Genomic DNA, 57,671 nt, shown 5'->3' on the forward strand with positions numbered 1-57,671 from the left:
CTATGGCCATTTCCAGATGGACGCCAATGGCGCCTGGGTGTACGCGCTCAATAACGACGCGCCGCAGACGCAGGCGTTGAAAGAAGGGCAGGTCATCACCGAAACCTTTACCGCCCATGGCAGCGACAGCCACGGCGCGCAAGTCACGCAAGTGATCAGCATAGAGGTGCATGGGCAAAACGATGCCGCCGTAATTACCGGGCAGCGCACCGGCGATATCAGCGAAGACGAAAATGTACTGGCCGGGCACTTGGTGGTCAGCGGCCAGGTGCATGTCAGTGATGTCGATAGCGGCGAAGGGCTGATCACGGCGCAGACGCTCACCGGCAGTTACGGCGCGCTGACGTTACGCAGCGATGGCACCTGGCGTTACAGCGCCGACAACAGCCAGCACGACATCCAGCAACTGGGTGCCGGCCAGACGTTGGTAGAGCACATCAACCTGACCACTGCCGACGGCACGCCTTACCAGATCAGCATCACTATCCATGGCAGCGACGACGCCCCGGTGCTGAGCGCCATCAGTGCGCAGACTGCCGATGAGGACGGCCCGCTCGTGACCGGGCAACTTCAAGCCAGTGATATCGACCAGGGCGACACCCTGGCCTACAGCACCACCGCGACAGTGGCCGGTTTTACCCTCAATGCAGACGGCAGCTACAGTTTTGACCCGGCCGACCCGGCTTGGCAGTACCTGGCCGAAGGCGTCCAGCACCGGCTGGATATTCCGCTCACCGTAACCGACAGCGGCGGTGCCAGCGCCACACAACATCTGCTTATCACACTCACCGGCACCAACGATTTGCCCGTGCTCAGTGTGCATGCCCCGGCCCCCGTCCACGATGGCAGCCAGCCCATTAGCGGCCATGTCACTGGTACCGACGTGGACATAGGCGACGTGCTCACCTTCACCACCAGTGCCCAAGTAGCAGGCTTCACCCTGGACAGCGATGGCACGTGGCATTTCAACCCCTCCCACGCCGACTATCTGAGCCTGCCGGAGGGCGCCACCCTCAGGCTCGCTATTCCCCTGACTGTTACCGACAACCATGGCGGCAGCGATACCCAGACATTGCTCATTACCCTTACCGGGACCAACCAGGGCGCGTCTATCACCGGTACCGACACCGCCACCGTCAGTGAAGACCAGGGCAGTGCCAACGGGCTGTTGCAAACAGACGGCCAGTTGGCCATTGCCGACCCCGATAGCCACGAAGCGATCTTTGTTGCGCAAGCGCTGTCCGGTGCGTACGGCACCTTCAACGTTGATGCCAGCGGGGCCTGGCACTACAGCGCCGACAACAGTCAGCCGGCCATTCAAACATTGGGTGCCGGCGAAAGCCTGAGCGAACAATTTGTGGTGCATAGCGCCGACGGCACGGCGCACAGCGTCACTGTCACGCTGACCGGCAGTAACGATGTGCCGGTGATGAGCGCACTGACCCAACGCGCAGCAGACGAAAACGGCGGCCTGATCAGCGGGCAAGCGCAGGCCAGCGATGTCGATGGCCATGCAGTGCTTACGTTCAGTACGGCGGCGGCCATCGCCGGCTTTACCCTCGACGCCGACGGCCACTACACCTTTGACCCGGCGGACCCCGCTTATCAGCATCTGGCGGCTGGAGAAACCCAGGTGCTAAGCATTGACCTGACAGTGACCGATGACCAGGGCGCAACCGCAACCCAGCCCCTGCTAATTACCCTTACCGGCAGCAACAACGGTGCCGTGGTAAGCGGTATCGACCACGGTGATCTGGTTGCCAATCAGGTCGAACCAGGCGGTTTTCTTCTGGAAACCGGTGGGCAATTGGACGTCGATGACCCGGACACCGGCCAAGCGCAATTTATTGCCCACGATGCTATTGGCGGCTTGTACGGCGCCCTGAGTATCGACGCCAGCGGCGCGTGGCATTACACCGCCGACAACGATCAGCAGGTCATTCAACAACTGGCACCGGGCGAAAGCCTGACCGACAGCTTCACCGTTGCTACAGCTGACGGTACTGAACACCCCATCGTCGTGACGTTGACCGGAGACGGCGCCAGTGCAGCGCCGCTGCCTGCGCCAGAGCCGCAGCAAACGGAGGTTGCCGATACTCCGGAGCCCGCGCAGCCGGCCGCCGCCGACGATACGCAGGCCAGTGCGGCCACCGAATCAACCGATGCTGCGCTGTCACACACGCAAGAGCAGGCGATGTCGCCAGTCGACCACTATCTGCAGTTCGCTCAGATGGAAACGGCACCCGAGGATGGTCAGGAACCAGAGGATGCGAGCGAGTCATCGCCCGCCGATGACGCGGCGCAGCAGTCGACGCCACTTGATGGTTATCTGCAGCATGCCGGCATCGATCCCGCCAACTTCAGCCCGCCGGATCCGGCGCATTTAGGCAGCCCCCCGCCCGACGATGCGCCGTTCTCGAATCAAGACACGTCGGTCGGTGAGCAATTTACTCCCGAGGAACCAGGCATAGCGCCCGAGGGCGAGGCTATTGCCCATCAGGAGCAGAATGCTCAATAGCCGCTTAACGTTTTCGAGGGCTCTCTTTACAGGTTCATTCCCTGTAGATGATCTTTAAACCAGCAGGGTCAAGTTGGGTGGGGCTGAAGATACTCGCGTAGCGCAAGGTGGCATTGGCGTGCTCGCGCATAAGCGACTCGGCCCTGGCGCCTTGCCCGTGTACCAGTGCATCGACGATGGCATGGTGTTGCATGTGGGCAAAGTTGAAGCGGCGAAACTCGCGTGTCAGGTCGTTGAGGTCAACGGCCAGCGCACTTACCGAGGCAAAGGGCAGGTGGTCGTTTCTGGCCAGTGCATCGGTAATGGCCGGGTTGTCGCTGGCTTCGATAATGAGCTGATGAAAGCGCATATTGAGGTCGTGGTAGAGGCGCAGATCATCCTCGACCACGTAGCCTTTCTCGAACAAGTGATCGCCCTGTTGCAGGCATTCATACAGCGCGTTTTTTATCGACGGAGCGAGCCCACGCTCTGCGGTGAGTCGTGCGGCCAAGCCCTCAAGCACACCGCGTACTTCCACCGCTCCGGCGATCTCATTGGCATTTACCGCCCGCACGGTAAAACCGCGGCCAGCGCTTTTTACCAGCAGGCCTTCCTGCTCCAGGGTGCGAAACGCAATACGCACCGGCGTGCGCGAGACCTGAAGCAGCTCGGCGGTGGCGATCTCACCGATGCGCTCGCCAGCGGCCAGCTCGCCAGAGGCGATCATTTTTCGTAGCGCAATAAGTACGCGCTGGCCGGGTTTGCTCATAACGTCATCCATCGTAAATCGCGCCGTAAGCGTGGGGTGGGCGAGAGTTTACGCCGTTTTCCACTGGCTTCGGCGACCTATAAATCCACGACCAAAAACGGCGTTTTGGCGCGCGAGCAACAGGGCAAAAACTGATCATTGGCGGCCTGCTCGGCCTCGGTGAGGTAGGTGTCGCGGTGGTCGGGTGTGCCCTCAATCACGCGGGTCAGGCAGGTGCCACAAAAGCCCATCTCGCAGGATATCGGGATGTCGAAGCCGTGCTCATGAAGTACGGCTACCGCGCTTTTACCTTCCGATACGGTGAGTTCCTGGCCGGTGCTGGCGATCTTCATCACAAAGCTGCCATCGCCCGCGGCGTCCACCGGCGCCGCCGCAAAATACTCCTTGTGCAGCTGCTCCTCATGCCAGCCGTTGGCGCGTGCGCTGCCCAGAATATGCTCCATAAAACCGCCCGGGCCACATACGTAGAGATGGGTACCGGCAGCTGGATTTTTTAACACCTGGTCAGCATCCAGGCGGGATCCGGCGTCGTCATCAAAATGGAAGACCACCTGCGAGGCAAACGAGGACGCTTTGAGCCGCCCGATAAATGCGGCTGAATCCTCGGAGCGGGCGCAGTAATGCAGCTCGAACGCCGCGCCGTTCTGCGCAAGATGTTCAGCCATGCACAGGATCGGCGTAATGCCGATGCCGCCTGCAAACAACAGGCTGCGTCGAGCCTCTGAGTAAAGGTTGAACAGGTTGCGCGGCGCGCTGATGTTCAGCACGTCGCCCTCGGCCACCGCTTCATGCAGGGCCACTGAACCACCCCGGGAGGCTGTGTCTTTCAACACGCCGATCACATAGCGATGCTGCTCCAGTGGGTGGTTGCACAGCGAGTATTGCCGGACCAGCCCGTTAGCCAGATGGACATCAATATGTGCGCCAGCGGTAAACGGCGGCAATGCGCCGCCGCCCGCACTCACCAACTCAAACGTGCGGATGGCGCTGGTTTCATTGCCGATGGAGGCCACCACTACTTCCATCATTGCGCCTGCCCCGCCAACTGCTCGGCGGCGAGCATCCGGTCGATCACCTTACGGGCTTGCACGCCGCCGGCGTCGATATTGAGCTTGAGCAGTTGTCGCTGAGGGTTGTCCAGCAAGTTGCGCTGCTGGCGCTCCAGCATTTCCAAGTCCTCGCTAAAGATCGTGCCCTGGCCCTCTCTGATGCTGTCCGTCAACGCCTGGTCTTGAGGGTTAAAGCTGCGCGCCATGCCCCAGAAATACCAGATCGAGGTCTCCGTCTCCGGGGTAATAAAATCGACCACGATGCTGGCGGCTTTATGTTCCGGCGCCGCGTGATAACCACCTTTCCCCGCATGGGCAACGCCCACCTCAATCAGCACGTGGCTCGGTGGCGTGAAACGGCATATCTGCCAACGGTCCACCGGCACGTCATCAGCCAGCCCATTGCCACGCAACGCCATACGCCAGAAGGGTGGGGCGGCAATGTTTTCCATATGCCGGGCCGTGGTGACGACGTCCCCCTCAACCGAAGTTACCGGCGCGACTTCGTCGATTTCCTTCTGACCAATGCTGGAGGCGTGGACATAGGTTTCGTGGGTCAGGTCCATCAGGTTATCGACCATCAATCGATAGTCGCACTGGATATGGTACAGGCCGCCGCCATACGCCCACTTGTCACTGACCGCCCACTCCAGGTGGTGAATAAGCGCCGGGTCAGCCTTAGCCTGATCGCCAGGCCACACCCAGATAAAACCGTAGCGCTCCACCGCCGCAAACGTCTTGTTGCACGAGAAACCGCGTACCCGCTGCCCCGGCATTGAAACCGTCTTGCCGTCGCCGCCCATTGCCAGCCCGTGATAACCACAGACCAGGTTGCCGTTCTCCACAAACCCCAGCGAAAGGGGCGCGCCGCGGTGCGGGCAGAAGTCCTCTACCGCCTTCACATGGCCTTCCAGGTTGCGGAAAAAGACCATCTTTTCACCGCAAACCTGGCGCCCTAACGGGCCCGTGGTTAGCTCGTCTGGTGTGCAGGCGACGTACCAGCAGTTTTTGGGAAACATAAGCGGGACACCTCATTGGGCTTTTTGTAATGGATCCAATGATGTGTCTGAATGGCGACTTAAACAATTTAATGGTTATTAGTGGATCCAATAAGTGTTCGGTAATCGGCCGAAGCGAAACTGGAAAAGCAGTGTTTCCAGCGCTGAACGGGTAACGGGGCTGGTATAGAAGGCAGCGCGCTGGGGAGCGGGAGGAGGGCGAACGAGGCTGACGGTTCTGCGTTGCACAGCGGGTGTCGGACTGATGTTCAGTTTAGGAAAGGGGATAGTTTATTTCCTCTTTTAAAGCGGTCTCTGAAATTCAAGAACAAGCCAAGCCTGACCATCGTTACCGTTTTTAACCCTGCCAAAACGGCATTTCTCCCGCCCAAAGAAAAACCCCGAAGGTTTTCACCTTCGGGGTTTTGTGTTTGGCGGTCCGGGATAATCTGAAGCAAGTCAGTATGTATTTGCCTGAAATACCAGTTGAAACGCTGCGTGGTTTGGCTTCCGATGGGCGGTGCTTTTTAAGCTCCCCGTCATTAACGAGTCGGCATCGAATCTATCAAGCAAATGGTCTTGTAAACGTTAGCCATGGCTGGTGACCAACTGCTGTCCATCGTTGCCCCTGCGCATACCCCCACTCGCGGGTACAGAGGTTGCTGGCAAACGATACCGTCAGTGACTGCTGTGTTGGTTAAGTCGACTCTCGAAGTATTGCGCAGTCTCTTTGTCGGTGCAGTACAGGTAGCAGCCCTTCATCCCGCGAGTCATCAAGGTTCGGTAAGTATTTTTGATGATCAGGTCTGTTTCTTTTTTCGCCGGGGTAGGTTGCTCCTTCATCATTTTTTTCCAGCCACGAATTGATTTATCGTGCTTGTCGCGCTTATCCGGGGATGTCATTACTTTGCCGTCACGTACGACTAGGTCTGGCCCGATGATCACTCCGATGTAATCGACTTCCAAACCTTGGCAGGTATGAATGCAGCCAACCTGCTCGATAGAGTTCTCAGCGATGATCCATAGGCTGCCATCCTGATCCAGGTTCCATTGGCGTTTGTAGCCACCAATGACGATATCAGCAGCGGTAGGGTCTTTCTTGCTCAACCAAGGCCAACAATAGCCTGCGACCACACGAGCTTTGTTTCCGTGGTTTTTGTCGTTGATTGCGTCATGCATCGCCTGAGGTGAGCCGAACACCTTAAACTCGTAGTCTTGGGTATCGAGCGTCGGATTTGCCGTGGCGCGAATGTCTAGCGCGTCATCCAGCCACGCCAGGTAACCATCAGAACCACTGCAGCGGAACTGCGAAGACAGCACGTGTTCCTCAACAACAGCACCCTTGGCTTTTGCAAAGGCGCGTATCGCCTGCTTGCTGCCGATATCGCTCAAGGTTACACGCTGGTCTTCATCAATGAAGAATATTGAGCATTTCGCTGATTCAATCAGCTCCTTGATCTGGTTTTCCCCAAGATTTCCATAAAGCCCGCTTTTCTCATTCAGCCGGTGGGCTTCGTCCACGATAAGCGCATCGAATGTGTTGGGCGCAGTGTCGATGAATGCCCCAGAGCCTGAAAAGAAATTCGAGAAATGGCTGCGTTTGATGGTGCCAACTAGTTTGCTTTCGTAGACCTTGCGTGGAGCAGCATTCTTGGAGACGTATTTGCTCATCAACTTGAGTTCAGTGAGCTTCACCAGCAGATTGATAGCCAGAACAGTTTTCCCGGTGCCCGGTCCACCTTCGATGATCATCACCTTGGGTGCTTGGTCCGAGGCCTCGCTTGCCGCCGCCAGCGCCGACTCAAAAATTGCTTTCTGATCGTCAATCAATACGAACTCGGGTTTGCCTTTCATCAACCCACCGAGGGCTTCGGCTAGCGCCTTGGAGGGGCGAATTTTTCCTTCGGATAGCTCGTAAAGAACCTCTTTGTTGTCGCCATGCCTTATATGTTTTTTCAGAAAGCTTCTGAGTTTACTGAGCTCTTCCGGGCCTTTCAGAAACAGCGGAGCCTTGCTGATGTGGGCCTCGTAGTGAGCCGAATCTATGATGCCGTCGCTGACGTAGTTATGAAGGTAGGCACACGGACGGATTTCGATGCTTTTGTCATACACCGCTTCGTTGAAGCCTTCCAACAGCGCTGCATATGACCACACCTGATAGGACGGGTGAATGGTTTCTATGAGGCCGCCACCCAATGCCGTTTTGACGATGGCATCCTTGGTTGTGGCGATGGCCTTGCTCCATTGCTTCAATTCGATCAATACGGCTTTTTTTGCCTGATTTTCGTCGCGACCGGTGAGTAGAAAGTCGATTCGCTTCGACGACTGCGGAATGTGCAATTCGATGGCCAGGCCTGCGTCGCTCGGCAGGCCTTCATCTCTAAGGACCTTGGCCATGTACGTGAGGGATCCTTGCCACGACCGGATTTCCGAGGTGCCAACGTTCTTGCCGGTAACTTCCTTGTAATGCCTGAGGATCACCTCCTCAATGTCATCGTTATCGTTGTCTTTAAGAAATTGCTGTTTGGTCGCAGCGTAAACGATCACGGGTTGTCCTTAGATTCGGGATGGTCAGAAACGGTCGTACTTTTTGCTGTTGCTTCTGGCTTTATCAACGGGATACTTCTGGCCATTCGAGGCAAATTTGTGTGTCACCGCCTCGTTGAGGTCAACGCCAAGTACGCTACTCAGTCGAACTAGGTACATCAGTACGTCCGCCAACTCGTCCTTGACGGCTTGGCCGATATCGGGATGTGTTGCGGCAGAGAGCGAGTCGGCGTCGCTCATCCATTGGAAAACCTCGCACAGCTCTCCTACCTCGCCAGTGAGAGCCAGGATGAGATTTTTAGGGGAGTGAAACTGCTGCCAGTCGCGATCATCTGCGAACTGCTGAAGGGATGCGGCAAGCTTCCCCACGTCAATCAGTGGTGCGGATGAGCTGTCTGAGTTACTCACGGGGCTATCTCTTGGGTATCAGTGGCGTGCAAAAAAAATGTGTAGGAAGTCCGGCTTTGGATTGTAAGAGTTTTCGTTGTTTGGACGAGAAAAGGGGAAAGATTTTTTTTACTACTCTGAGTTCAAAGACACGCCAAACTCAGCCATCCCCACCTTTTTCAACAATCGCCCAAGCATTTCCGCGACCCAAAGAAAAACCCCGAAGGTTTTCACCTTCGGGGTTTTGTGTTTGGTGGAGCCGGGGGGATTTGAACCCCCGTCCGCCAGTCCGCTGCTGTCGGTTCTACATGCTTAGCCGTGTCTATTGAGTTAACCCTCAGCCGCCCGACGGGCAGGGTGCTTTGGGCGAGTTGTGTAAGTTTTAGCCGGTTCGTCCACAACGTACTACGCGGCGATTCTGTTCTATATGACAATCACTTCGGGTTTACAGACATCCCCTCGTGATTGCTGGAGCCGAAGCTACCAGAAGTGCGACTAGGCTGCTTACGCAGCTAGTTGGGCACCGTAATTGTCATCATTGGCAATTATAGAGTTTTGCAACAGTGGATTTACGAGTTCTGTTACCAACTCGGCATGCCCCTCAAGTTTTGTAACCGGCGTCGAATCCTAATCGGCCCCAAAACCTACCGTGATACACGATTGGGACCGGCAGTGTACGGGAAAGGTTCAGGTGAGTCGACCTGCTTGCCGTACATCATTGGCGTGAACAGGCTATATGATTAGTCTCAAAAGCTTTCTGTAGTAACGTGCAGCTATTCCTGAGACCTGCCTTATGCCGCGTTCGCCGCGTTACCCCTTGCGCCAATGGATTTGGCGCGCGTTTGTGCAAAGTGCGCTGATTCCCCTGGTGTTGGTGGAGTCGGTGCTCATTGCCGTTTACCTGTTGACCAACACCGCCATCCGCGACACCCAGCTGGACTACCTGCAGCAGCGCGCGGCGCAGGATCTCACCGGCACGGTGCAGCGTGAGGGCGAGATTATTGGTCGGCGGCTCGAGGGGTTGGAGGCGCAGGCCAAGGTCTACCAGGCGGCCACCACTCGCGCGCTGAGTGACATGACGTACCACGCTGATGCCCTGGAGCGTTCGCGCTATTCGATAACGCCCGATGGTGTGCACTACACCCACCGCGATGACGGTCGCGCGGCTTCGTTTTATTCCAATGTCACGCCCGTGGATAAACAGGACCACGACAAAGCCCTGCGCCTGTCGCGGGTGGATGTGCTGATGCGCTGGATACGCGACGCCAACCCGCTGGTGTCGGCGTTGTATTTCAACAGTTGGGACAGCTACAACCGCATCTATCCGTTTTTCATGACCCCCGATCGCTATGCCCATGACATGGTTATTCCCGATTACAACTTCTATTACCTGGCCGACGCCAAGCACAACCCGGACCGCAAGGTGGTGTGGACCGACGTGTACCTCGACCCTGCGGGCCAGGGCTGGATGATGTCTGCGGTGGCGCCTGTGTACCGCGGCGATTTTCTCGAAGGTGTAGTGGGCCTGGATGTCACGGTGGGGCAGATGGTCAGCGAGATCGGCAATCTGCAGGTGCCGTGGCATGGCTACGCGGTGTTGGTCAGCCGTGATCAGAAGGTGATCGCGTTGCCGGCAGCCGGTGAACAGGATTTTGGCCTTAATGAGCTGACCGATTACAGCTACGCCGAAGCGGTACGCCGCGAAGTGCTCAAGCCGGACGACTTCGACCTCAAGGATCGCCACGATCTGCAACCGTTATTGCAGGCCATGAATTCCAGTGCCAGCGCGGTCAAGGAAGTGTCGTTGGGCGGCCGCAAACAGCTGGTGGCCTGGAGCGAAATTCCGCAAACCGGTTGGCGTTTGCTGGTGGTGGTGGATGAGGCCAATATTTTCCAGGCCACCAATAACCTGGCCGAGCGGTACCAACAGATTGGTTATCTGCTGATTGCCGGTTTGCTGTTTTTCTACCTGCTGTTTTTCGCCTGGATGTGGCGCCGCTCGCGCTTGCTGACGGCCAAGTTGGCTAAGCCCATGGCCGATGTGGTGGACATGATGGGCGAGCTGGGGCGCGGCAATTTCAAGCCGCAGGCCGATGATATCGAGATCGACGAACTGGCCTATATGGCGGAGTCGGCGCAGCAGACTGGTCGCCAGTTGCAGGCCAGTGAAGACGAGCGCCACAAGGCGCAAAGCCAGTTGGAGCTTGTGCTGGAAAGCACCACTGAAAGCGTCTGGGAAGTCGAGGCGCGCAGCATGACCATTACGGTGCGAGGGCGCGGGGTAAAACGCTATGGCCTGAATATCCAGTGCCTGACCTTCGCCGAGTTCAATCACCGTGTGCACCCCGATGACCTGGACCGTCTGCGTCAGCTACGTTTCGGCTTTGCCGACAGCATGGACGATACCTTTGAGGCGCAGTACCGCTTCGCCGATGCCGACGGCAATTACGTGTGGCTACTCAGCCGGGGCAAGGTGTTGGAGCGTGATTCGAACGGGCGTCCGCTGCGGGTGGCCGGCACCCATGTGGATATTTCCGGGCTCAAACAGGTGCAGGAAGATTTGCGCCGTGCCAGCCTGGAGGCCCAGGAAGCGAGCCAGGCCAAGAGCCGCTTTCTGTCGAGCATGAGCCATGAACTGCGCACGCCGTTGAACGCCATTTACGGTTTCGCTCAGCTCATCGAGTTGGATGCTCAGGAGCAACCCGGTGGTGAGCAGCAGGCCGATTACGCACGGGAAATCGTTAATGCCAGCCGGCACCTGACGGCGCTGGTGGAAGATATTCTCGATCTCTCCAGCATCGAAAGCCGGCGCCAGCAGCTGCGTTTTTCTGCGGTCGACGTTGCCGATCTGCTGCGCAGCTGTGCCGAGCTGGTGCTGCCAGAGGCGTTGCAGCGTGGCCAGCAGTTGCAGGTAATGGCCACCGAAAAGCCGGGCCTGTTTGTCTGGGCCGATGTGCGCCGGGTGCGCCAGGTTTTGCTTAACCTGTTGTCCAACGCGATCAAGTACAACAACCCTCAGGGCATGGTCAGCCTCGGCTTCGAGGTGCGGGCCACCGGTATTCGTTTGTGGGTGCAGGACACCGGGCCAGGCCTTGACAGTGAACAGCAAGCCAAGCTCTTTCAGCCGTTCCAGCGCCTGGGTTGGGAAAACTCGACCATCCCGGGTGCCGGCATCGGCCTGGTACTGAGTCGCGAGCTGGCCGAGTTGATGGATGGCGAGCTGGGGCTGCTGAGTACGCCTGGCATTGGTAGTCGGTTCTGGATTGATTTGCCCAGTGCGGCGGCGCCGGATACCAGCGTGCACGGCCAGGTTGATGTCATTGAGCAAGCCAAGGAATTGGCCGCCGTGCTCTGTGTGGAAGATCACCCGGCCTGCATGCGGGTATTGCAGGAAGGTTTGCGCGAGCTGGCCGATGTGCGGGGGGCCGCGTCCATCCAGCGCGCCTACGCAGTGCTGGAAAGTTTTACCCCGGACCTGCTGCTGCTCGATCTGGATCTGCCCGATGGCGATGGCTTGCACATTCTCGACATGATGCGCCGCACGCCGCATTTGAGTGAGGTGCCGGTGTTGGTGATCAGTGCTGCGGCCGACGACGAGGTGTTCGCCGATGCCATACGCCGAGGTGCCCAGGCTTGCCTGGCCAAGCCGATTGATCTGCAGCAGCTACGCCAAATGGCAATAAAGCTGTTGGAAGACGTGGTGGTCATCAATCAGTAGTGCGGCCGAATTTCGCCCATAAAAAAACCGGCAATGCGCCGGTTTTTTTATGGGCAAAGGCCGTGATCAGCTGCCGCTGCCTTTACCGCTGCCCTCGGTGTTCGGGGCTTCCAGGCGCTGTACTGCCGCCGAGGAGGCTTCTACACAGGCTTTGTCGTTACCGGCTGCCTTGGCGTCACTGGCTTTGGTTTGCAGTTCGGTCACTTCGGTTTTCAACGATTCGCTCAGGGTCGCCTCTTTGGTGGTGAGGGTGTCCTTGATTTTTTGCAGGTTGGCGTCGCACAGGTCGGCGGCGAAAACAGGTGATGCCATCAGGGTCGCGGACAGTAGTGCCGCTGAGTACAGCAGGGCGGTGCGCTTCATGGTGAATCTCCTTCTCGGGGCTGCAGCTCTCGTCCAGAACCCCCGAATGGGGCTCGCGGAGCCGTGAGGGGCGAGACTGTCAAAACCCGCGTAAACAAGCGGGCTTATACAGATGGACTTTCACCTAAACGAAGCGGTTCAGTGTTTTTTCCCCGAAAAAGGGTGGTGCCGCATGTAGGGCGAATAGCGCCGCAGGCGTTATCCGCCGTTTGGCTTGGTGGCAATGGAGCGTGAGCGCTGGACCGCCGGCGGATATCCGCGTTGCGGATATTCGCCCTACACGCGGGGCTGGGTTACCCGATCCACCAGATACACCAGCCCGTGATAGTCGATTCCGCCATGCTGGCTCAAGCCGATTTCACAGGTGCGACTGGTGGAAATACCCTCGTCGCAATACTGCACGGCGTCTTTCAACGTGCGCAGTGAGTGGGCATTAAGCTCCGGCGTGGTAAAGCCTTTGTCGCCGGCAAACCCACAGCAGTGAATGCCTTCGGGCACCACCACCTGTTTGCTGCACAGGCGCGCCAGGTCAATCAGCGCCTGGCTTTCGCCCAGGTGCTGAGTGCTACAGGTGACGTGTACGGCGATGGGCGCTTCCTGAGGTTCGAATGTGAGTTTGTCCACCAGATGGGTGCGGATAAACCGCACCGGGTCGTACAGGTCCAGGCGCTGTTCCCCGAGGTCTTGCACCAGCCGCAGGGTGCAGGGGCTGGTGTCGCAATAAATCGGATCGAGGCCGCCGCGACTGGCTTTCAGCAGGGCGCCGATCAGTTCCTGACGCTTGTTTTCTGCTTGTTCGTTGTAGCCCTTGGAGGCAAACGGCTGGCCGCAGCAGAGGTTATCCAGGTTGTCGGGGAACACCACTTGGTAGCCCGCTTTTTCCAGTAGCCCTTGGGTTTTACCGAGCAGCGATTGTTGCTCGCGGTCTCCCGCGGCCGGCCCCATCACTCGCGACACACAGGCTGCCAGGTAGACCACCCGTGGGCGCTGGTCTTCAACCGGCACGCTGAAGCGAATGGCGCGTTCGGGCTGCGGCATGGCGGCGTTCCATTGCGGAATGCGCTGTTGCGAAGCCTTGCTGAGCGCGGCGGATACCTTCGCCAGCCGCGGTGCGCCCAGCATCAGGCGCGCGCCGTTGGCCACGTGCAGGGTAAAGCGCGCGCCTTGCAGGGCCGCATGGAAATGGCGGCCAAGCCAACCGGCGGCTTTGCCCTGGTCGGCATGCTGGGCACGCAGTTTCTTCACCAGCTCGCCGGTGTTGATGCCTACCGGGCAGCGTTGTGCGCACAGGCCGGTCGCGGCGCAGGTGTCGATGCCCTGGTACTGGTAATCGCGCTCCAGTTCGGTGGTGTCGATGCCTGCGCGCTGTTTGGCCTGTATATCGCGCCACATCACGATGCGCTGGCGCGGGCTCAGGGTCAGGCCTTTGGACGGGCACACCGGCTCGCAAAAGCCGCACTCGATGCACTTATCCACAATCTCGTCAGCGGCCGGCAGCGGTTTCAGATTTTTCAGGTGCACCTGCGGGTCTTCGCTAAGCACCACATCTGGGTTGAGGATGCCGCGCGGGTCGAGCAGGCGCTTGAGCTGCCACATCAGCTGGTAGGCGTCACTGCCCCATTCCAGTTCCACGAAGGGCGCCATGTTGCGCCCGGTGCCGTGCTCGGCCTTCAGCGAGCCGCCAAACTCAACAGCCACTAACTGGGCCACGTCGTCCATAAACGCTGAGTAGCGCGCTATTTGCTCGGGGGTGTCGAACGCCTGGGTGAACACAAAGTGCAGGTTGCCCTCCAGCGCATGGCCAAACAGGATGGCTTCGTCGTAGCGGTGTTTGTCGAACAGGGCGATCAGGCGGTTTACGCCGATGGCCAGGTGTTCGACCGGGAACGTCACGTCTTCGATGATCACCGTGGTACCGGTTTGGCGCACGGCGCCGACCGCGGGGAAGGTGTCTTTGCGGATGGCCCACAGCTGGTTGTACACCTTGGGGTCGGTGCTGAAGTCCACCTGCTTTTCCACCGGGAAGCCGGTCAGGGCGGTCATGATCAGGCCGATCTGTTCCTGCAGTAGGGAGTCGCTGGCGGCGCGAGATTCGATCAGCAACGCGCACGCGCCTTCGGACAATTCACGTACAAAGGCAGGCATGCCGGCTTTGTTTTCCACTGAGCGCAGGCTGCGGCGGTCGAGCAGTTCCACCGCTGATACGGGCTGGCTTTTCAGCACGGTGACGGCGTTGCAGCAGCTTTCCACGTCGGTGAATACGATAAGGGCCGAGGCTTTGTATGGGTGGTCGACCACGGTGTCGTACGTGACCGCGCTGATAAAGCCCAGGGTGCCTTCGGAGCCCACCAGCAGATGGGTGAGAATATCCAGTGGCTGGTCGTAGTCGACCAACGCGTTGAGCGACAAGCCGGTGGTGTTTTTCAGTCGGTATTTGTGGCGGATCTTGGTCGCCAGTTCGCTATTGGCGCGGGTAGTACGACCGAGTTCGGCCAGTTGCTCCAGCAGAGTGCCATGGCTGGTTTGAAAGGCCGCGACGCTGGCCGGGTCTTCGCTGTCCAGGCGCGTGCCATCGGCTAACACCAGGCGCAGGCCGGCGAGGGTGTGGTAGGTGTTTTGGGCCGTGCCGCAGCACATGCCGCTGGCATTGTTGGCGACGATACCGCCGATTTTGCAGGCGTTGATCGACGCCGGGTCCGGGCCGATCTTGCGCCCGTATGGCGCAAGCCACGCATTGGCCTGGGCACCGATAACGCCAGGTTGCAGGCGAATCTGCCCGCCGTTCTGACGAATCTCGCGGCCATTCCAGTTATCGCCCAGCACAATCAGCACCGAGTCGCTGATCGCCTGGCCGGAGAGGCTGGTGCCGGCCGCGCGAAAGGTCACCGGCACCTGTTCGGCGTGGGCCAGTTTCAGCAACTGCACCACTTCCTCTTCGCTTTCCACCCGTACCACCAGCTTGGGAATCAGCCGATAAAAACTGGCGTCGGTGCCGAAGGCCAAGGTGGACAGCGGATCATCGAAACGCCGCTCGCGTGGGATCAATTGTTCAGCGGCGGCGAGGAAGGCGGCGGGCAGGCTCATGAGTTCTCCGGGGGCGAGCGTTCAACGTAGGGCGAATATCCCAAAGGGATATCCGCCGCTGCGGTCGTGCAAGGCAATACGTGGCATGACGTTTTACAGCGTGGTATCGGCGGATATCGCTTTGCGATATTCGCCCTACAGGTGTTCAAACTCCGACTTTCCGAGTTCACGTACCAAGGAGTCAGCGCTGATATCGGCAATGGTCTTGGCGCCGGTTAGCACCATGGCCACCCGCATTTCCTTTTCGATCAACTCCAGCAGGTTAGTCACGCCCGCGCCGCCGGCAGCCGCCAGTGCATAAATAAACGCCCGGCCGAGCATTACGGTGTCGGCGCCCAGGGCGAGCATGCGCACTACATCCAACCCGTTGCGAATACCGGAGTCGGCCAGAATCGCCAGTTCACCTTTTACCGCATCGGCAATGGCCGGCATGGCGCGGGCGCTGGAGAGCACACCGTCGAGCTGACGGCCGCCATGGTTGGAGACCACGATGCCATCGGCGCCGAATTTCACCGCGTCCTTGGCATCCTCAGGGTCGAGAATGCCTTTGATCACCATGGGGCCTTCCCAGAAATCGCGGATCCACTCCAGGTCTTTCCAGGAAATCGACGGGTCGAAGTTGGCGCTCAGCCAGCCGATGTAGTCGGCCAAGCCGGTTGGGTTGCCCCGGTAGGCGGAGATATTGCCCAGGTCGTGGGGGCGGCCAAGCAAGCCAACGTCCCAGGCCCAACTGGGGTGGGTCATGGCTTGCAGCATGCGGCGCATGCCGGCGTTGGCGCCGCTCATACCCGAATGAGCGTCGCGGTAGCGGGCGCCGGGCACGGGCATGTCCACGGTAAATACCAGGGTGGTGACGCCAGCGGCCTTGGCGCGCTCCAGGGCGTTTTTCATAAAGCCGCGGTCTTTGAGCACGTAGAGCTGGAACCACATGGGCCGGTCGATGGCCGGCGCCACTTCTTCAATCGGGCAGACCGATACGGTGGACAACGTGAACGGAATGCCTTTGCCAGCCGCCGCCTTGGCCGCCTGCACTTCGCCACGGCGGGCGTACATGCCGGTGAGGCCGACTGGCGATAAGGCCACGGGCATGGCCAGGGTTTCGTTGAACAGGCGGGTTTCCAGGCTCAGCTCGGACATATTGCGCAGCACGCGCTGACGCAGGGCGATGCTGGCCAGGTCTTCGACGTTGCGGCGCAGGGTGTACTCGGCATAGGCGCCGCCGTCGATGTAGTGAAACAGGAACGGCGGCAGCTTGCGTTGTGCGGCGATGCGGTAGTCGGAGGAGGCAGAAATGATCATCAGGTCGTCCCGTAGCTAGAAAGACGCGAGGCGCGTTCAAGTGAGCCCCGGCAAGGCGCGTGCGCCGCCGGGGCCAGCGGGTGGTCAGTGCACCAGCATGCCGGTGAGCCAGTAGGCTTGCGCCAGGGTGATCAGGCCGACAAAGGCGGCGAAGATCAGGCTGTGCTTGAGGGTGAAGCGGAACAGGTCCGACTCCTTGCCCACCAGGCCGGTCGCGGCGCAGGCCACGGCGATGGATTGTGGCGAGATCATCTTGCCGGTCACGCCGCCGCTGGTATTGGCGGCCACCAGCAGGGTGTCGTTAACCCCGATCTGGTGCGCCGTGGTGGCTTGCAGCGAACTGAACAGCGCGTTGGACGATGTATCCGAGCCGGTGAGGAATACGCCCAGCCAGCCGAGGAACGGCGAGAAGAACGGGAATGCCGCACCAGTGCCGGCCAACACCAAGGCCATGGTGGAAGACATGCCCGAGTAGTTGGTGACGAAGGCAAAGGCCAGCACCATGCCGATAGACAGAATGGGCCAGCGCAGCTCGAACAACGTTTCTTTAAAAGTGGTCAGACCAGTTTTAACGCTGACCTTCAGAATCAACATCGAGATCAGCGCGGCAAAGAAAATCGCTGTGCCGGTGGCCGAGATGGGGTCGAGTTTGAAGATCGCCGGAATAGCCGTTGGCGCGGTCACGATGGGCGCCGTTTTGATCACTAATTGATCAAGGTGCGGAATCGCAAAGTTGAACACGGTGCTGTACATCGCACCGCCGGCGGCGAACATGGCCTTGAAGGGCTTGAGCGTCCAGATGGTCACCAGCACGGTAAGGATCAGGAACGGCGACCAGGCTTTGAAGATTTCGCCCAGGGTATAAGGCGAGGCCGTGGTGGTGCGCGGCTGGCCGAAACCACCGGCACTGGCCACGGCGCTACCACCGGTGGCGCCGGCGATTTGCGCATTGGCGCTGCGGCGCGGCTGCCAGACTTTCAGGAACAGGGTGAGTGACACCAGGCTGACCAGCGCCGAGGTGATGTCCGGCAGTTCCGGGCCAATGAAGTTGGAGGTGAAGTACTGAGTAATGGCAAAGGACAAACCGGCCACCAGCGCGGCAGGCCAGGTTTCCTTGATGCCACGCCAGCCGTCCATCATCGCCACCAGCCAGAACGGCACAATCACCGAAAGCAGCGGCAGCTGGCGGCCCGCCATGGCGCCGATTTTGAAGGCGTCGATGCCGGTCACTTGGCCGGCGACGATGATTGGAATGCCCAGGGCACCGAAGGCAACCGGCGCGGTGTTGGCGATCAGGCACAGGCCAGCGGCATACAGTGGGTTAAAGCCCAAGCCCACCAGCAATGCGGCGGTGATAGCCACCGGCGCACCGAAACCGGCGGCCCCTTCAAGGAACGCGCCGAAGGCGAAGCCAATCAGCAGCACCTGCAAGCGTTGGTCATCGGTAACCGACAGCACCGAGCTGCGGATAATTTCGAACTGCCCGCTTTTTACCGTCAGCTTGTACAGGAACACCGCCGCGACAATGATCCAGGCGATGGGCCACAAGCCGTACAGGAAGCCATAACCGGCGGCCGCGAAGGCCATGTCGGCGGGCATCTGGAAGGCGGCGATGGCGATGATGATCGACAGTGCCAGGGTAATGCTGCCGGCCACGTGGCCTTTAAGGCGAAACACGGCCAGGGCAAGGAAAAAGAAAACGATAGGAACGACGGCCGCGAGGGCGGACAGCCCAAGGCTGCCCAGGGGCGTGTATAGCTGTTGCCAGGTTTGCATCGTGGGTTGGCTCCCTGATTATTGTTGGGTGTGCCTGGAGATTGAGACACTTCGGGCAGGCGCTTGTGGCGTTAACCGGGTGCTCAACTTGTTTGTCGGGTAAATTGGTATTACCAATTTACAAATTAGACGGCTCAGGGTAAAAGCCCTACATGAAGTCTGTCAATTTCCTGCTCTACTACTTTCGTCGTGAGCGTTGGTTGTCAGACGTATCTTGTTGTCATGTGGCTGTTGTCGTTAGGCTGCCGCGCGGTTGCCGCGCAGGGCCTTTGAGGCGAGTGGAGAAGGGCATGGGGTTCGGTCATATACAGCAGCGCCGTTTGTCGGACGATATCGTCGAGCAACTGGAGCGCATGATTCTTGAAGGCACGTTGAAGGCTGGCGAGCGCCTGCCCGCCGAACGTGCGTTTGCGGAGCAGTTCGGGGTTTCCCGACCTTCGCTGCGTGAGGCGATTCAAAAACTGGCGGCCAAGGGGTTGTTGGTGAGCCGGCAGGGCGGCGGCAACTATGTAGCCGAATCGCTGGGTTCGACCTTTAGCGATCCACTGCTGCACCTATTGGAAAGTAATCCCGAGGCGCAGCGCGACTTGTTGGAGTTCCGCCACACGCTGGAAGGCTCCTGTGCCTTCTATGCCGCGCAGCGCGCCACCGAGCTGGATCACCAGCGCCTGCGCGAGGCGTTCGAGGCCCTGCAGACCTGTTATGCCAGTGAAGGCAAAGTCGGCCGCGCCGAGGAGGGTGCTGCCGATGCGCGCTTTCACCTGGCCATTGCCGAAGCCAGTCACAACGCCGTGCTGCTACATACCATCCGTGGCTTGTTCGACCTGCTCAAGCGCAATGTGGTGACCAACATTGGCGGCATGTACGCCCTGCGCGGCGAGACCCGCAACATGCTGATGCAGCAGCACAGCGAGCTGTATCACGCCATTGTCGAAGGGCGTGCGGAGCAGGCGCGGGAAATCTCCAATCGCCATATTCATTACGTGCAGGAAGTCTTGGCCGAAGGGCTGCAGGAAGCACAGCGTGTGGCGCGGGCGGAGAGGCGTCAGGGGATTTAGAAACGCGTAGGAGCGAGTTTGCCCGCGAAGCTTTTGACCTGTGGTCTGCGCTTGGCAGGCGATCGCTTTCGCGACCAAGCTCGCTCCTACAAGTGGGATTGGGCTCGACGTTAGTCGTCTTTGCCCTTGGTGCGCACCGCGCGCTGCAGCTCGCGATCGGAATCACGTTCACGCTCGGTATGGCGTTTGTCGTATTCCTTCTTGCCTTTACCCAGACCGATTTCGATCTTGATCAGGTGGGCTTTCCAATAGATGGACAGCGCCACGCAGGCAAAGCCTTTCTGCTGCACCGAGCTGGTGATTTTCTCGATTTCGCGTTTGTTCAACAGCAGCTTGCGCGTGCGTACCGGGTCGGCGATCACGTGGGTGCTGGCGGTAGTCAGCGGCGCGATGTGGGCTCCGATTAACCAGGCCTCATCATTTTTCAGCAGCACATAGCTGTCGACCAGCTGTGCTTTGCCGGCGCGCAGGCTTTTGACTTCCCAGCCAGCGAGCACCATACCTGCTTCGAATTTATGTTCGATGAAGTAGTCGTGACGGGCTTTCTTGTTTTGGGCAATGGTGCCCTCGGGGTGTTTTTTTTGCTTGGCCATAGGCGGCGCATTATAGGCAGTAGTCCGGCCGCTGGCGACAGTTTACGCAGCCGCTACGCTATGGCTGTTTTCGCTTGCTTATTAACGGCCGCCGCCTTGAGGGGCGCAGTGGGCATGGCGGAGAATGCGCGCCTCTACGTTTGGCGCGCTGACCTTTGTAGTGTTCCGGTATTCTTGTCGTGTTTGCCGCGCAGTTATTCAAGTGAGATTCGCATGACCACCCATATTCAACGCTCCGCTTTGTTGCCTTATCCAGCGAAGGCCCTGTATGACCTGGTCAACGATGTGGCGAACTATCCGGCGTTTTTGCCCTGGTGTGCTTCCACGACGGTGATTGAGCACACCGACACCCTGATGCGTGCCAGCCTGCAAGTGGCCAAGGGCGGCATCAGTCAGCAGTTCGTGACGCGTAATACTCTGGTGCCGGGGCAAAGCATCGAGATGAATCTGGAGGAGGGGCCGTTCACCGAGTTGCACGGGGTCTGGCAATTCAAGGCCCTGACCGACAAGGCCTGCAAGATCAGCTTGGACTTGTCCTTTGAATACTCTGGGCAGTTAGTGCGCGCGACCTTGGGGCCGCTGTTCAATCAGGCCGCCAATACGCTGGTGGATGCATTTTGTCAGCGGGCCAAGCAGCTGTATGGCTGAGGCATTGATTGAGGTCGAAGTGGTTTACGCCCAGGCCGATGTGCAGCGCCTGGTGACGGTGCAGGTGCCGGTGGGCACTACGGCGCGACAGGTTGTCGAGCTTAGTGACCTGGGGTCGGAGTTTCCCGACTTGGATGTGCAGGCCTGCCCGCTGGGCATTTTCGGCAAGGCACTGGCCGATCCGCAGGCGCGTGTGCTGGAGGCTGGGGATAGGGTGGAGATTTACCGCCCCTTGATTGCCGATCCGAAAGAAGTACGCAAGCAACGAGCGGCGAAGGCCGCGGCCAAGCGCCAGTAAATCCTTCAAGTTCCATAGGCAAAAAAGCCCGGATATGTCCGGGCTTTTTTATGTCGCCAATGCAGCGAGTTACTGCGGCGAGGTTTCCAGCGGCGTAGGCGTTGGAACCGGTACGGTCTCGACGTCGACGTCTTTCTGGATTTTTTCCAGCAGCGAGCCGGGTTTGGCGGGCTCTTCGGGCTTGGCTTTTTCTTCTGCTTTTGGCTCGGCGGCTGGTGTTTCGTCCGGGCCAAGAATTTCCTGGTCGCGGCTCACGCCCGGCATAAAGTCGCCGGAAAGGCCCGCCAGTTGGTCGTTGGCGTCGAAGATGATGCTCACACGCTCTTGCAAACGCTGACGGCCACCCGGCTGAATGCTGTACAGGTAATCCCAGCGATTGGCGTGGAAGGTGTCGGAGATCATGGGGTTGCCCATGATAAACCGCACTTGGCGTCGGGTCATTCCGGGCTTCAACTGGTCTATCATGTCCTGCGTCACGACATTGCCCTGCTGGATGTCGATTTTATAAACCCCGGGGAATGAACAGCCGGCGAGTGCGAGTAAGCCCACAAAGGTGAGGCTAGTCAGCAAGAGCTTGGTGTTTTGCATCGGTGGGAGACTTCCACTATCTTGGCTGGGCAATTTGGCCACCGATCATACCTGCATTGAAGGAAGCTGCGAAGCAGCAACCACGAGAAAGCTGACCATGGTAGAAAATAGCGAACTACGTAAAGCTGGCCTGAAAGTGACCCTGCCACGGGTCAAGATTCTGCAGATGCTCGATTCTGCAGAGCAGCGCCATATGAGTGCGGAAGATGTGTACAAGGCACTGATGGAGGCTGGCGAAGATGTGGGTTTGGCCACGGTCTACCGTGTTCTGACTCAATTCGAAGCTGCAGGTCTCGTGGTGCGTCATAACTTCGATGGCGGCCATGCCGTGTTCGAGCTGGCAGATGGCGGCCATCACGACCATATGGTCTGTGTCGATTCTGGTGAGGTGATCGAATTTTTCGACGCCGAGATCGAGAAACGTCAGAAGGAAATCGTGCGTGAGCACGGTTTTGAGTTGGTCGATCACAATCTGGTTTTGTACGTACGCAAGAAGCGTTAATCGCTTATAGCTGCGCATAGAAAGCGCCGCATCCTTAATAAAGGGTGCGGCGTTTTTTATTTTCCAGAGTTTCTAAGCACTTGCAGCGCTATTGACCATTTTGCGTGCGTGGGCCAAGGATTCCTTAGTCAGATCCACACCGCCCAGCATGCGCGCTACTTCTTCTATGCGCCCGGCGCTGTTCAGTGTGGCCACGGCGGTGTGCGTTTCACCATCGCCCCGAGCCTTGTGCACGAACAAGTGTTGATGCCCCTGCGCCGCCACTTGCGGCAAGTGGGTCACCGTCAGTACCTGGCCGCGCTCGCCTAGGCGGCGTAGGAGCTGGCCGACCACTTCAGCTGTAGGGCCGCCGATACCGACGTCCACTTCGTCGAAGACCAGGGTCGGCACCCGCGAGGTTTGTGCGGTGATCACCTGAATGGCCAGGCTGATGCGTGACAGCTCACCACCGGATGCCACCTTGGCCAGCGCTTTGATGGGCTGGCCGGGGTTGGCGCTGACCAGAAACTCCACCTGCTCCAGACCCTGCGGATGCGGGTCGCTGCTGCTGGTTGGGTGCAGCTCAATGCTGAATCGTCCGCCCGGCATGCCCAGGCGCTGCATTTCCACCTCGACGGCACCGGCCAGATTTCCTGCTGCGCCGTGGCGCAACGTACTCAGTTCCTGAGCCTTATCTTGGTAGTGGCGCGCAAACGCCGTCAGTTCTTCTGCCAGGCGTTCGGTGGCCTGGTCATCGGCATTGAGGCTTTCCAGCTCATCGAACAGCTGTTGCTGCATGGCCGCCAGTTCACTCGGCAGAATGCGGTGTTTGCGCGCCAGGGTGTAGATGCTGTCCAGGCGCTCTTCCAGCAGTTGCAGGCGTTCGGGGTCGGCATCGAAGTGATCAAGGAAGCGGTTGAGCTCGCCCATGGCTTCTTCAACCTGGATTTGCGCGCTGGCCAACAGATTGACCGCTTCGCCCAGGGCGCCAGGTTGGCTGCGGAAATTGCTCAGGCGGCCGACGCTGCTGGTGAGTGCCGATAGCACGTTACCGCCGTCGTTTTCGCTGCATTGCTCGATAACCAAACGGCATGCGCTGAGCAAGCCTTCGGCGTTGGTCAGGGTTTTATGTTCCTGCTCGAGCTGCTCCAGTTCGTTCTCGCCCAGGCCCAGGTTATCCAGTTCTTCTAGCTGATAACTGAGCAACTGGTGGCGAGCGCGCTGCTCGTCGCCCGCGCTGGAGAGACGCTCCAACTCATTGCGGGTTTGCTTCCAGCGTTGCGCGGCCAACTGCACCTGGCGCGCCAGGTCCTGGCTGCCGGCGTATTCGTCCAGTAGGCGGCGGTGGGTTTCCGGCTTGAGCAGCGATTGGTGTTCATGTTGGTTGTGGATGTCGATCAGCAGTTCGCCAATGGCTTTCAAGTCGCCCTGGGGGCACGGCGAGCCATTGATGTAGCCGCGCGAGCGACCTTCGGCGGTGATGACGCGGCGCAGGATGCAGGGGCCGTCGTTATCCAGGTCGCGTTCGGCGAGCCAGGCTTTGGCTTCGGGGATGTCGGCAAGATCGAAGCTGGCGAGGATGTCCGCCTTGTCGGCGCCGGGGCGCACCACGCCGCTGTCGGCGCGGTCGCCCAGGGTCAGGCCTAGCGCATCGAGCATGATCGATTTGCCGGCGCCGGTTTCGCCGGTGATTACGCTCATTCCGCCATTCAGCTCGAGGTCGAGGTGCTCGACGATGGCGTAGTTATGTACGGAAAGATGTACCAGCATGGCAGAGGCTCCGGGCGCAAAGTCTGGTTATTTATACAGTGTTTGTTTTGCGCCTGACAATCCTCCTTTGCTCTTGAATCGTTAGATTGTGACCCCATATAAGCGGCACAAGCGTGAGTTAAGGCTCGCGAACCGGATAGTCAGCGCTCTTAAATGCTTTAGCTGAGCTCGCGAGCGATATAAACAGGAGGACCCTATGGCCGACGAACAGACCCAGAATTCCCAGCATCCCGATATCGAAACCGCTGGCGAGACCACCGCAGGTGAAGACCTTGCTCTGCGCGTGCAAACGCTGGAAGAGCAACTGGCGGCTGCCCAGGATCAAGCACTGCGCGTAGCGGCTGATATGCAGAACGTGCGTCGCCGCGCCGAGCAGGATATTGAAAAGGCGCACAAGTTCGCCCTGGAAAAATTCGCCAACGACCTCCTGCCTGTAGTCGACAGCCTGGAGCGCGGCCTGGAGCTGTCCAACCCCAACGACGAGGCCATCAAGCCTGTGCGTGAAGGGCTGGAGCTGACCCTCAAGCTATTCCAGGACACCCTCAAGCGTTACAACCTCGAAGCCATCGACCCGCACGGCGCGCCGTTCAATGCCGAGCACCACCAGGCCATGGCGATGCAGGAAAGCACCAGTGTCGAGCCCAACAGTGTGCTCAAGGTGTTCCAGAAAGGTTACCTGCTCAATGGCCGTTTGCTGCGCCCCGCGATGGTGGTGGTGAGCAAGGCGCCAGCCGAGCCGCAACCTTCTATTGATGAGCAGGCTTGAAATTCGCCGTAAGGCCCCCATCTATCAGTCAAGCGTTTAAGTGCTACCGCAGTTAGCCACCACTGCTGCGGCAACCAAATTCAGTTTCAGGAGAGCAAACATGGGCAGAATCATCGGTATCGACCTGGGGACTACTAACTCCTGCGTCTCGATCCTCGAAAACGGCAGCGTCAAGGTGCTGGAAAACGCCGAAGGCGCGCGTACCACTCCGTCGATCATTGCTTACACCAACGATGGCGAAATTCTCGTCGGTCAGTCGGCCAAGCGTCAGGCAGTCACCAACCCGCACAACACCCTGTATGCGGTGAAGCGTCTGATCGGTCGTCGTTTTGAAGAAAACGTCGTACAGAAAGACATCCAGATGGTGCCGTACAAAATTGTCAAAGCTGACAACGGCGACGCCTGGGTGGAAGTGAAGGGCCAGAAAATGGCACCGCCACAAATTTCTGCCGAAGTGCTGAAAAAGATGAAGAAAACCGCCGAAGATTACCTCGGCGAGCCAGTTACTGAAGCGGTAATCACCGTTCCGGCCTACTTCAACGATAGCCAGCGTCAGGCGACCAAAGACGCCGGCCGTATCGCAGGTCTGGAAGTCAAGCGCATCATTAACGAACCCACCGCAGCCGCTCTGGCTTACGGTATGGACAAGGCCAAGGGCGATCACACTGTGATCGTTTATGACCTGGGTGGCGGTACCTTCGATATCTCGGTTATTGAAATTGCCGAAGTCGATGGCGAGCACCAGTTCGAAGTGTTGGCCACCAACGGCGACACTTTCCTGGGTGGTGAAGACTTCGACATCCGTCTCATCGACTACCTCGTTGACGAGTTCAAGAAAGAAAGTGGCATCAACCTTAAGGGCGATCCGCTGGCCATGCAGCGTCTGAAAGAAGCCGCTGAAAAAGCCAAGATCGAGCTGTCGTCCAGCACTCAGACCGATGTCAACCTGCCTTACATTACGGCAGATGCCAGCGGTCCGAAGCACCTGAACGTGAAAATCTCCCGCTCCAAGCTGGAGTCGCTGGTTGAAGATCTGGTGCAGCGCACCATCGAGCCTTGCCGTATCGCGCTGAAAGACGCCGGTATCGACATTGGCGCGATCAACGACGTGATTCTGGTCGGTGGTCAGACCCGCATGCCGCTGGTGCAGAAGGCCGTGACCGAGTTCTTCGGCAAGGAAGCACGTAAAGACGTGAACCCGGACGAAGCGGTTGCCATGGGCGCTGCCATTCAGGGCGCGGTACTGGCGGGTGACGTGAAAGACGTGCTGCTGCTGGACGTGAGCCCGTTGACCCTGGGTATCGAGACCATGGGCGGCGTGATGACTGCGCTGATCGAGAAAAACACCACGATTCCTACCAAGAAATCGCAAGTGTTCTCGACCGCTGACGACAACCAGGGCGCTGTGACCATTCACGTGCTGCAGGGCGAGCGCAAGCAAGCCGCGCAGAACAAGTCGCTGGGCAAGTTCGACCTGGCCGAGATTCCGCCAGCGCCGCGCGGCGTGCCGCAAATCGAAGTAACCTTCGATATCGACGCCAACGGTATCCTGCACGTGTCGGCCAAAGACAAGGCTACCGGCAAGCAGCAGTCGATCGTGATCAAGGCCAACTCGGGCCTGTCCGAGGAAGAAATCGAGCAAATGGTGCGTGACGCCGAGGCCAACGCCGAGGAAGACCGCAAGTTCGAAGAGCTGGCCGCTGCACGCAACCAGGGCGATGCGCTCGTTCACGCCACTCGCAAAATGATCACCGAAGCAGGCGACAAAGCCACTGCGGACGAGAAAGCAGTCATCGAGAAAGCGTTGGGTGAACTGGAAGCGGCCGTAAAAGGCGACAGCAAGGAAACCATCGACGCTAAAGTAGCCGCTCTCTCTGAAGCGACCGCTCCACTGGCGCAGAAAATGTATGCCGAACAGCCTCAGGCTGGTGAAGCTGCACCTGGCCAGGATGAGCCGAAAGGCGGTGCCGACGACGTCGTCGATGCCGAGTTCGAAGAGGTTAAAGAAAACAAGTAAGCGTCCATTTGCTTGCTCCCCAACCCGGCCAGCCATTGCGCTGGCCGGGTGTTATCCGCCACGCGGGAGCTTGCTCCCGCGTTGGCGTGTCTGGGGAAGCCGATTTAAGAGTGTTGAAGAATTATGGCTAAGCGTGACTTTTACGAAGTGCTGGGTGTTGAGCGTGGTGCCAGCGAAGCGGAACTGAAGAAGGCTTATCGCCGCCTGGCAATGAAGCACCACCCGGACCGCAATCCTGGCGACAAAGAGGCCGAGGAACGCTTCAAGGAGGCCAACGAGGCCTATGAAGTGCTTTCCGATGCCAACAAGCGCGCAGCCTTTGACCAGTACGGTCATGCCGGCGTCGACCCGAGCATGGGTGGCGGTGGTGCAGGCGGTGCCGGTTTTGGCGGCGCGAACTTCTCCGATATTTTCGGCGACGTGTTCAGCGATTTCTTCGGTGGTGCTCGTGGCGGCTCCCGCGGCGGCGCGCAGCGCGGCAGCGACTTGCGTTACACCCTGGAGCTGGATCTGGAAGAGGCTGTGCGCGGCACGACCGTCACCATCCGCGTGCCGACGTTGGTCAATTGCAAAACTTGCGATGGCTCTGGCGCGAAGAAGGGCACCAGCCCGGTTACCTGTACGACCTGTGGCGGTATCGGCCAGGTGCGTATGCAGCAGGGCTTCTTTTCGGTGCAGCAAACCTGCCCGCGTTGCCACGGCAACGGCAAGATGATTGCCGACCCGTGCGGCACCTGCCACGGCCATGGTCGTGTCGAAGAACACAAAACCCTGTCGGTAAAAGTGCCGCCAGGCGTGGACACCGGCGATCGTATTCGTCTCTCCGGTGAAGGCGAGGCGGGCGCCATGGGCGGCCCGGCTGGCGACCTGTACGTGGTGGTGAATGTGCGTGAGCACTCGATCTTCCAGCGTGACGGCAAACATCTGTACTGCGACGTGCCAATCAGCTTTGCTGACGCGGCGTTGGGCGGTGAGCTGGAAGTGCCAACCCTGGATGGTCGTGTGAAGCTGAAAATTCCGGAAGGCACACAAACCGGCAAGCTGTTCCGTCTGCGTGGCAAGGGCGTGGCCCCGGTGCGTGGCGGCGGTGCGGGCGATCTTATGTGCCGGGTGGCGGTGGAAACGCCGGTCAATCTGGACAAGCGTCAGCGTGAGTTGCTGGAAGAGTTCCGCAAATCGCTGGCTACCGATGACAGCCACTCGCCTAAAGCCAGTGGTTGGTTCGAGGGCGTGAAGCGTTTCTTCGGCGACGTGTAAATCGGTTGAGCGGAGCGCCCTGGGCGCTTCGCCAGCTGCAAGTAATTAGCGGGAGCTGGATACATGGCAGGTATAGCGCGACGTATAGCCGTAGTGGGCGCCGCCGGACGCATGGGTAAAACACTGATTGAGGCGATTGAACTGGCCGATGGCGCCAAGCTGACTGCCGCGATCGATCGTCCAGACAGCAGCCTGATTGGTGCGGATGTGGGCGAGTTGGCGGGTATGGGCAAGCTGGGCATCACCTTGGCGGGTAATCTCGATGATGTGCTGGATCAGTTCGATGTGCTGATCGATTTTACCCATCCCACCGTCACCCTGAAAAACCTGGAAGTTTGTCGCAAGGCTGGCAAATCCATGGTGATCGGCACCACCGGTTTTAGCGTCGAGGAAAAACAGCTGCTGGCGGATGCGGGCAAAGACATCTCGATCGTGTTTGCGGCCAACTTCAGCGTCGGCGTCAATCTGTGTCTGAAGCTGCTGGATACCGCGGCGCGGGTTCTGGGCGATGACGTTGATATCGAGATTCTCGAAGCGCATCACCGTCATAAGGTTGATGCGCCGTCAGGTACGGCTGTGCGCATGGGCGAAGTAGTGGCCAAGGCGCTGGGGCGTGATCTGCAGAAGGTGGCGGTGTACGGTCGCGAAGGCCAGACCGGTGCGCGTGATCGCGAAACCATCGGCTTTGCGACCGTGCGCGCAGGCGATGTGGTCGGCGACCATACCGTATTGTTTGCCGCGGACGGCGAGCGGGTCGAAATCACCCACAAAGCCTCTAGCCGTATGACGTTCGCACGCGGTGCCGTGCGCTCTGCATTGTGGCTGGATGGCAAGTCTGCCGGGCTCTACGACATGCAGGATGTGCTTGATCTGCACTGAGACGACTAAACGGTTGTCATCCTGGGTAGACCAAAAATGCCTTTTTCTGTAAGCTACAGCTTTAGTGTGTCCACTAAAAGCGCGCAGTTAACTTGAAAAAGTGATTCTAAAAAAAGCGGGGTGACGTGTCTAAACGTCATCCCGCTTTTTTACAACCTGCGTATGCCCTGTCAGGCTTGATTTACGGGAGGTCTTCTTGACTAAGCCAGCCATACTCGCCCTTGCTGATGGCAGCATTTTTCGCGGCGAAGCCATCGGAATCGACGGTCAAACCGTCGGAGAGGTGGTGTTCAATACTGCTATGACCGGCTATCAGGAAATCCTTACCGATCCTTCCTATGCCCAACAAATCGTTACCCTGACTTATCCACATATCGGCAACACCGGCACCACGCCGGAAGATGCCGAGTCCAACCGTGTCTGGTCCGCCGGCTTGGTGATTCGTGATCTGCCTCTGGTAGCCAGCAACTGGCGTAACACGCTGTCGCTGTCGGATTACCTGAAAGCCAACAGCGTCGTTGCCATCGCCGGTATCGACACCCGCCGCCTGACCCGCATCCTGCGTGAGAAAGGCGCCCAGAATGGCTGCATTCTGGCGGGCGACAACATCTCCGACGAGCAAGCCTTGGCAGCCGCTCGCGGCTTCCCCGGCCTTAAAGGCATGGACCTGGCCAAAGTCGTCAGCTCCACCGAGCGCTACGAATGGCGCTCCAGTGTCTGGAACCTGAAAACCGACAGCCACCCAGAGATCGCCGCCAGCGAACTGCCGCACCACGTGGTTGCGTTCGACTACGGCGTAAAGCTAAACATCCTGCGCATGCTGGTCGAGCGCGGCTGCCGCGTCACCGTGGTGCCGGCGCAAACGCCTGCAAGCGAAGTGCTGGCGTTGCAACCCGACGGCGTGTTTTTGTCCAACGGCCCGGGCGACCCTGAGCCGTGCGACTACGCCATTCAGGCCATCAAAGACGTGTTGGAAACCGAGATTCCGGTATTCGGCATTTGCCTCGGCCACCAACTGCTGGCCCTGGCCTCCGGCGCCAAGACCGTCAAAATGGGTCACGGCCACCACGGTGCCAACCACCCGGTGCAAGACCTCGATACCGGCGTGGTGATGATCACCAGCCAGAACCACGGCTTTGCTGTGGACGAGGCGACTTTGCCAGCCAACCTGCGCGCTACTCACAAGTCGCTGTTCGACGGCACTCTGCAAGGCATCGAGCGTACCGACAAAGTGGCCTTCAGCTTCCAGGGCCATCCCGAGGCGAGCCCAGGTCCGCTGGACGTTGCCCCGTTGTTCGACCGATTCATCGAAGCCATGGCCGCGCGCCGTTAAGCCTGCCGACTGACCAAAGGATTCGAGAGTAGAAAATGCCAAAACGTACAGACATCAAAAGTATCCTCATCCTCGGCGCCGGCCCCATCGTCATCGGCCAGGCCTGCGAGTTCGACTACTCTGGCGCCCAGGCCTGCAAAGCCCTGCGCGAAGAGGGTTACCGGGTAATCCTGGTGAACTCCAACCCGGCCACCATCATGACCGACCCGGCCATGGCGGATGCCACGTATATCGAGCCGATCAAATGGCAGACCGTTGCCAAGATCATCGAGAAAGAACGCCCCGACGCACTGTTGCCAACCATGGGCGGCCAGACTGCTCTGAACTGCGCGTTGGACCTGGAACGCCATGGCGTTCTGGAAAAGTTCGGCGTGGAAATGATCGGTGCCAATGCCGACACCATCGACAAGGCTGAAGATCGCTCGCGTTTCGACAAGGCGATGAAAGACATCGGCTTGGCGTGCCCGCGTTCCGGTATTGCCCACAGCATGGAAGAAGCCAACGCAGTGCTCGAGAAGCTTGGCTTCCCGTGCATCATCCGTCCGTCCTTCACCATGGGCGGCACCGGTGGCGGTATCGCGTACAACCGTGAAGAGTTCGAAGAAATCTGCGCCCGTGGTCTGGACCTGTCGCCGACCAAAGAGCTGCTGATCGACGAATCGCTGATTGGCTGGAAAGAGTACGAGATGGAAGTGGTCCGCGACAAAAAGGACAACTGCATCATCGTCTGCTCCATCGAGAACTTCGACCCGATGGGCGTGCACACCGGCGACTCCATCACCGTGGCACCGGCTCAGACCCTGACCGACAAGGAATACCAGATTCTGCGCAACGCCTCCCTGGCGGTGCTGCGCGAAATCGGCGTGGAAACCGGCGGCTCGAACGTACAGTTCGGTATCTGCCCGGAAACCGGCCGTATGGTCGTGATCGAGATGAACCCGCGGGTTTCTCGCTCCTCCGCTCTGGCGTCCAAAGCTACCGGCTTCCCGATTGCCAAGGTCGCCGCCAAGTTGGCGGTGGGTTACACCCTCGATGAGCTGCAGAATGACATTACCGGCGGCAAGACCCCGGCATCGTTCGAACCGGCCATCGACTACGTCGTTACCAAGATTCCACGTTTTGCTTTCGAAAAATTCCCCAAAGCTGACGCGCGTCTGACTACTCAGATGAAGTCGGTGGGTGAAGTCATGGCCATCGGCCGCACCTTCCAGGAGTCCCTGCAGAAAGCCCTGCGCGGCCTGGAAGTGGGCGTAAACGGTTTTGATCCGAAGCTCGACCTGACCAACCCCGAGTCCAAGGGGGTTCTCAAGCGCGAGCTGACCGTGCCAGGCGCCGAGCGTATCTGGTACGTAGCCGACGCGTTCCGTGCCGGCATGAGCTGCGACGATATCTATGCGCTGACCATGATTGACCACTGGTTCCTGGTGCAGATCGAAGACCTGATCAAGGACGAAGAGCGCATCAAGACCCTGGGGCTGTCGTCCATCGACCGCGATGTGATGTACAAGCTCAAGCGCAAAGGTTTCTCTGATGCGCGTTTGGCCAAGTTGCTGGGCGTGACCGAGAAGAACCTGCGTAGCCACCGTCACAAGCTCAAAGTGCTGCCGGTGTACAAGCGCGTCGACACCTGCGCCGCCGAGTTCGCCACCGACACCGCTTACATGTACTCCACCTATGAGGAAGAGTGCGAAGCGAACCCGTCGACCCGCGACAAGATCATGATTCTGGGCGGTGGCCCGAACCGTATCGGTCAGGGTATCGAGTTCGACTACTGCTGCGTACACGCAGCGTTAGCGATGCGTGACGATGGTTATGAAACCATCATGGTCAACTGCAACCCGGAAACCGTTTCCACCGACTACGACACCTCGGACCGCCTGTACTTTGAGTCGGTAACCTTGGAAGACGTGCTGGAAATCGTCCGCGTCGAGCAGCCGAAGGGCGTGATCGTTCAGTACGGCGGCCAGACTCCGCTGAAATTGGCTCGTGCTCTGGAAGAAGCTGGCGTACCTATCATCGGTACTTCGCCGGACGCCATCGACCGCGCCGAAGACCGTGAGCGCTTCCAGCAGATGGTTGAGCGTTTGAACCTGCGTCAGCCGCCAAACGCCACTGTGCGCAGTGAAGACGAAGCCATTCGCGCCGCCAACAAGATTGGTTACCCGCTGGTGGTGCGTCCGTCCTACGTATTGGGCGGCCGGGCGATGGAAATCGTCTACGAAGAAGAAGAACTCAAGCGTTACCTGCGTGAAGCCGTGCAAGTGTCCAACGACAGCCCGGTGTTGCTTGACCACTTCCTCAACTGCGCCATCGAAGTCGATATCGACGCGGTGTGCGACGGCGAGACCGTGGTAATCGGCGCGATCATGCAGCACATCGAACAAGCGGGCGTGCACTCCGGTGACTCCGCGTGCTCGCTGCCGCCTTACTCGCTGCCAGCGCACATCCAGAACGAGATCCGTGAACAGGTCAAGAAAATGGCCCTGGAGCTCGGTGTGGTCGGCCTGATGAACGTGCAGATGGCCGTGCAGGGTGAGGACATCTTCGTGATCGAAGTAAACCCGCGAGCCTCGCGTACCGTGCCGTTCGTGTCCAAGTGCATCGGTGTTTCTCTGGCCATGATCGCGGCGCGCGTGATGGCTGGCAAAACTCTGAAAGAAGTCGGTCTGACCGAAGAGATCATCCCGAACTTCTACAGCGTGAAAGAAGCCGTGTTCCCGTTCGCCAAGTTCCCAGGCGTTGATCCGATCCTCGGCCCGGAAATGAAGTCGACCGGTGAAGTGATGGGCGTGGGCGATACCTTCGGTGAGGCGTTCGCCAAAGCCCAGATGGGCGCCAGCGAAATTCTGCCAACCGGCGGCACTGCCTTTATCAGCGTGCGTGACGACGACAAGCCTCTGGTAGCCGGTGTCGCTCGCGACCTGATCAGCCTGGGTTTTGATATCGTTGCTACCGCTGGCACCGCCAAGCTGATCGAAGCGGCCGGTTTGAAAGTGCGCCGCGTGAACAAGGTGACCGAGGGCCGTCCGCACGTGGTCGACATGATCAAGAACGACGAAGTTACCCTGATCATCAATACCACCGAAGGTCGTCAGTCGATTGCTGACTCTTACTCAATCCGCCGTAACGCGCTGCAGCACAAGATCTATTGCACCACCACCATTGCTGCGGGCGAGGCTATCTGCGAAGCGCTGAAATTTGGTCCCGAGAAGACCGTGCGCCGCTTGCAGGATCTGCATGCAGGATTAAAGGCATGATCAAGTACCCAATGACGGTCCAGGGCGCTCGCGCCCTGGAAGAAGAACACGCCCACCTGACCAAGGTCGTGCGTCCGAAGCTCAGCCAGGACATCGGCACGGCCCGCGAATTGGGTGATCTCAAGGAAAACGCCGAATACCACGCTGCCCGAGAGCAGCAAGGTATGGTCGAAGCGCGTATCCGGGATATCGAAGGCCGTCTGCAGAACGCGCAGGTCATTGATGTCACGGCTATCACGCCGACCGGCAAGGTGATTTTCGGAACCACGGTGGAGATCGCCAACGTCGAGACTGACGAGCGCGTGACCTACCAGATCGTTGGTGAAGACGAAGCGGACATCAAGCTCGGCAAGATTTCCGTCGGCTCGCCTATCGCTCGCGCCTTGATTGCCAAGGAAGAGGGCGATGTGGTCGCTGTGCGCACGCCCGGCGGCCTGATCGAGTACGAGATCGTCGAGGTTCGTCATATCTAAGCGAGTGCCGGTCAACGTCGGTGCCACTAGTTGGCAGCTGGCTCAGACATTCTGGGTCGGCGGCCTCTGGCTACTGCATTTTGTAATGTTGCCCGCGCTGGAACGCATTGGCCTGGCGCCGATGCTGGTCGAGGAGATTGCCAATACCCTGAGCCCGCTGCTGGTGTTGCTGGCTGTGGGCGGGGTGTTGTTGCAAACACTGATTCTGTTGCAGGCCGAGCGCTTTTCGGCGCTGTGGCAGGACATGCGCGGCAAATTGCTCGTCGCCAGTTTTCTAGTGGCGTCGGCATACGGCTTGCTCCATCACTTTGCGCCGGGCGCGCTGCGTCTGCAGCTATTCTGTTTTCTGATCTTGGCGTTGTGCGGTGCGCTGCTGGTGTTGCAGCCAGTGCCGGACGGCAGAGCAGCCAGGGCGCGCATGGCGCGCCACTGACCGAGAGAGGGCAATCAGCTGAAGCGGGTAACGTTGGACAGCTGTTTGTTGGCCTTCGGGTTCTTGCGGTAAATCAGCGCCATTTTGCCGATGACTTGCACCAATTCGCTCTTCGCCGTTTTGCAAAGCTCGTCAATCACGGCCAGGCGGCTTTCTCGCTCGGTGATTCTGAGCTGGATTTTGATCAGTTCGTGATCAGTCAGCGCGCGCTCCAATTCAGCAAGCACGCCTTCGGTCAAACCATTGTCAGCAACAATCAATACCGGTTTTAGATGGTGACCGATAGATTTGTACTGTTTCTTCTGCTCTTGAGTGAGCGGCATAATCTGACCCCTGCGTCTGATCTTGTAAAAAGCGGCGGCTAGTTTACCCGAGCGCTCTCGGAACCGCCCAGATAATCACGGCCCGTTAATTTTTGAGGTGCCCAGTGGCACGTTCCAAGACAAGTCAAGGTTGGTTGAAAGAGCATTTCGACGACCCCTACGTAAAAATGGCGCAGAAGGACGGCTACCGTTCGCGCGCGAGCTACAAATTGCTGGAAATTCAGGAAAAGGATCGAATTCTGCGCCCTGGCAATACGGTGATCGACCTTGGCGCTGCTCCAGGTGGGTGGTCGCAGGTCACCAGCCGAGTATTGGGCGACAAGGGGCGCTTGATCGCGTCCGATATCCTCGAAATGGACAGCATTCCTGACGTCACCTTTATTCAGGGCGACTTCACGGAAGAGTCTGTATTGGCGCAGATCCTTGAGGCCGTCGGCAATAACCCGGTAGACCTTGTGATTTCGGATATGGCCCCCAATATGAGTGGGGTGAAGATGGCAGATCAGGCGCGTTCGATGTACTTGTGCGAGCTGGCACTGGATCTCGCTTCCCAGGTTCTGCGGCCCGGTGGTGATTTTTTGATCAAGATCTTCCAGGGCGAAGGATTTGATGTCTATCACAAGCAGGTGCGCGCGATGTTTGAAAAAGTGCAAATGCGCAAGCCATTGTCTTCCCGCGATCGGTCCCGTGAGCAATATTTGCTGGCCCGAGGCTTTCGCGGGGCGCAAGATTGAACCCATGAAGAACGGGTTCAGTCGAACGTTATACGAATCGAGCGTTGTTTTGCCGCTTTACCACGGCAGTGCCTCATAAAGGGTTACAGACGCTTCCTGCCTAGGTTCGGAAGTTGTGTAGTAAGTTAGGCTGATCAATATCCAGCCGTAATGCGAGGTTCGTCCCGCGTGGGGCCTGCTTCAGAGGGTAGCTAATTGAACGACATGGCAAAGAACCTGATCTTGTGGCTGATCATCGCTGCCGTCCTCGTGACGGTGATGAACAACTTCTCCAGCCCGAGCGAGCCTCAGACGCTGAACTACTCGCAATTTATCGAGCAGGTCAAAGACGGTGGTGTGCAGAAAGTAACCATCGAAGGCTTCACCATCACCGGCATTGGCACAGACGGCAAGCCGTTTACCACCGTGCGCCCGATGATCGAAGACCGTGGCTTGATCGGTGATCTGATCAACAACAACGTGACCGTTGAAGGCAAAAAGCCTGAACAGCAGAGCATCTGGACGCAGTTGCTGGTCGCCAGTTTCCCAATTCTCGTCATCATTGCCGTGTTCATGTTCTTCATGCGTCAGATGCAGGGCGGGGCCGGCGGTAAAGGCGGCCCGATGAGCTTTGGCAAGAGCAAGGCGCGACTGCTTTCCGAAGATCAGGTAAAAACTACTCTGGCTGACGTTGCTGGTTGCGACGAGGCTAAAGAAGAAGTGGGCGAACTGGTCGAGTTCCTCCGCGATCCCGGCAAGTTCCAGCGTCTCGGCGGCCGTATCCCTCGCGGCGTGCTGATGGTGGGCCCACCAGGTACCGGTAAAACGTTGCTGGCCAAAGCCATTGCAGGCGAAGCTAAGGTGCCGTTCTTCACCATTTCCGGTTCGGATTTTGTGGAAATGTTCGTGGGCGTCGGCGCCAGCCGTGTTCGTGACATGTTCGAGCAGGCCAAGAAGCACGCGCCATGCATTATCTTCATCGACGAAATTGACGCCGTTGGTCGCCATCGTGGCGCTGGCATGGGTGGCGGTCACGACGAACGTGAACAGACCCTTAACCAGTTGCTGGTTGAGATGGACGGCTTTGAAATGAATGACGGCATCATCGTTATCGCCGCCACCAACCGTCCAGACGTGCTGGACCCGGCGTTGCTACGCCCTGGCCGCTTCGACCGTCAGGTCGTGGTCGGCCTGCCGGATATTCGTGGGCGTGAGCAGATTTTGAAAGTGCACATGCGCAAAGTGCCGATGGGCGACAACGTCAAGCCGGCGGTAATTGCTCGTGGTACCCCGGGCTTCTCCGGTGCTGACCTGGCCAACCTGGTCAACGAAGCATCGCTGTTCGCTGCCCGTGCCGGTAAGCGCATCGTTGAGATGAAAGAGTTCGAGCTGGCCAAGGACAAGATCATGATGGGCGCTGAGCGCAAATCGATGGTCATGTCTGAAAAAGAGAAAATGAATACCGCGTTCCATGAGGCCGGCCACGCCATTGTCGGTCGCCTGGTGCCTGAGCATGATCCGGTTTACAAGGTGTCCATCATTCCGCGCGGTCGCGCCCTGGGCGTGACCATGTTCCTGCCGGAGGAGGACCGCTACAGCTTGTCCAAGCGCGCGCTGATCAGCCAGATCTGCTCGCTGTATGGCGGCCGTATCGCTGAGGAAATGACGCTGGGCTTCGACGGTGTGACCACCGGCGCGTCCAACGACATCATGCGTGCCAGTCAGATCGCTCGGAACATGGTCACCAAGTGGGGCTTGTCCGAGAAACTGGGCCCGCTGATGTACGCCGAAGAAGATGGTGAAGTGTTCCTCGGTCGTGGTGGCGGTGGCCAGCAGAGCAGCATGTCTGCGGATACCTCCAAGCTGATCGACCAGGAAGTGCGCAGCATCATTGACGAGTGCTACGGCACCGCCAAGCGTTTGCTGGAGGAGAACCGCGACAAGCTCAACGCCATGTGCGATGCGCTGATGAAATACGAAACCATCGATGCCGATCAGATCGACGACATCATGAATGGTCGTACGCCGCGCGAGCCTCGCGACTGGCAGGACGACGGTGATTCCGGCCCCACGATCAGCAAGCAGGATCAGGCCGAAACTCCAGAGAAACCTATCGGTGGCCCGGCTGCCGAGCATTAAGGCCTGACATGTCCCTGACGCAACACCCGAACCGGCTGCCCTGTGGCAGCCGGTTTCTTGATTTAAGCCGCCCACACGTAATGGGCATCCTCAACGTTACCCCAGACTCTTTCTCTGACGGCGGGCGCTTCAGTCGTGTCGATCTGGCGTTGCAGCATGCGGCAGCCATGGTCGCCGCTGGCGCCACCTTGATCGATGTCGGCGGAGAATCCACGCGCCCGGGTGCGCGGGCAGTATCGCCGGTCGAGGAGTTGGAGCGGGTGGCGCCGGTGGTCGAGGCCATCGCCCGTGAACTGGATGTGATTATTTCGGTGGATACGTCTACGCCTGCGGTGATTCGTGAGTCGGCGCGTCTGGGGGCCGGCTTGATCAACGATGTCCGCTCACTGCAGCGTGATGGCGCACTTGAGGCCGTGGCTGCGACCCAGTTGCCCGTGTGCCTGATGCATATGCGTGGCGAGCCCGGCACCATGCAGAACGATCCGGTTTATGCGGATGTCGTGAGTGAAGTGCGGGATTTTCTGCTCGAGCGCATGGCCGCTTGTGCCGCAGCGGGTATTGCTGCCGAACGTGTGGTGCTTGATCCCGGGTTTGGCTTTGCCAAGACCTACGAGCACAACCTGACGTTGTTCAACCATATGCAGGTGCTGCACGCCCTCGGTCGGCCCCTCTTGGTGGGTGTGTCACGCAAGAGCATGATTGGCAAGGCGCTGGGTCGTGAAGTAAATGAGCGGCTCTACGGCAGCCTTGCCTTGGCCGCGTTGGCGGTTGCCAAAGGCGCACATATTTTGCGTGTGCATGACGTGCCGGAAACGGTCGACGTGGTGCGCATGATTGCCGCTGTGCAAGCGGCAGAATAAGAAGATCGGAGAATGTATGAGTAAAAAGTATTTCGGCACCGACGGTATTCGTGGGCGCGTAGGTGAATATCCGATCACTCCTGATTTTATGCTCAAGCTCGGTTGGGCCGCCGGCATGGCGTTCCGCAAGCAGGGCACCTGCCGCGTTTTGATCGGCAAGGACACGCGAATCTCCGGCTATATGTTCGAGTCTGCCCTTGAGGCCGGACTTTCGGCCGCCGGCGCTGACGTGATGTTGTTGGGCCCAATGCCTACGCCTGCCATCGCGTACCTGACGCGCACCTTCCACGCTGAAGCGGGCATCGTCATCAGTGCGTCGCATAATCCGCACGATGATAACGGCATCAAATTCTTCTCCGGCCAGGGCACCAAGTTGCCCGACGAGTTGGAACTGATGATCGAAGAACTGCTGGATGCGCCGATGACAGTGGTCGAGTCGGCGAAGCTGGGTAAGGTCTCGCGTATCAACGATGCCGCCGGTCGCTATATCGAATTCTGCAAAAGCAGTGTGCCGACCAGTACGGACTTTGCCGGCCTCAAGCTGGTGGTCGATTGCGCTCATGGCGCTGCCTACAAAATCGCGCCGAGCGTATTTCGCGAGTTGGGTGCTCAGGTTACGGTGCTCTCAGCTCAGCCGAACGGCCTGAACATCAACGATGACTGCGGCTCCACCCATATGGGTGCGCTACAGGCTGCGGTGGTCGCGCATGAGGCGGATCTGGGCATCGGTTTTGACGGTGACGCCGACCGCGTACTGATGGTCGATCACACGGGCGCTCTGGTTGATGGTGACGAGTTGCTCTATATCATCGCCCGGGACTTGCAAGAGCAAGGCAAGCTGCAGGGAGGTGTCGTCGGTACCTTGATGAGCAATCTGGGGCTTGAGCTGGCCCTGGCCGAGTTGAAAATTCCTTTCGTGCGCGCCAATGTGGGCGATCGCTATGTCATCAGTGAGTTGCTGGAGCGTAACTGGCAGATTGGCGGGGAAAATTCGGGGCATATTGTCTGCTTCCAGCACACGACGACGGGTGATGCGATTATCGCTGCGTTGCAAGTGCTTTTGGCCCTGAAGCGCTGGGGCAAGAGTCTGGCGGCGGCGCGTCAGGGGCTGCGCAAGTGTCCTCAGGTGCTGGTGAACGTGCGTTTTGCTGGCGGCGTCGACCCGGTTTCCCATCCTGCCGTCACCGATGCCTGTGCCCGCGTAACTGAGCGTATGGGTGGCCGTGGCCGCGTATTGCTGCGTAAATCCGGCACCGAACCGTTGGTTCGCGTGATGGTGGAGGGTGACGATGAAGCCCAAGTGCGTAGCTATGCTGATGAATTAGCTCGAGTAGTTACCGAAGTCTGTGCCTGATTCGGCTTGCTAATCCCTAATCTCTTGGGTAGCATCTGCGCCCACTTTGATCGACGAGGTAGAACATGCGTCGCCCCTTGGTAGCTGGTAACTGGAAGATGCACGGTACCCGCGCCAGCGTCGCTGAGTTGATCAAAGGCCTGCACGCACTGGCATTGCCAGAGGGTGTTGAGGTTGCGGTGTTTCCGCCAAGCCTTTACATCAACAACGTGCTCGCTGGTCTGGAGGGTAAGTCCATTGCGGTAGGTGCGCAGAACTGCGCAGCCGAGCCGGCGCAGGGCGCTCTGACTGGCGAAGTTGCTTCGAGCCAATTGGCTGATGCAGGTTGCACATTGGTGCTGGTTGGTCACTCCGAGCGTCGTCAGATTCTGGGTGAGAGTGACGAGCTGCTGGTGCGCAAGTTTGCTGCGGCGCAAGCCTCTGGTCTGACGCCTGTGCTGTGTATAGGGGAGACTCTAGAGCAGCGCGAAGCTGGACAGACCATCGAGGTGGTCAACCGCCAGCTGGGCAGTGTGATGGACGTGTTGGGTGTTGAAGTGTTTGCTCGTGCTGTTGTCGCGTACGAGCCGGTCTGGGCCATTGGTACCGGGCTGACCGCAACACCAGAGCAAGCGCAGGAAGTACACGCAGCAATTCGTGCACAACTGGACGCTGAAGATGCCGAAGTAGCTCGCGGTGTGAGAATTCTCTATGGCGGCAGTGTCAAGGCGGCCAATGCGGTTGAATTGTTCGGCATGCCGGATATCGATGGGGGGCTCATTGGTGGAGCTTCTCTGAATGCGGATGAGTTTGGTGCGATCTGTCGCGCCGCAGGAAACTAAGAAATGCTGGAAACTGTCGTTGTAGTTCTGCATCTGCTGGCGGCCTTGGGCGTTGTTGCGCTCGTACTGTTACAGCAGGGTAAAGGTGCCGATGCCGGTGCCTCGTTTGGTTCGGGTGCTTCGGCAACTGTTTTTGGTAGCCAAGGTTCCTCTACCTTTCTTAGTCGTTTTACTGCTATACTTGCCGCCGCTTTTTTCATTACTAGCTTGGGCTTAGGCTTCTTTGCTAAGGAAAAAGCTCACACGCTGAGCCAGGCTGGTTTGCCTGATCCGGCTGTGTTGGAAGTACCGCAGCAAAAACCGGTCGCAGATGATGTGCCGGTGCTCGAAGAGCAAAAGCCAGCGTCTAACGCTAGCGACGTACCTCAAGCTCCAGAGCAGAAGTAAGCGCGTTAATTGCCGAGGTGGTGGAATTGGTAGACACGCTACCTTGAGGTGGTAGTGGCCATAGGCTGTAGGGGTTCGAGTCCCCTTCTCGGTACCAATTAAACAGCAAAGCCCGCTTCATGCGGGCTTTGCTGTTGCTGGGGGTTGGATTGACCCTTGCGTTAGTTAGGCCGTATACTTCGGCCCCAGCTTTAACGTGGGGATCGGCCGTTTGATAGCTCGATGGGCTCATGGCATGCAGGTTGTGGTTTAACCTTCCTTCCCCTGCAATCGGTTGTAGCGGAGCCCCTTTTTAGGGGCTTTTTGTTAGCCGGTTGCTTTGTTGGCTTGGCTGTTTTGTCGTCGAATCTAGCGTTCGGCGGCGTCAAGGGATGGGCGTTTCGCCCATTTTTTATTTGTACGACATGCACGAGGGGTTCAAGTGTCGAGCAAGCTAGAAGAGTTGCAGGCCTTGCTGGCCCCGGTAGTCGAGGCCCTTGGCTATCAATGCTGGGGTATCGAGTTCCTGTCCCAGGGGCGGCATTCCCTGCTTCGCGTCTATATCGATCATGCCAATGGCATTCTTGTCGAGGACTGCGAAAAGGTCAGTCGCCAGTTGAGCGGTGTCCTGGATGTCGAAGACCCGGTAACCAGCGAGTACACCTTGGAGGTGTCATCGCCTGGCATGGACCGGCCGCTGTTCACCATTGAACAGTTCGCCGCGCACGCCGGTGAGCAAGTGAAGATCAAACTGCGTTCTCCCTTCGATGGGCGGCGTAACTTTCAGGGCCTCCTCCGCGGAGTAGAGGAACAGGACGTTGTGGTGCTGGTTGATGACCATGAATACCTGTTGCCGATCGATTCGATCGACAAGGCCAATATTGTTCCCAGTTTTGACTGAGACGCGGATCCCGCGGATCCAATGGATTGCGAAAGGCGAGGCGTACGATGAGCAAAGAAGTACTGCTGGTTGTTGAGTCGGTATCCAACGAAAAGGGCGTACCGGCCGGCGTTATTTTTGAAGCGTTGGAGTTGGCTCTGGCCACTGCGACGAAAAAACGTTTCGACGTTGAAGTTGAACTTCGCGTAGAGATCAACCGTGTCACGGGCAGCTACGATACCTATCGTTGCTGGACTGTGGTCGATGATCAATCGCTGTTCAACCTGGCATCCGAGCTGACGCTCGACGAGGCGCGCGAGATCAAGCCTGATGCCCAGCTTGGCGACACCATCGAAGAAAAGATCGAATCGATCGAATTCGGTCGTATCGCGGCGCAAACCGCCAAACAAGTAATCGTGCAGAAAGTACGCGAAGCCGAACGTGCCCAAGTGGTCGAGGCTTACCGCGAGCGTCTGGGCGAAATCATCTCCGGCACCGTGAAAAAAGTAACCCGCGACAACGTCATTGTTGACCTGGGTAACAACGCTGAAGCACTGCTGGCCCGCGAAGACATCATTTCTCGCGAGACCTTCCGTGTAGGCGCACGTCTGCGTGCCTTGCTCAAAGAAATCCGCACCGAGAACCGCGGCCCGCAGTTGATCCTGTCGCGTACCGCGCCTGAGATGCTGATCGAGCTGTTCCGTATCGAAGTGCCAGAAATCGCTGAAGAGCTGATCGAAGTGATGGCCGCTTCCCGTGATCCGGGTTCGCGCGCCAAAATTGCCGTGCGCTCCAAAGACAAACGCATTGACCCGCAAGGCGCCTGCATTGGTATGCGCGGCTCGCGTGTACAGGCGGTGTCGGGTGAGTTGGGCGGTGAGCGTGTCGATATCGTGCTGTGGGATGACAATCCTGCTCAGTTCGTGATCAACGCCATGTCACCGGCCGAAGTTGCCGCCATCATCGTTGACGAAGATGCCCATGCCATGGACATCGCGGTCGGTGAAGACAATCTGGCGCAAGCAATCGGCCGTGGCGGTCAGAACGTTCGTTTGGCCAGTCAACTGACTGGCTGGACACTGAATGTCATGACCGAAGCGGATATTCAGGCCAAGCAGCAAGCTGAAACTGGCGACATCCTGCAAAACTTCATCGACGAGCTGGAAGTCGACGAAGACATTGCTCAGGTGTTGGTGGAAGAAGGCTTCACCAGCCTGGAAGAAATCGCCTATGTCCCGATGGAAGAGATGCTCAGCATCGATGGCTTCGACGAGGAAATCGTCACCGAGCTCCGCGCTCGCGCCAAAGATCGCCTGCTGACCAAAGCCATCGCGACAGAAGAAAAGCTGGCAGACGCACACCCCGCCGACGACCTGCTCTCTCTCGAGGGTATGGACAAGGCGCTGGCGCATGAACTGGCAGTACGCGGCGTGATTAACCGCGAAGACCTGGCCGAGCAGTCGATTGACGACCTGCTCGACATCGACGGTATCGACGCAGAGCGTGCCGGCAAGTTGATCATGGCCGCCCGAGCCCATTGGTTCGAGTAAGTTCGCGGCCTGAGGAGAGAAGTGCATGACGCAAGTCACGGTCAAAGAATTGGCCCAAGTGGTCGCCACCCCAGTAGAGCGTCTGTTGTTGCAGATGCGCGAAGCGGGTCTGCCGCATACCGGTGCCGACCAAGTTGTGACCGATAGCGAGAAGCAGGCCCTGTTGGCGCATCTCAAAAGCAGTCACGGCGAGAAAGTGGAAGAGCCGCGCAAGATTACCTTGCAGCGCAAAACCACGAGCACCCTGCGTGTGGCGGGTAGCAAAACCATCAGCGTAGAAGTGCGCAAGAAGAAAACCTTCGTCAAGCGCAGCAACGAAGAAATCGAAGCTGAGCAAAAACGCGAGCAGGAAGAGCGCGCGGCGGAAGAGGCTCGCGTGCAAGCGGCCGAAGATGCCAAGCGTCAGGCCGAAAACACTGCTCGCCGCGAAGCCAACACTGCGAACGCTGCGCCGGAATCGGCTGCTGAAGCGGCGCCGGTTGCGCCAGTTGCCGAACCAGCAGTGGTCGATATCGAGCTGCCACCGGTTGTTGCACCGGTTGAAGAGCGCAAAAAAGACGATCAGCGTCGCCCGGACAAGCCGCGCAACGACGACGATCGTCGTGGCGGCGACCGCAAGGCCACTGCCCACCGTCCTTCGGTTAAAGAGAAGGAAAAGGCGCCGGCTCCACGCGTTGCCCCACGTACCACCGACGAGGAAAGCGACAGCTTCCGTCGTGGCGGGCGCGGCAAGGCCAAGCTGAAAAAACGCAATGCTCACGGTTTCCAGAGCCCGACCGGTCCGGTTGTGCGCGACGTGTCCATCGGCGAGACCATCACCGTTGGCGAGTTGTCGGCGCAGATGTCGGTCAAAGCGGCTGAAGTGATCAAGTTCATGTTCAAGATGGGCACCCCGGTGACCATCAACCAGGTACTGGATCAGGAAACTGCACAGCTGATCGCTGAAGAACTGGGCCACAACGTCAAGCTCGTTAGCGATAACGCCCTTGAAGAGCAGTTGGCCGAGTCCCTGAAGTTTGAAGGTGAGGCCATTTCCCGTGCGCCGGTTGTGACCGTAATGGGCCACGTTGACCACGGTAAAACCTCGCTGCTCGACTACATTCGTCGCGCTAAAGTGGCCGCCGGCGAAGCGGGCGGTATCACCCAGCACATCGGCGCCTACCACGTAGAAACCGAGCGCGGCATGGTGACCTTCCTCGACACCCCGGGTCACGCCGCGTTTACCGCCATGCGTGCCCGTGGTGCCAAGGCGACCGATATCGTGATTCTGGTAGTTGCAGCGGACGACGGCGTAATGCCGCAGACCGTTGAAGCTGTTCAGCACGCCAAAGCTGCCGGCGTTCCGCTGGTGGTCGCGGTGAACAAGATCGACAAGCCTGGTGCTGACCTGGAACGCATCAAGAGCGAACTGGCTGCGCACGGCGTGACCCCGGAAGAGTGGGGCGGCGACAACCCGTTCGTGAACGTGTCGGCGAAGATGGGTACTGGCGTAGACGAACTGCTTGAAGCCGTTCTGCTGCAAGCCGAAGTACTGGAGCTCAAGGCAACCCCGTCGGCCCCAGGCCGTGGTGTGGTGGTTGAGTCCCGTCTCGACAAGGGCCGTGGTCCGGTTGCTACCGTTCTGGTTCAGGACGGTACATTGCGCCAAGGCGACATGGTGCTGGTCGGTTCGAACTTCGGCCGTATCCGCGCCATGCTCGACGAGAACGGCAAGTCCATCAAGGAAGCCGGTCCATCGATTCCGGTCGAGATCCTCGGCCTGGACGGCACGCCGGATGCTGGCGATGAAATGAGCGTACTGGCTGACGAGAAGAAAGCCCGTGAAGTCGCGCTGTTCCGTCAAGGCAAGTTCCGCGAAGTGAAACTGGCCCGTGCCCACGCTGGCAAGCTGGAAAACATCTTCGAGAACATGGGCCAGGAAGAGAAGAAGACGCTCAACATCGTCCTCAAATCCGACGTCCGTGGTTCGCTGGAAGCTCTGCAGGGCGCCCTGGGCGGTCTGGGTAACGATGAAGTGCAAGTGCGTGTAGTTGGTGGCGGTGTCGGTGGTATCACCGAGTCCGACGCCAACCTGGCACTGGCCTCCAACGCTGTACTGTTCGGCTTCAACGTGCGTGCCGATGCCGGCGCGCGCAAGATCGTCGAGCAGGAAGGCCTGGATATGCGTTACTACAACGTGATCTACGACATCATCGAAGACGTCAAGAAGGCCCTCACCGGCATGCTCGGCAGTGATGTTCGCGAGAACATTCTGGGTATCGCCGAAGTGCGTGACGTGTTCCGCTCGCCGAAGTTCGGCGCCATCGCCGGTTGCATGGTGGTTGAGGGTACGGTTTACCGTAACCGTCCGATCCGTGTACTGCGTGAAGACGTGGTTATCTTCGAAGGTGAGCTGGAATCGCTGCGCCGCTTCAAAGACGACGCCTCCGAAGTTCGTGCCGGCATGGAATGCGGTATTGGCGTGAAGAGCTACAACGACGTCAAGGTCGGCGACAAGATCGAAGTGTTCGAGAAGATCCAAGTGGCTCGCAGCCTTTAAGCTCGAGCTGTTTTACGCAACGCCCGGTCCGGCTCACGCCTGGCCGGGCGTTTGCCGCTTTCAGACCGTCAGGGTTTTGCGCCGTGGCGGGAGGTAACAGGTAGTTAGATGGCCAAAGAATATAGCCGTACCCAACGTATCGGCGATCAGATGCAGCGCGAGCTGGCACAGCTGATCCGTCGTGAAGTCAAAGACCCGCGTGTTGGTCTTGTGACCGTGACTGCCGTGGATGTAAGCCGCGACGTCGGTCATGCGAAGATTTTCATCACCGTGATGGGCCAGGACACTGCCGAAGAAATCGCGCAGAACGTCAAGGCGCTGAACGACGCTGCCGGTTTCCTGCGTATGCAGCTGGCCCGTGCCATGAAGCTGCGTAGCGTGCCGCAGCTGCATTTTCATTACGACGAAAGCGTAATGCGTGGTGCACACCTGTCGGCGCTGATCGAGCGTGCAGTGGCTGAAGATGGCCAGCACGCCGATGTCGACACACCGCCTGTTGCCGATAAGGAGTAACCGGTGGCTCAGGTCAAACGCATTCGCCGTAACGTCAGTGGCATCATTCTGCTCGACAAGCCCAAGGGCTTCAGTTCCAACGCGGCGCTGCAAAAGGTGCGCTGGTTGCTGAACGCCGAGAAGGCCGGCCACACCGGCAGCCTTGATCCGCTGGCGACTGGCGTGTTGCCACTGTGTTTTGGCGAGGCCACCAAGTTTTCCCAATATCTGCTTGATGCCGACAAAGGCTACGAGACACTGATGCAGATGGGCGTCACCACCACCACGGCCGATGCCGAAGGTGAGGTGATCGAACGTCGCGAAGTGACCGTTGGTCGTGACGATATCGAGGCGGTCCTACCCCGATTCCGTGGCGAAATCAGTCAGATACCGCCGATGTACTCCGCCCTCAAGCGTGACGGTCAGCCGCTGTACAAGCTGGCCCGTGCCGGCGAAGTAGTGGAGCGCGAAGCGCGTTCTGTTACTATTGCGCGCCTGGAAATGCTGGGCTGCGAAGGTGGGCAGGCGACGTTGTCTGTGGCTTGCAGCAAAGGCACCTACATCCGGACCCTGGTGGAAGACATCGGCCAGGCGTTGGGCTGTGGGGCGCACGTCGCTGAATTGCGCCGTACCCAGGCCGGGCCCTTTGTATTGGCGCAGACGGTGACGCTCGAAGAGCTGGAACAGGTGCACGCCGACGGTGGCAACGAAGCCGTCGACCGCTTCCTGATGCCCTCCGACAGCGGCCTGGAACACTGGCCTCTGGTGCGGTTTTCGGAACACAGCGCGTTTTACTGGTTGCATGGGCAGGCTGTACGCGCCCCGGACGCGCCGAAATTCGGCATGGTCCGCGCATATGATCACAATGCTCGCTTTATCGGGATTGGCGAAGTGAGCGAAGACGGGCGCATCGCGCCGCGTCGTTTGATTCGGTCAGAATGACCGAACCATGCCGGGAAACCGGGGTGGGCGAGGGTGGCTGTTAATAGGCACGGTCACATCTCATTTTTTAATACGAGGATTTGTCCTCGGCCTATTGGAGTCGTATTCACTGGAATGCAGCTCCTTACTGAGAGGAAGCCCACATGGCACTCAGCGTTGAAGAAAAAGCTCAGATCGTTACCGACTACCAACAAGCCGTTGGTGATACTGGTTCGCCAGAAGTGCAAGTTGCACTGCTGACCGCCAACATCAACAAGCTGCAAGGTCACTTCAAAGCCAACGGTAAAGACCACCACTCCCGTCGTGGTCTGATCCGCATGGTAAACCAGCGTCGTAAGCTGCTGGACTACCTCAAAGGCAAAGACGTTACCCGCTACAGCACCTTGATCGGTCGTTTGGGCCTGCGTCGCTAATAGCGAAGCTGCTAGAGGTTGGTTGTTTGTCGTTATTGATTGGGTATGCTCTGGCAGCCCGGTGATTAACGGCAGGCAGCCAGCCTCAAGTTTTATCTGCACCATCGGTTTTGTTTGTATCACCTGGACAGTGCTCGGGTCCGAATCCCGAAGTTGCCCAAGAATTCTGCAAGAACACGATTTCCCCAAGGCAAAAAAGAAGGTAAATACACCGTGAACCCGGTAATCAAGAAATTTCAGTTCGGTCAATCGACCGTCACCCTCGAGACTGGCCGCATTGCCCGTCAGGCCTCCGGCGCAGTATTGGTCACCGTTGACGACGACGTCAGCGTATTGGTGACCGTGGTTGGCGCCAAGCAAGCCGACCCGAGCAAAGGCTTCTTCCCGCTGTCCGTTCACTACCAAGAAAAAACCTACGCTGCCGGCAAGATCCCTGGTGGCTTCTTCAAGCGTGAAGCGCGTCCTTCGGAAAAAGAGACCCTGACTTCCCGCCTGATCGACCGTCCGATCCGCCCCCTGTTTCCTGAAGGTTTCCTGAACGAAGTTCAGGTGATCTGCACCGTGGTTTCCACCAGCAAGAAAACCGATCCGGACATCGCTGCCATGATCGGTACTTCGGCTGCCCTGGCAATCTCCGGTATCCCATTCGAAGGCCCGATCGGCGCTGCCCGCGTTGCCTTCCACGAAAGCACCGGCTACCTGCTGAACCCGACTTACGAGCAACTCAAGGCCTCGAGCCTGGACATGGTCGTAGCCGGTACCAAAGACGCCGTGCTGATGGTTGAATCCGAAGCCAAAGAGCTGACCGAAGACCAGATGCTGGGCGCCGTGCTGTTCGCCCACGACGAGTTCCAATCGGTGATCAAAGCCGTTGGCGAACTGGCTGCCGAAGTCGGCAAGCCTACCTGGGCGTGGGCACCTGCTGCCAAGAACACCGCACTGCTGGACGCTATCCGTAGCGAATTCGGCGACGCGATTTCCCAGGCTTACACCATCACCATCAAGCACGAGCGTTATGGCCGTCTGGGCGAGTTGAAAGACCAGATCGTTGCCAAGTTCGCCGTTGAAGGCGGCCCGAGTGCGGGTGAAGTGAAAGACGCTTTCGGCGAGATCGAATACCGCACCGTTCGCGAAAACATCGTGAACGGCAAGCCACGTATCGACGGTCGCGACACCCGCACCGTACGCCCGCTGGCCATCGAAGTTGGCGTACTGGGTAAAACCCACGGTTCGGCCCTGTTCACCCGTGGTGAAACCCAGGCGCTGGTTGTGGCTACCCTCGGTACCGCGCGCGACGCACAACTGCTGGACACCCTCGAAGGCGAGCGTAAAGACCCCTTCATGCTGCACTACAACTTCCCTCCGTACTCGGTGGGCGAGTGTGGTCGTATGGGCGCCACTGGCCGTCGCGAAATCGGTCACGGCCGTCTCGCACGCCGTTCGGTTCAGGCCATGCTGCCTGCTGCAGACGTGTTCCCGTACACCATCCGCGTTGTGTCGGAAATCACCGAGTCCAACGGTTCGAGCTCCATGGCTTCGGTGTGCGGTGCTTCCCTGGCGCTGATGGACGCTGGTGTGCCGATGAAGGCGCCGGTTGCCGGTATCGCCATGGGCCTGGTTAAAGAAGGCGAGAAATTCGCCATCCTCACCGACATCCTCGGTGACGAAGACCACCTGGGCGACATGGACTTCAAAGTGGCTGGTACCGCCAAAGGTGTTACCGCGCTGCAGATGGACATCAAGATCAACGGCATCACCGAAGAAATCATGGAGATCGCCCTGGGCCAAGCCCTGGAAGCTCGCCTGAACATCCTCGGTCAGATGAACCAGGTGATCTCGACTTCCCGTAGCGAACTGTCGGCCAACGCTCCGACCATGATCGCCATGAAGATCGACCAGGACAAGATTCGCGACGTTATCGGCAAAGGTGGTGCAACCATCCGCGCGATCTGCGAAGAAACCAAGGCCTCGATCGACATCGAAGACGACGGCTCGATCAAGATCTTCGGCGAAACCAAGGAAGCGGCTGAGGCGGCACGTCAGCGCGTTCTGGGTATCACCGCAGAAGCGGAAATCGGCAAGATCTACGTCGGTAAGGTTGAGCGCATCGTCGACTTCGGCGCATTCGTGAACATCCTGCCGGGCAAAGACGGTCTGGTGCACATCTCGATGCTGAGCGACGCGCGCGTTGAGAAAGTCACCGACATTCTGAAAGAAGGTCAGGAAGTCGAAGTGCTGGTACTGGACGTGGACAACCGCGGCCGTATCAAACTGTCGATCAAAGACGTAGCAGCAGCTAAGGCTCAGGGCGTTTAACCCCGACTTTATCGCAGCTTGAAGAGAGGGCCCTTGCGGGCCCTCTTTTTTTGCCCGGAGAATAGGTAAATTAATGACGGCCAAGACGCACAAGGAACGCAGCATTCATGGAAAAGAGTCTTTGCCACTACCATCCCGCCCAGCCCGCCACCTGGCTGTGCCGCTCCTGTCCTCGGCATTACGGCGACTGCTGCACGCCGCTCAATGACGAGGCGCCGGAAGAAACCCCGACCTGCCCGCTGTGCGCCAATCGCCTAGAGTTTCTCGGCGCCGCCAATACAGCGCAGCCGTTCTGGGAACGTATCCCGACATTTTTCGCCTACGGCCTGCAAAGCGGTCCCTTGGCGTTCAGTGCCTTGCTCGCCGTCGCCAGCTTGTTTATGCCGGCCTCACTCATTCTCTGGGCCGTGTTGTTCAGCATCGCCACCAAGTACTTCTACAGCGTGATAGAAGTCAGCAGCGAGGCGCAGAAGGCAGCGCCGACCTTGGCTAGCGCGTTTACCGGTCCCGGTTTTAGCCTGTTCTTCAAGCAGTTGGTGGTGTTTATCCTGTGTTTCGTTGCGCTGTGGATAGCCAGCGATTTCGACAGCGAGGCGTTGTACTGGCTGGTGAACATCAGCCTGTTGCTGGTAATGCCCGCCAGCATCATTCGCCTGGCCCTGGACAAGACGCTGGGCGCGGCCCTGAGCCCGGAGGAAGTGGGGCAGGTCATCAAAGCCATGGGCTGGCGTTACCTGATCCTTTGCGCGTTTCTGTTTATCCTCTGGCAGTCGCCCAGCTGGGTCACCCTGATGCTGTCCCACGGCTTGCCACGGGTGGTGCTGTTCCCGATAGCCGCATTCCTGTTCAGTTATTTCACCGTGGTGATGTGCGCGATGATGGGCTACGCCGTGTTCCAGTATCAGGGCGCACTGGGTTACGCGATTGCCGAAGAAGACAGCCACAACGGCTATCCGAAAGCCGAATACCAGCGCCGCCGGGCCCTGGCCGAAGCTGAAATCCGTATCAAGGAAGGGCAGAGCGAACACGCCCTGGAAACCCTGACACAGGCACTGGAGCGAGCCCCCGAAGACCTCAAGCTCAACGAGCGCTTTCACCAATTGCTCTTCAACCTCAATGCCAAAGAGCGCTGCCTGCGTCATCTGGCCCACTACCTGCCGCTGGCCACTCGCAGCAGCCCGGCATTGGCCTCTACGGCGCTGCTCAATGCACGAAAAATCCAGCCCGACTACCTGCCGGACGACCCCCTGGTGTGCGAGCGCATTGCCGCCGCGCTGTTGGAGCGCCACCGCACCCGCGAAGGCTTGAGCCTGCTGCGCAACCTGCATCAGCGCTTTCCGGACTATCCGCATATTCCCCGCGCCTATCTGCTGGCCGCGCGAGGCTTTGCCGAGGGGCTGGGGCAGGTAGAACCTGCGCAGAAGCTGCTGGCGTTCGTCCGTGGCCGGTATCCACAGTCGCCGCTAATGGCGGAAGTGGACACGCTGCAGCTGATTATCGACCGAATGGCGACCAATGGTTGAAGGTTCATGCAGATTGCATGTAAGCGAAGCGGCTAACTTGCAATCTGCACGATGAGTCAGGTTTGCTTGAAAATTTAAGTCATTGATAAATAACGAATAATTAATGTTTTAAAAGTTGGCACACGCCTTGCGATATCTCCTATGAAACCGCAGCCAGGACAGGTGGCGGAATTTTCGAATGAACTAGGAGTGAGACGTTATGAATAAGCCTTTCAATAAATTCGTTATTGCAGCTGCCACTGCCGGTGCCCTGCTGTCCCCTCTGGCATTCGCTGATGTAGCCAACTCCCACAGCGCTCCGCTGATGATGGCCGCTACTACCGATACCGCTGAAGAAGCAGTGACCGACACCTGGATCACCAGCAAGGTCAAATCCACTTTCGTAGCCGATAGCGCACTCAGCGCATTGGACATCAAGGTTGAAACCAACAAAGGCGTGGTTTCGCTGTCTGGCGTCGTGAAAAGCGATGCTGAACGCGACCTGGCCGTGGCCAAGACCAAAGGCATCAAAGGCGTGAAGGCGGTTTCCGCCGACGGCCTGAAGTCGGCTGAGTAATCAGTCGACCGCCTGAAAGCATTCCCTCAGGCGTTCCGGACCACCGGTGACGCCTGATCCGCCCAGACACAGGAGGATTTGTCATGAATTCCGACGTAATCAAAGGCAAGTGGAAACAGCTCAACGGCAAGATTAAGGAACGTTGGGGCGACCTGACGGACGACGACTTGGATGTCGCCGAAGGGCATAGCGAATACCTGGCAGGGAAACTTCAGGAGCGCTATGGATGGACCAAAGAAAAGGCTCAGGATGAGCTACGCGACTTCTCTAGTAAGTTGTGAACACAAATAAAAAGCCCCCTTCATTGGGGGCTTTTTATTTGTGTTCAACGAACGGCTTCCGGGGCGTCGGCCATGCGGCGTTGCTCCTCGCTTTTGATGCTCACGTACTCGAGTACGCTGCGCTCAAAAGCTCCGGGGCGCCTGATTCGCTGGCGCTCACCCTTCGGGCCAGCCTGCGGCTGTTACTCCCACTGGTCGTTGGTCCTGACCTTAGCCCGAAACCCTCGACCGAGTGACGGCCCCAATCGAAACGGCAACGCATCTCCCTGTAGGAGAGGCTTTAGCCTCGAGCTCTTGATCTCGCGATACCTCCCCGAATCGTGGCCGCTTTTGTAGAAGCGAGCTCGCTCGCGAACCCTGGAAACGGCATTCACCACCGAGCGGTGCAGGGTTCGCCAGCAAGCTGGCTCCTACGGTTAACGCTTCCGAAACCCTCGACCGAATAACGGCCACAATCGAAACGGCAGCGCATCTCCCTGTAGAAAAGGCTTCAGCCTCGAGCTCTTGATCTCGCGATGCCTCCCCGAATCGCAGCCTCTTTTGTAGGAGCGAGCTTGCTCGCCAACCCTGGAACGGCATTCACAACCGAGCGGTGCAGGGTTCGCCAGCAAGCTGGCTCTTACGGTTAACGCTCGTGCTAACGCGCTATATGCTGCTGATAAACCCCCAACTGCTGCGTCTGCTCTGCATCCGGGTACACGGCGCGCAGGAATTCGTGGAGTTCACTCACGCTCCTGCGGTCGTCTTGCTGCCCGAGCAGTTTGGCCAACTGCAGTGTCAGCGCCGGCAACTGCGGTGGGCGGTTGCGGGTCTGGATGAGTTTGCGCCAGGCAGACAAGCCACGCGTACCGTCGCGGGCTTGCAGCAGCCTTTGCAACAGGTGCAGTTGCACGGCGGGGTGTTGCAGCAGGGAAAACTGGGCGCTGTCGTCGGTCAGGCGTTGCAGTTGCGGCAGGTTGGCAGTGGCCGGGGGCAGGGCGAAGAACTGTTTGAGCACGGCGCTTAGCAGCACTTTGTCTTCGCGGCTTTTGGCCACTGGGTACAGGCGTTCAAGTAACAACAGGCGACCGGGATAGCGGTTGAGCAGGTCAACGCCTCGGGTAGCGGCTTGTTCCAGGTTGAAGTTGCTGATCAGGTTGTCCAGCGAGGCCACTTCGCGTTTGAACGGGGCGTCCGGGTCTTCCTTGTTGAGGTAGGCTTCGTCGACGTTCAGCTTGCCGATCTGGCGCGGCAGCCACACGGCAAGAAAGCCGGCGCCCATGCCACCCAGGTGCGCGTAGTAGTTGACGTGATCGTCGGCCAGCAGCAGGCCGTACAGTTCTTTGCCCACCCAGATTGGCAGAATCCACAAGGCCGGCGCGCGGAAGTAGCCAAACATTGGCCCCAGCCAGTAGAAGAAATTGATACGCCGCAGGCCGTATATGCCCAGGTACATGCCCATCAACCCGGCAATCGCCCCGGAGGCCCCGATGCCTGTCACCCATACCGGGTCCATCACCCACCACAGCAGGTGCGAGGCCAGGCCGCTAAGCAGATACAGCCCGATATACAGCACCCCGCCCAGCGCTCGTTCCAGGGCGAAGCCGAAGATAAACAGGAACAGCATGTTGCCAGCCAGGTGGCCGAAGTCGGCGTGCAGGAACATGGCGCCGAACAGGCCCTGTACGGTGAACTTGGCCGGGATAAAACCGAAGCGGTAATGGCTCATCTGATTGCGCGCGGCTTCAGCCTTGGCGCGAGCCGCTTGCCAGACAGGGTCGTCCTGGTAGGCGGGGGTGTAATGCAGGGTATTTTCGAATTGCAGATCGCCGAGGATCGCGGCCGCCAAGTGTATACGGGGTATGGCCGTCAGCGATTTGCGCTCCTGCTCATCCAGCTCGTTGCGGCTGCTGAACGATTCGATAAACAGTGCTTTCTCGCGGTTGAGCAAGCCGCCGTCAAGGTAGGCCTTGACCGCCACCTCCTCGCGCGCGCTGTCGCCGCTCTGGTAACCGAAGTAGATCAGCGTGTTGAGCAGAATCAGCAGCAACGTCAGGATCGGCGGTTTTTTCCAATCCAGCGGGTGTTCGGCGGGGATGATGAGCACGCAGGGTCTTCCTTGATTCTACGGTCGGTCGATTGCTAAGTAGGGCGAATACCGCCCCAGGCGGTATCCGCCGCTAAGTCGCAACGGCGGATATCCACAAAGCGGATATCCGCCCTACGTGGATCAAGCGCGTTTGCTGTCGATGCGTACCAGTCGCCCGCCTTCAAATCGGAGGAAATACATCATCCCGCCCTCACGTGGGCCATACACCCATTCCTGCACTTCCACTTCGGTGCTGCTGGAGCCGTGGCGGGTTTTCTCGTAGCCCACCACGCTGCTGCTGGCCGGAGCGCCGCACTTGGTTTGCACTTCAACGGTACGGTCACCCTCGCTGGCGATGCCGTTGTCGCAACGCAGGGAGGCGTGGCTGGCAGCAGCGAACGCCATGAGTGGCAGGCAGAGTAAAAACGACTTTTTCATGGCTGGGCATCCTGTCCAGTTTGTTTATAGAGGAGCGGTTAGCCGCCCCGTTTGGAATCGATATCAACCAGGCGATTGCCTTCGAAACGCAGGTAGTAATACATGCCGTTGCGCGGACCGTAGGCCCACTCTTCTACCGGCACTTCGCTGCGTTCGCCGTAGTAGCCGTACACCACTTTGTTGGCCACCACGCTGCGGCTTATCGGTGTACCGCATTTGTTTTCCACCTCGAGGGTACGGTCGTCCATGCTGACCAGATTGCTGCCACAGCGCAGCGTCGCGGAGGCGAACACGTTGCCGCAAAGGGTCAGGCCAAGCAGGGTGAGGGCGTAAAACAAGGAAGCTTTCACGGAGGCTGTCCGAGGGCGATGTAGGCGATAGGCTACACCCGTGTATCGTCCCTGTCACACAGCAGAACAGTGCCGGAGCCCCTGTGTAGAGGCACCCGGCCGTGCACTTTATTCGCTGTCGAGGTTTAGCGGCGAGGCCACCCGGCCGTTGCTTTCGGCTTTGCCGAGGCTGACGTCCACCATGTAGATGCGCTCATCGGCCAGGCCGCCCTTGCTCACCAGATAATGCTTGATGGTGGCTGCGCGGGCCTGGGCCAGTTTGCGTAACAGCACTTCGTTATTGCTCCAGTTGGCGAGGATATCGGCACGCAGTTTGGCGCTGCGTTCGTCGTCGCTGAGCTCTTTCCATTCTTCCGGCGGCTGCTTTTTCAGACGGGTGCGGTAAATGCCTTCGAGCATCGGCGCCTGCTCGTCTTCCGGCACCTCCAATAGGCCGGCCTTGGCCGGCACCTTGTCGCCACGGCGTTGCAGCATTTTGTAGTAGATGTACTGGTATTCGCGGTGCAGACGCTGTTCGGCCAGCAGCGGCCCATCGGCCTTCGCGGCGCTCAGGCCTTCCACTTCCAGACGCAGGTTCGGCCGTTGTTTCAAGGCTTCGGCCAGGGTATTGAGGCCACCTTCGGCAGGGCCGTCCAGGTTGCTTGCGCCCGGCGCGAACTGCACGGTGCTGATATCCACATCCGAGCCGCCGGACACCAGCCCGGCGATAAATTTGAACGGCGCCGACACCGCGCGCAGCACCAGGTTGCGCAGGGTTTGCCACACGATTGGCATCACGCTGAATTGCGGATTATTAAGGTCGCCGGACACCGGCAGCTCCAGTTGGATCTTGCCGTCGGTGTCTTTGAGCAGCGCCACCGCCAGGCGAATCGGCAGGTCGACGGCGTCGGGGCTGTCCACCTGTTCACCCAGTTGCAGCTTCTCCACCACCAGCTTGTTCTCGGCGTTCAACTGGCCTTTCTCGATGCGGTAATGCAGGTCGAGATTGATCCGCCCCTTGCGAATACGGTAACCGGCGAACTTGCCGGAGTAGGGCGTCAGGGTGGTGAGTTCCACGTGTTTGAAGCTGGTGGTCAGGTCCAGCGCATCCAGCGGCTCGAACGGGTTGAGGCTGCCGACAATGCTCACCGGCGCGTAACGGTCCACCTTGCCCTTCACATCCACCTTGGCGGCTTGCGGCTTGCGGTTGTCGAGGGTGCCGATCTGGCCGTTGAGTTGTTGAATGGCGGTGCCGAAGTTGGGCTTGAGGCTGAAGTCGGCGAAGTTGGCCGAGCCGTCATCAATGCTGATGCCGCCGATATGAATGCCTAACGGTTTCCCGGCCGGGTCCTGCTTTTTCGACGCGGGCGCCTTCCCGTCGGCCGGTTGCGCAATCACCAGGTCGCTGACGTTGGTACTGCGGTCTTCGTTGATCATGAAGCGTGCATAAGGCTGGGCCAGGCTGACTTTCTCGATCGCCAGACTGTCGCCGTGCTGGTAATCAAGGCCGTCCAGGGTCAGTTGCTTCCACTTCACGAAGTCGCGGCTTTTCAGGGTGTCCAGCGTGTGCAACTGATTCACCTGCGCCCGCCCGGTCACGCTGAACGCCAAGGGTTCGGTGCTCTTCAGGTTCACGGCCAGGTCACTGCCCAGCAGGCCGCTACGCAGTTCAAGGCGCACAAAAGGCTCCAGATAGGACTGCGCTACCCGCAGGTCTATGTCCTGGGTGGTGACCTTCAATTGCGCGTTAACCGGGTTCAGGTTCACCTGCCCGGCGGCGGTGAGCTTGCCCTGCTTGCCCAGGCCCGTATCGAGCTTGAGGGTGAAGGGCGAGCCATTGAGGCTGTCGAATTTTTCCAGGTCCAGGTTCAGCGGGCCTACATCCAGCGCCACCGGGTCTTTGGGGACGCGGTCGGCCAGGTGAATGCGGTAGCCGCGCAGTTGCGTGTCTTGCAGCAGCACCTGCCAGGGTTTGGCGGGCTCGGTGGGTGCCGGTACTTGCTGGGCGGCGACTACATTGGGATCGGTCTGTGGGGTGGGGGCGGGAGCCTCGGTGCCTTCCGGCTGCTCGGCAACCGAGTTGGGTGCCGGCTCGACTTTCTTGTTGATCGGTTTGCTGGCAAACAGCTTCTGCCAATCGAGTTGCCCGTCTTTTTCACGAGCGGCCCAGGTTTCCAGGTTCTGGCTGCGGATTTTGCCAATGGTCACCAATTGCTTGGCCAGGTCCAGCGAGGTTTCGCTGACTTCCAGGCGTTCCAGGTTTACCAGAGGACGGTTGTCGACGGCCTTGATGGCAAACGGCGCCACGGTGATGGCGGCGTTGGTCAACAGCAACTGGGTGCCCTTGCTCAAATCCAGGCTGTAGTCGGTGCTCAGGCTCAGCGTTCCTTTTTCCAATACCAACGGCACCGCGTCGCGTACGTACGGCCA

At 58.9% G+C, this 57,671-nt stretch carries 47 protein-coding genes, 1 tRNA gene and 1 other RNA gene (2 of these 49 only partly in view); 31 read left to right on the forward strand and 18 right to left on the reverse strand.

Annotated features, from left to right (window positions below):
• Positions 1-2,518, forward strand: the final stretch of a protein-coding gene (locus PKE98_RS20700) for a VCBS domain-containing protein (RefSeq protein ID WP_271197290.1). 7,433 nt of this gene lie to the left of the window's left edge; the window shows 2,518 of its 9,951 coding nt (coding positions 7,434-9,951); its start codon lies off the left edge, out of view; its stop codon occupies positions 2,516-2,518.
• Positions 2,519-2,552: 34 nt separating this feature from the next.
• Here the strand turns inward: PKE98_RS20700 and PKE98_RS20705 are convergent, their stop codons facing one another.
• From PKE98_RS20705 to ssrA, 6 genes are all read right to left on the reverse strand, one after another.
• Positions 2,553-3,266 (reverse strand): GntR family transcriptional regulator, encoded by a 714-nt coding sequence (locus PKE98_RS20705; RefSeq protein WP_271197291.1) that lies wholly within the window; start codon positions 3,264-3,266, stop codon positions 2,553-2,555.
• A 77-nt stretch (positions 3,267-3,343) separates the two neighbouring features.
• Entirely contained in the window at positions 3,344-4,294 is a 951-nt protein-coding gene (locus tag PKE98_RS20710) for a PDR/VanB family oxidoreductase (protein ID WP_271197292.1), read from the reverse strand.
• Positions 4,291-5,334 (reverse strand): Rieske 2Fe-2S domain-containing protein, encoded by a 1,044-nt coding sequence (locus PKE98_RS20715; protein WP_271197293.1) that lies wholly within the window; start codon positions 5,332-5,334, stop codon positions 4,291-4,293. Before PKE98_RS20715 ends, PKE98_RS20710 begins: the two co-directional genes overlap by 4 nt.
• Before the next feature lie 657 nt (positions 5,335-5,991).
• Positions 5,992-7,860 carry a DUF2075 domain-containing protein gene (locus tag PKE98_RS20720; protein ID WP_271197294.1) on the reverse strand — a complete coding sequence of 623 codons (1,869 nt, stop codon included), beginning with the start codon at positions 7,858-7,860 and terminating at the stop codon, positions 5,992-5,994.
• A gap of 24 nt (positions 7,861-7,884) precedes the next feature.
• Complete coding sequence (locus PKE98_RS20725) at positions 7,885-8,268, reverse strand: nucleotide pyrophosphohydrolase (RefSeq protein ID WP_271197295.1); 384 nt, start codon at positions 8,266-8,268, stop codon at positions 7,885-7,887.
• A 230-nt stretch (positions 8,269-8,498) separates the two neighbouring features.
• Positions 8,499-8,886, reverse strand: a transfer-messenger RNA (tmRNA) gene (gene ssrA, locus PKE98_RS20730).
• A 154-nt stretch (positions 8,887-9,040) separates the two neighbouring features.
• Here ssrA and PKE98_RS20735 point away from each other — a divergent pair.
• A complete protein-coding gene (locus PKE98_RS20735; protein WP_271197296.1) occupies positions 9,041-11,965 on the forward strand; it encodes an ATP-binding protein in 2,925 nt (974 codons plus the stop codon).
• A gap of 66 nt (positions 11,966-12,031) precedes the next feature.
• Here PKE98_RS20735 and PKE98_RS20740 read toward each other — a convergent pair whose 3' ends face one another.
• The 4 genes from PKE98_RS20740 to PKE98_RS20755 all read right to left on the reverse strand — a co-directional run bounded on the left by PKE98_RS20740 (position 12,032) and on the right by PKE98_RS20755 (position 18,487).
• Positions 12,032-12,328 carry a PA2433 domain-containing protein gene (locus PKE98_RS20740; RefSeq protein WP_271197297.1) on the reverse strand — a complete coding sequence of 99 codons (297 nt, stop codon included), beginning with the start codon at positions 12,326-12,328 and terminating at the stop codon, positions 12,032-12,034.
• Between the two features lie 276 nt (positions 12,329-12,604).
• Entirely contained in the window at positions 12,605-15,412 is a 2,808-nt protein-coding gene (locus tag PKE98_RS20745; RefSeq protein ID WP_271197298.1) for an FAD-binding and (Fe-S)-binding domain-containing protein, read from the reverse strand.
• 135 nt (positions 15,413-15,547) lie between these two features.
• Positions 15,548-16,711, reverse strand: coding sequence for an FMN-dependent L-lactate dehydrogenase LldD (lldD, locus tag PKE98_RS20750; protein WP_271197299.1), 1,164 nt, complete (start codon positions 16,709-16,711; stop codon positions 15,548-15,550).
• 84 nt (positions 16,712-16,795) lie between these two features.
• Positions 16,796-18,487, reverse strand: a complete 1,692-nt coding sequence (locus PKE98_RS20755; RefSeq protein WP_271197300.1) for a lactate permease LctP family transporter — start codon at positions 18,485-18,487, stop codon at positions 16,796-16,798.
• Between the two features lie 290 nt (positions 18,488-18,777).
• On the opposite strand from PKE98_RS20755, the gene PKE98_RS20760 reads away from it, so the two are divergent.
• On the forward strand, positions 18,778-19,545 hold the full coding sequence (locus PKE98_RS20760; RefSeq protein ID WP_271197301.1) for an FCD domain-containing protein: 768 nt from the start codon (positions 18,778-18,780) through the stop codon (positions 19,543-19,545).
• 110 nt (positions 19,546-19,655) lie between these two features.
• Here PKE98_RS20760 and smpB read toward each other — a convergent pair whose 3' ends face one another.
• The gene (gene smpB / locus PKE98_RS20765; RefSeq protein ID WP_108098230.1) at positions 19,656-20,138 is read right to left on the reverse strand and encodes an SsrA-binding protein SmpB; all 483 of its coding nucleotides are present in this window, start codon (positions 20,136-20,138) and stop codon (positions 19,656-19,658) included.
• A gap of 213 nt (positions 20,139-20,351) precedes the next feature.
• Here smpB and PKE98_RS20770 point away from each other — a divergent pair, with 213 nt between their 5' ends.
• Both PKE98_RS20770 and PKE98_RS20775 read left to right on the forward strand, forming a co-directional pair.
• Positions 20,352-20,786: a type II toxin-antitoxin system RatA family toxin gene (locus PKE98_RS20770; RefSeq protein ID WP_271197302.1), complete on the forward strand. Its 435-nt coding sequence runs from the start codon at positions 20,352-20,354 to the stop codon at positions 20,784-20,786.
• Positions 20,779-21,084: an RnfH family protein gene (locus tag PKE98_RS20775; protein ID WP_271197303.1), complete on the forward strand. Its 306-nt coding sequence runs from the start codon at positions 20,779-20,781 to the stop codon at positions 21,082-21,084. Before PKE98_RS20770 ends, PKE98_RS20775 begins: the two co-directional genes overlap by 8 nt.
• Positions 21,085-21,153: 69 nt before the next feature.
• Here the strand turns inward: PKE98_RS20775 and PKE98_RS20780 are convergent, their stop codons facing one another.
• Positions 21,154-21,672: an outer membrane protein assembly factor BamE gene (locus PKE98_RS20780; RefSeq protein ID WP_271197304.1), complete on the reverse strand. Its 519-nt coding sequence runs from the start codon at positions 21,670-21,672 to the stop codon at positions 21,154-21,156.
• Between the two features lie 97 nt (positions 21,673-21,769).
• Between PKE98_RS20780 and fur the strand changes: the two genes are divergently transcribed.
• Entirely contained in the window at positions 21,770-22,174 is a 405-nt protein-coding gene (gene fur, locus PKE98_RS20785; protein ID WP_122454032.1) for a ferric iron uptake transcriptional regulator, read from the forward strand.
• Between the two features lie 72 nt (positions 22,175-22,246).
• Here the strand turns inward: fur and recN are convergent, their stop codons facing one another.
• Positions 22,247-23,923, reverse strand: coding sequence for a DNA repair protein RecN (gene recN, locus PKE98_RS20790; RefSeq protein ID WP_271197305.1), 1,677 nt, complete (start codon positions 23,921-23,923; stop codon positions 22,247-22,249).
• A gap of 196 nt (positions 23,924-24,119) precedes the next feature.
• Here recN and grpE point away from each other — a divergent pair, with 196 nt between their 5' ends.
• From grpE to PKE98_RS20830, 8 genes are all read left to right on the forward strand, one after another.
• Positions 24,120-24,689, forward strand: a complete 570-nt coding sequence (gene grpE / locus PKE98_RS20795) for a nucleotide exchange factor GrpE (protein ID WP_271197306.1) — start codon at positions 24,120-24,122, stop codon at positions 24,687-24,689.
• A gap of 100 nt (positions 24,690-24,789) precedes the next feature.
• Positions 24,790-26,706 carry a molecular chaperone DnaK gene (dnaK, locus tag PKE98_RS20800; RefSeq protein ID WP_271197307.1) on the forward strand — a complete coding sequence of 639 codons (1,917 nt, stop codon included), beginning with the start codon at positions 24,790-24,792 and terminating at the stop codon, positions 26,704-26,706.
• A gap of 123 nt (positions 26,707-26,829) precedes the next feature.
• Positions 26,830-27,963 (forward strand): molecular chaperone DnaJ, encoded by a 1,134-nt coding sequence (gene dnaJ / locus PKE98_RS20805; protein ID WP_108098221.1) that lies wholly within the window; start codon positions 26,830-26,832, stop codon positions 27,961-27,963.
• Between the two features lie 63 nt (positions 27,964-28,026).
• The gene (dapB, locus tag PKE98_RS20810; RefSeq protein ID WP_271197308.1) at positions 28,027-28,842 is read left to right on the forward strand and encodes a 4-hydroxy-tetrahydrodipicolinate reductase; all 816 of its coding nucleotides are present in this window, start codon (positions 28,027-28,029) and stop codon (positions 28,840-28,842) included.
• Between the two features lie 196 nt (positions 28,843-29,038).
• Positions 29,039-30,175 (forward strand): glutamine-hydrolyzing carbamoyl-phosphate synthase small subunit, encoded by a 1,137-nt coding sequence (gene carA, locus PKE98_RS20815; protein WP_271197309.1) that lies wholly within the window; start codon positions 29,039-29,041, stop codon positions 30,173-30,175.
• 35 nt (positions 30,176-30,210) lie between these two features.
• On the forward strand, positions 30,211-33,432 hold the full coding sequence (gene carB, locus PKE98_RS20820) for a carbamoyl-phosphate synthase large subunit (protein WP_271197310.1): 3,222 nt from the start codon (positions 30,211-30,213) through the stop codon (positions 33,430-33,432).
• Complete coding sequence (greA, locus tag PKE98_RS20825; RefSeq protein ID WP_271197311.1) at positions 33,429-33,905, forward strand: transcription elongation factor GreA; 477 nt, start codon at positions 33,429-33,431, stop codon at positions 33,903-33,905. The genes carB and greA overlap by 4 nt, the downstream gene beginning before the upstream one ends.
• Before the next feature lie 85 nt (positions 33,906-33,990).
• Positions 33,991-34,338: an MFS transporter gene (locus PKE98_RS20830; protein WP_309298766.1), complete on the forward strand. Its 348-nt coding sequence runs from the start codon at positions 33,991-33,993 to the stop codon at positions 34,336-34,338.
• A 14-nt stretch (positions 34,339-34,352) separates the two neighbouring features.
• On the opposite strand, the gene yhbY is transcribed toward PKE98_RS20830, so the two are convergent.
• Complete coding sequence (gene yhbY, locus PKE98_RS20835) at positions 34,353-34,661, reverse strand: ribosome assembly RNA-binding protein YhbY (protein ID WP_271197312.1); 309 nt, start codon at positions 34,659-34,661, stop codon at positions 34,353-34,355.
• A 104-nt stretch (positions 34,662-34,765) separates the two neighbouring features.
• On the opposite strand from yhbY, the gene rlmE reads away from it, so the two are divergent.
• The 17 genes from rlmE to PKE98_RS20920 all read left to right on the forward strand — a co-directional run bounded on the left by rlmE (position 34,766) and on the right by PKE98_RS20920 (position 52,406).
• Complete coding sequence (rlmE, locus tag PKE98_RS20840) at positions 34,766-35,395, forward strand: 23S rRNA (uridine(2552)-2'-O)-methyltransferase RlmE (protein WP_271197313.1); 630 nt, start codon at positions 34,766-34,768, stop codon at positions 35,393-35,395.
• Positions 35,396-35,599: 204 nt separating this feature from the next.
• Positions 35,600-37,513 carry an ATP-dependent zinc metalloprotease FtsH gene (ftsH, locus tag PKE98_RS20845; protein ID WP_271197334.1) on the forward strand — a complete coding sequence of 638 codons (1,914 nt, stop codon included), beginning with the start codon at positions 35,600-35,602 and terminating at the stop codon, positions 37,511-37,513.
• Between the two features lie 8 nt (positions 37,514-37,521).
• Positions 37,522-38,373, forward strand: coding sequence for a dihydropteroate synthase (folP, locus tag PKE98_RS20850; RefSeq protein WP_271197314.1), 852 nt, complete (start codon positions 37,522-37,524; stop codon positions 38,371-38,373).
• 16 nt (positions 38,374-38,389) lie between these two features.
• Positions 38,390-39,727, forward strand: a complete 1,338-nt coding sequence (gene glmM, locus PKE98_RS20855) for a phosphoglucosamine mutase (RefSeq protein WP_271197335.1) — start codon at positions 38,390-38,392, stop codon at positions 39,725-39,727.
• A 65-nt stretch (positions 39,728-39,792) separates the two neighbouring features.
• Positions 39,793-40,548, forward strand: coding sequence for a triose-phosphate isomerase (tpiA, locus tag PKE98_RS20860; RefSeq protein ID WP_271197315.1), 756 nt, complete (start codon positions 39,793-39,795; stop codon positions 40,546-40,548).
• 3 nt (positions 40,549-40,551) lie between these two features.
• Positions 40,552-40,935, forward strand: a complete 384-nt coding sequence (gene secG / locus PKE98_RS20865) for a preprotein translocase subunit SecG (RefSeq protein WP_271197317.1) — start codon at positions 40,552-40,554, stop codon at positions 40,933-40,935.
• 11 nt (positions 40,936-40,946) lie between these two features.
• A tRNA-Leu gene (locus tag PKE98_RS20870) sits at positions 40,947-41,032 on the forward strand.
• A gap of 324 nt (positions 41,033-41,356) precedes the next feature.
• Positions 41,357-41,815 carry a ribosome maturation factor RimP gene (rimP, locus tag PKE98_RS20875; protein ID WP_271197318.1) on the forward strand — a complete coding sequence of 153 codons (459 nt, stop codon included), beginning with the start codon at positions 41,357-41,359 and terminating at the stop codon, positions 41,813-41,815.
• Between the two features lie 47 nt (positions 41,816-41,862).
• Positions 41,863-43,344 (forward strand): transcription termination factor NusA, encoded by a 1,482-nt coding sequence (gene nusA / locus PKE98_RS20880; protein WP_271197319.1) that lies wholly within the window; start codon positions 41,863-41,865, stop codon positions 43,342-43,344.
• A gap of 25 nt (positions 43,345-43,369) precedes the next feature.
• Positions 43,370-45,883, forward strand: coding sequence for a translation initiation factor IF-2 (gene infB / locus PKE98_RS20885; RefSeq protein ID WP_271197320.1), 2,514 nt, complete (start codon positions 43,370-43,372; stop codon positions 45,881-45,883).
• 108 nt (positions 45,884-45,991) lie between these two features.
• Positions 45,992-46,396, forward strand: a complete 405-nt coding sequence (gene rbfA / locus PKE98_RS20890; protein ID WP_271197321.1) for a 30S ribosome-binding factor RbfA — start codon at positions 45,992-45,994, stop codon at positions 46,394-46,396.
• Between the two features lie 3 nt (positions 46,397-46,399).
• Complete coding sequence (gene truB / locus PKE98_RS20895; RefSeq protein WP_271197322.1) at positions 46,400-47,317, forward strand: tRNA pseudouridine(55) synthase TruB; 918 nt, start codon at positions 46,400-46,402, stop codon at positions 47,315-47,317.
• 143 nt (positions 47,318-47,460) lie between these two features.
• Positions 47,461-47,730: a 30S ribosomal protein S15 gene (rpsO, locus tag PKE98_RS20900; RefSeq protein ID WP_010447232.1), complete on the forward strand. Its 270-nt coding sequence runs from the start codon at positions 47,461-47,463 to the stop codon at positions 47,728-47,730.
• Between the two features lie 213 nt (positions 47,731-47,943).
• A complete protein-coding gene (pnp, locus tag PKE98_RS20905) occupies positions 47,944-50,046 on the forward strand; it encodes a polyribonucleotide nucleotidyltransferase (protein WP_271197323.1) in 2,103 nt (700 codons plus the stop codon).
• A gap of 107 nt (positions 50,047-50,153) precedes the next feature.
• On the forward strand, positions 50,154-51,569 hold the full coding sequence (locus PKE98_RS20910; protein WP_271197325.1) for a hypothetical protein: 1,416 nt from the start codon (positions 50,154-50,156) through the stop codon (positions 51,567-51,569).
• 199 nt (positions 51,570-51,768) lie between these two features.
• The gene (locus PKE98_RS20915; RefSeq protein WP_271197326.1) at positions 51,769-52,125 is read left to right on the forward strand and encodes a BON domain-containing protein; all 357 of its coding nucleotides are present in this window, start codon (positions 51,769-51,771) and stop codon (positions 52,123-52,125) included.
• Between the two features lie 83 nt (positions 52,126-52,208).
• Positions 52,209-52,406: a CsbD family protein gene (locus PKE98_RS20920; protein ID WP_271197327.1), complete on the forward strand. Its 198-nt coding sequence runs from the start codon at positions 52,209-52,211 to the stop codon at positions 52,404-52,406.
• Between the two features lie 637 nt (positions 52,407-53,043).
• Here PKE98_RS20920 and PKE98_RS20925 read toward each other — a convergent pair.
• The 4 genes from PKE98_RS20925 to PKE98_RS20940 all read right to left on the reverse strand — a co-directional run.
• On the reverse strand, positions 53,044-54,492 hold the full coding sequence (locus tag PKE98_RS20925) for a rhomboid family intramembrane serine protease (RefSeq protein WP_271197328.1): 1,449 nt from the start codon (positions 54,490-54,492) through the stop codon (positions 53,044-53,046).
• A gap of 123 nt (positions 54,493-54,615) precedes the next feature.
• Positions 54,616-54,912: a DUF2845 domain-containing protein gene (locus tag PKE98_RS20930; RefSeq protein WP_271197329.1), complete on the reverse strand. Its 297-nt coding sequence runs from the start codon at positions 54,910-54,912 to the stop codon at positions 54,616-54,618.
• Positions 54,913-54,950: 38 nt separating this feature from the next.
• Positions 54,951-55,262 carry a DUF2845 domain-containing protein gene (locus tag PKE98_RS20935; RefSeq protein ID WP_373877893.1) on the reverse strand — a complete coding sequence of 104 codons (312 nt, stop codon included), beginning with the start codon at positions 55,260-55,262 and terminating at the stop codon, positions 54,951-54,953.
• Between the two features lie 108 nt (positions 55,263-55,370).
• Positions 55,371-57,671: the 3' portion of a DUF748 domain-containing protein gene (locus tag PKE98_RS20940; RefSeq protein WP_271197330.1), read on the reverse strand. Its footprint extends 687 nt past the window's final position; 2,301 of the gene's 2,988 nt are visible here — the last part of the coding sequence; its start codon lies off the right edge, out of view; its stop codon occupies positions 55,371-55,373.

This window comes from Pseudomonas turukhanskensis (assembly GCF_027922365.1).
Classification (GTDB): domain Bacteria; phylum Pseudomonadota; class Gammaproteobacteria; order Pseudomonadales; family Pseudomonadaceae; genus Aquipseudomonas; species Aquipseudomonas turukhanskensis.

Excerpts from the sequence above, each read along its gene's own strand:
- PKE98_RS20910 (WP_271197325.1), top strand. The coding sequence starts at position 50,154 with ATGGAAAAGAGTCTTTGCCACTACCATCCCGCCCAGCCCGCCACCTGG.
- PKE98_RS20715 (WP_271197293.1), bottom strand. The coding sequence starts at position 5,334 with ATGTTTCCCAAAAACTGCTGGTACGTCGCCTGCACACCAGACGAGCTA.
- PKE98_RS20830 (WP_309298766.1), top strand. The coding sequence starts at position 33,991 with ATGTTGCCCGCGCTGGAACGCATTGGCCTGGCGCCGATGCTGGTCGAG.
- PKE98_RS20710 (WP_271197292.1), bottom strand. The coding sequence starts at position 4,294 with ATGATGGAAGTAGTGGTGGCCTCCATCGGCAATGAAACCAGCGCCATC.
- PKE98_RS20755 (WP_271197300.1), bottom strand. The coding sequence starts at position 18,487 with ATGCAAACCTGGCAACAGCTATACACGCCCCTGGGCAGCCTTGGGCTG.
- nusA (WP_271197319.1), top strand. The coding sequence starts at position 41,863 with ATGAGCAAAGAAGTACTGCTGGTTGTTGAGTCGGTATCCAACGAAAAG.
- PKE98_RS20735 (WP_271197296.1), top strand. The coding sequence starts at position 9,041 with ATGCCGCGTTCGCCGCGTTACCCCTTGCGCCAATGGATTTGGCGCGCG.
- PKE98_RS20760 (WP_271197301.1), top strand. The coding sequence starts at position 18,778 with ATGGGGTTCGGTCATATACAGCAGCGCCGTTTGTCGGACGATATCGTC.
- fur (WP_122454032.1), top strand. The coding sequence starts at position 21,770 with ATGGTAGAAAATAGCGAACTACGTAAAGCTGGCCTGAAAGTGACCCTG.
- PKE98_RS20780 (WP_271197304.1), bottom strand. The coding sequence starts at position 21,672 with ATGCAAAACACCAAGCTCTTGCTGACTAGCCTCACCTTTGTGGGCTTA.
- folP (WP_271197314.1), top strand. The coding sequence starts at position 37,522 with ATGTCCCTGACGCAACACCCGAACCGGCTGCCCTGTGGCAGCCGGTTT.
- tpiA (WP_271197315.1), top strand. The coding sequence starts at position 39,793 with ATGCGTCGCCCCTTGGTAGCTGGTAACTGGAAGATGCACGGTACCCGC.
- PKE98_RS20740 (WP_271197297.1), bottom strand. The coding sequence starts at position 12,328 with ATGAAGCGCACCGCCCTGCTGTACTCAGCGGCACTACTGTCCGCGACC.
- smpB (WP_108098230.1), bottom strand. The coding sequence starts at position 20,138 with ATGGCCAAGCAAAAAAAACACCCCGAGGGCACCATTGCCCAAAACAAG.
- recN (WP_271197305.1), bottom strand. The coding sequence starts at position 23,923 with ATGCTGGTACATCTTTCCGTACATAACTACGCCATCGTCGAGCACCTC.
- PKE98_RS20745 (WP_271197298.1), bottom strand. The coding sequence starts at position 15,412 with ATGAGCCTGCCCGCCGCCTTCCTCGCCGCCGCTGAACAATTGATCCCA.
- PKE98_RS20915 (WP_271197326.1), top strand. The coding sequence starts at position 51,769 with ATGAATAAGCCTTTCAATAAATTCGTTATTGCAGCTGCCACTGCCGGT.
- ftsH (WP_271197334.1), top strand. The coding sequence starts at position 35,600 with ATGGCAAAGAACCTGATCTTGTGGCTGATCATCGCTGCCGTCCTCGTG.
- grpE (WP_271197306.1), top strand. The coding sequence starts at position 24,120 with ATGGCCGACGAACAGACCCAGAATTCCCAGCATCCCGATATCGAAACC.
- PKE98_RS20705 (WP_271197291.1), bottom strand. The coding sequence starts at position 3,266 with ATGAGCAAACCCGGCCAGCGCGTACTTATTGCGCTACGAAAAATGATC.
- secG (WP_271197317.1), top strand. The coding sequence starts at position 40,552 with ATGCTGGAAACTGTCGTTGTAGTTCTGCATCTGCTGGCGGCCTTGGGC.
- dnaJ (WP_108098221.1), top strand. The coding sequence starts at position 26,830 with ATGGCTAAGCGTGACTTTTACGAAGTGCTGGGTGTTGAGCGTGGTGCC.
- dapB (WP_271197308.1), top strand. The coding sequence starts at position 28,027 with ATGGCAGGTATAGCGCGACGTATAGCCGTAGTGGGCGCCGCCGGACGC.
- greA (WP_271197311.1), top strand. The coding sequence starts at position 33,429 with ATGATCAAGTACCCAATGACGGTCCAGGGCGCTCGCGCCCTGGAAGAA.
- rpsO (WP_010447232.1), top strand. The coding sequence starts at position 47,461 with ATGGCACTCAGCGTTGAAGAAAAAGCTCAGATCGTTACCGACTACCAA.
- glmM (WP_271197335.1), top strand. The coding sequence starts at position 38,390 with ATGAGTAAAAAGTATTTCGGCACCGACGGTATTCGTGGGCGCGTAGGT.
- yhbY (WP_271197312.1), bottom strand. The coding sequence starts at position 34,661 with ATGCCGCTCACTCAAGAGCAGAAGAAACAGTACAAATCTATCGGTCAC.
- PKE98_RS20930 (WP_271197329.1), bottom strand. The coding sequence starts at position 54,912 with ATGAAAAAGTCGTTTTTACTCTGCCTGCCACTCATGGCGTTCGCTGCT.
- infB (WP_271197320.1), top strand. The coding sequence starts at position 43,370 with ATGACGCAAGTCACGGTCAAAGAATTGGCCCAAGTGGTCGCCACCCCA.
- PKE98_RS20775 (WP_271197303.1), top strand. The coding sequence starts at position 20,779 with ATGGCTGAGGCATTGATTGAGGTCGAAGTGGTTTACGCCCAGGCCGAT.
- PKE98_RS20920 (WP_271197327.1), top strand. The coding sequence starts at position 52,209 with ATGAATTCCGACGTAATCAAAGGCAAGTGGAAACAGCTCAACGGCAAG.
- PKE98_RS20770 (WP_271197302.1), top strand. The coding sequence starts at position 20,352 with ATGACCACCCATATTCAACGCTCCGCTTTGTTGCCTTATCCAGCGAAG.
- carB (WP_271197310.1), top strand. The coding sequence starts at position 30,211 with ATGCCAAAACGTACAGACATCAAAAGTATCCTCATCCTCGGCGCCGGC.
- lldD (WP_271197299.1), bottom strand. The coding sequence starts at position 16,711 with ATGATCATTTCTGCCTCCTCCGACTACCGCATCGCCGCACAACGCAAG.
- dnaK (WP_271197307.1), top strand. The coding sequence starts at position 24,790 with ATGGGCAGAATCATCGGTATCGACCTGGGGACTACTAACTCCTGCGTC.
- rbfA (WP_271197321.1), top strand. The coding sequence starts at position 45,992 with ATGGCCAAAGAATATAGCCGTACCCAACGTATCGGCGATCAGATGCAG.